This window comes from Bradyrhizobium sp. CCGE-LA001, assembly GCF_000296215.2.
Classification (GTDB): domain Bacteria; phylum Pseudomonadota; class Alphaproteobacteria; order Rhizobiales; family Xanthobacteraceae; genus Bradyrhizobium.
Genome location: NZ_CP013949.1, coordinates 6144155 through 6201825, shown reverse-complemented (window position 1 = coordinate 6201825; position 57671 = coordinate 6144155). Strand labels below are relative to the sequence as shown.

The window sequence follows — 57671 nt, the reverse complement described above, 5'->3', positions numbered from 1 at the left end:
TCGCAACGTCGCCTTTCTTCCAGCTCCAGCGAACGGTGTTTTCAGGCGCAATGATATGAGATTGAAATAAATCGAACAGCTTCTGACCGTCATATCTCGGAATATCAACGAAGCGCTGCACCAAACAGCCGAGCATCAGTGCGCGCTCGCCCGTTTCGGGGTGGACTCGCACGACTGGATGCTCCGTCTCAAAGATGGTCCTGGTAAAGACCTCGTCGAAATGCTTTTTGTCGACTGCACGTGCGCGTGCGATTCCCGCGTAATCGAAGGCGTTGCTATGGATGGCCCAGAGCTGTTCGGCAAGCCGTTGCAGCGGCGCCGGTAAATCGAGATAAGCGGCTGCGGTGCTTGACCAGATCGTATCGCCGCCGAATTGTGGGATTACAACAGCCCGCAGCACCAAGATCTTGGGATAAGCATCCAGAAACGTTCCATCGGCGTGCCATACATCGGCCCGGCCGCCACCGCGGGAAGAATCGAGCTCCAGAATCGACGTCGTTCCCCTGGTTGTAGCCAGCGTCGGGTGCGGTACAAGCTCTCCCAAGCGTGCGGCGAAGCGTTCCTGCTCGGCGTCATCGAGATGAACCTGATCACGGAAGAAGATCACCTTGTGCTCAAGCAGAAGACGATTGATTTCAGCGATCACATGGTCCGGCAAATCGCCTGAGAGTGTGATATTTCTGATTTCCGCGCCGAGGCGAGCTGCGCGTTTGACGACAGCCTTGTCCGGAATGCCATCGTTGGCCAAAGCCGCTTCGCGCATGTGGCATTCTCCCATCGTGTGGTTCTTTTCCGGATTAAACAGCATTCAGCCCAGCAGACTGCTGTGCAGCGCTGGCAACTGGTATTGTCTTTCGGAAGTCAAATTGGCTGCCAATTGATCGCGGCATATCCTGGTTTCTCGATGAGGTGTCGCCTGAATCTCGCCTGTCCTCCTCTGCAGAACTGCATTGATTGTGCATGGAAATTCTCATCACATACCCTAGAGTTAGTGCGTCGGTGAAAGGCCCGCTGATTGCAACGCGATAGCGCTCTCTCGAAGAAGGTGTGGAGCACTTGATGTGTGCTGATGCAGGCGTCGCACTGTCTTCGTGGAAAACCTCTCGCTAGCAAGCAGAGTCAGCAATCTCCGTGCCAGTTGCGCAGAGCGCCACTCAGACGGGCATCATGGGCACAAGCTTGAAGGATCGGATCCCGCTCCCGAGGCGATTACAGGATCTGCCATGGTGATCGTTTTAAGGCTTCAGTCGTGCTGTGTCCCCGATGATACTCGAGAGAGCCGGCAGGGTACATCATCCCTAAAAGGATTTGAAGAGATGTGGTCCTTCTACCTTGTTGTTTCTAAGGCGACATGCACTTGTAAGTTGTCAGGAAGCAGACAAATCCTGATGCGAGGCAATCCCTGACGAGAAGCTAGACAGATGCGCGCGAGCATCCGAATGTTGCCCACGACCCGAGCTGCCACCGCCGAATCTGCAAGGGAGTGACAATTCCTAAAGACTATAGACCAAGGCAATCCGCCATTGCATGAGGGCCAACCTAGCTATCGAATCACTACGCCACACAGACTAGGGAACGTTGACTGGTGGCATGGATGCGGTCAGGCGCGGCACGAAGCCATGTTGGTGCCGGCCGCGAGCTGCCAGCATAAGCGTAAACGCCACAAAGAAGAAATCAGCAATCCTTCCGACGCGGCGTAGCTTTCTTGGTGGAGCACCATCAAGCACGGGCTCCTCACTCCTGTCGGCGCTATTACTTCCAGGCCTGGTTCCAACCGATCACACGTTATGGTTCGTTCGGCAGCGACGTCGACTTCCTTGAGCCGGATCCCGATCGGCGCGTCAAATCGATTTCAGAACACGTGACTCCGAAGGTCAGCGATGAGCTGTTCTTCTACGTGAACGATGGCGTCCTCGTCCTGCCGCGCAGCTGGCAGCGGTTCCACAACGACAACGGCGGCTGCCTCTCATTTTTTGTAAAACCAGTGAAATGAATCGTTGTAGGAGCCCATGGACGTTAACGCTCTGTGCCTTGGCGGGCTGCTCATCTCCGGCGTCGCGACGGTCGGCTGGTGCGCAGCGAACAGCAAGTACCGCGTGGCAGTCGACGGCACTGTTAAGCCCTTATTGGTACCTGAACGTCGCTGGCGCTATTCGGCCCAAGATCTTCAGGAATTCAGGCGGGCGGCTCTGAAGTCGCAAACCAGGTTTGGAATATCCGCCCTTGAAGTCTATCGGGAGCGGGTGCTGGTCATTGACTGCGCCTTCGCTATCGCGCTCGGGGCATTCAGCTTGATCTGCTGGACCTTGGCGTCCCGAACGATCGACCTTCCGTTTATGGGCTGGCTCTCGCTGGTCTGCGGTTTCGGATCGGTCGCCTACGGCGTGTTCGATGTAGGCGAAGACGTGGTCCTCCGCATGTTGCTGACGCCCAGCCTCGAAATCTCGAAGGACAAGGTGGACCGTGCTGTCGTCTTTACGCGATTGAAGATAGCAATGATCTGTCTTTCTCTAGTCGCATTGCTAATTTGGGGGCTGCTGGGCCTAATTGATAAGTTCGCTTTGCTTGGTCGGCGAGAAGTGCAGGAATGAATCTTGCGCAGAGATCGCAGGGAGCAAGGTTCGCGCCCGGACGCAATGCTACACAGGCATCAAGGACGCGTGCGGCGTCGAAGCAACAGTCTCTCACCACGAAGCACCTTACGAAGGAGGTCACCGCGATGTGGAGAGCGAGGTACTCGGGCATATGAGATGTCGGCTCGCAATCTGTCGATCGGTTTTCAGCAGGTGTGGGGTGGCTCGCCAACGATGAGCGAGGACCTTACCAACCTCATTGGCCAATCCCCGCCTTCGTCGCCTTCATCGATAACGTCCGGGCATTCCTGACCTTCGTAGGCAGGGCGAAAATGGACGCAGAGCCCGCCGAAGCCGCCTTCGTACTCGGCGTGTTCGGAGATAATCCCGTAGTGGTCGGCGAGAACTTTGGCCACAGCGGCTACCGAGGGTTCCAGCGCATCGATCAGGGCACGCTGTGTGACGTCGTCGAGCGTGGGCGCGGCGATCGCGTCGCAAAGGTCGTTGACGTTAAGGATCTTAGTCATTGGAGGACCTCCCTTTGGTTACCCTGCGCCAATCGCGGCCGGAGGGGAAATTTCGGGAGACGAGGAGACAGCGGGCGCGCAACGGAGGGTCCGACCAAGGGACCCTTCAGGGATACGGTTGGATGCCTTGCGCGTACGCGCCTCGGCGCCAGTTTCCCCGTCCTACTGGCTGTGCATTGGGGTTAGATGCGCAACGGGAGATGGCCTTGAGACGCAATAGGATCGCACCGCGATGAGTTTGGTGATTGATCGAAGGGAGAACGATAGTCGGGCGCATGTGAGTCTCGCAAGATATTGAGGCTTGAGAGATATGGACGATAAAGTCGAAGTGCCGACCACGCTCTCCCGTTACAGAAATCTGGATAACCTAAATTTCCTGGAAGCGATTCTTCTCGATCATGCTGTTTATGCCGCACCTATTGGCAAAGGTGGAACATTCAACGATCCTTGTGAATGTTTTTACGACATTGACGCTTCCGGGGATGAAGAAAATGTTCGTTCCGCGGTTCATCAGCTCAAATCAGGGGGTGGTTTGATCAGCCAACAGCTTGTGGAAGCTATCTTCAACGTCGTCTCAGGAGATAGCGCATTAAGCTACCATGCCGCTCCGCAAAGAGCTTGCTGCCAAAAGCAAGGTAGCCAAACATGACACGAAAATTCCGTTCGCCGATCAGTTCCGAAATCTGCAATCGGTTCGTTTGGAGGTTTTGTGCCCACAGTGCGGTTGTCTTGGCGTAATCTGGTCCATCCTCCTGGGAATGGACTATCTCGAAGCCGTACCTTTCAAACCTGGCAGCCATTTCTGCCGGCGTTTCGAGAAAATGGCCGGGGAAAACGTCTTCGTAAGCTATGCGATAGGCGTCGCCGCCGATCCACGCTGATGGCTTCGCGATGCATTGGAAATAAAGTGCGCCTCCTTTGCGTAAGGAGCCGCTCACGATCTTCAGGAGTTGTGCGCGGCGGCTCGGCGTAAGATGTTCCGCCATACCCACGACCGTGACAAGGTCGAAGCGGTTGTGAAAATGAGAGAGCGTCGCGAAATCTCCATAAGCGATTTTCAACCCGTTGTGGCGTTCCGCGTATCGCTTCATGGCGGCGCTATTTGTGTTTCCTACGGAATCTGACTTAAACTGATCTCGAAAGTAGGCGACGAGTCCACCCCAGCCACAGCCAATGTCGAGATGGCGCGCACCTTCAAGTTTTCCAATTATCGGGGTCGCGAGCGTCCGTATGAATTCGAACTTGTTCTCCTGGGCTTCGTCGAGAGTTTCGTTGCCACGTTCGAACTTGCCGCACGTGTACTGCATGTGCCGATCTAGAAAGAGCTGGTACGCCGCGGCATCCAGAGAGTAATGCGGGTCTGACTCGAATCGCGAGGAGAAGTAGGGAAGGTTCGCCTTTGCGAACCTAAAAACAAGCTGGTTCAGGCGTTCGAACAGATTCTGCCTGACGTCCGACGCAAGATTAACAGCGAAAAGAACATCTGCGGCCTTATCCAAGGGACCAACGATGTCGAGCGCGCCATCGAAGTACGCCTTTGCGAGAGTGTACAAGCGCAATTGGCACATAGTGCTTTCGAAGGCATCTTTCGATGCAAACACAAATTCCGGGAGCTGGTCGTGGCGCCGGGTAGGTGCGCCAAACGTGCCGCTTTGCGTGCCAACCGTTAGTCGGGCCGCTAACCTGGCAGAGGCAAGGACAGTATCGAACGGGCGGGTGGTCTCGTCTGGAAAAGACCAAAGGCTCGACGTAGCCTCCGATTGGAGTCGCGGCGTCCAAGCTCTGCGTACCGATCGAGAATAAGCCATGAAATCCACTGTAGCTTAGACTTGGGACGGGCCGCTAGCAGGTGCAGACGAATTTGCATTCTCTGGCTTTACCGGTGTGGCCATAGGACCACGTTTTCTGCGGGCTTCGCGTTTTTCCGCCGTCCAAGTACTGACATACGGCACTGCCATGGACGCAAGCGCGAAGGCAAAGTCGACATATTCCTTTGCGTCGCCCTGTTTAATCGCACTATAGGTTTGATGGTCTACGCCCGGGGGGAGCCACTTCCAGGCAGCAATCGTTGCGATCGAAAGAGTCGTCATAAATAGCAGGCAAAGCGGTCTGCCAGGCTTGGGGATTTGGCAGCGAGTCAGCGCGAGAGTAAACACCATGATGTAGAAGGGAATAAATGGGCTCCAAGCTCCACCAGTCAGCCAAATGAGCGTTGAGCAGATTATCGAGAAGAGAACTACCGTGAAGGTCATGCTCCGTCGTGCATAAAGATCCCAGTCCCGCTGGCGTGGATCGGTGTACAAGTTCCTTTCGACGATGTTTTTCGTGAATAACGAGCTCAGCATCATCATCGCGACAAAGCTGACCATGATGACTGCCGCCATTACAATGGTAAAGGAATTCCAGAATGCAGCATATCTCGAGGCGATGAGCGCAAACCAAACTACGCTGAAGAAAAATCCACAGAACCCGGCTGATGTTTGTAGAGTGAACAAAAACGGAAATTCGTCAATGCCGATGCGCATCTCATGAAAATAGTCGCGACCAAAAATCCAGTTGGACATCTGATACCTTGTTCAATAATGGACAAAGGGACAGAGAATATAAAAAGACTATGGGGTTTGCGAGTTACATGCAATTGGGGCAAGCATTTTAACCAGCCTTGGAATCGCATCAGGTCAACGAGGCCGTGTCCGATGCGCGCGCATCTTGTGGCATACGCGACGAGATGGAAAAATGCGTTTTAGAAACACAAATGAAGCGAAGCTGCATTCAGGCGCGAAAGCGTGGCAGTAAACGGCCTTCACCGTGATGCAGCATTGACACACGGTTATTCCGCCCAGCACCTGGAAGCTGGGCATCGTTGCTTTTCAAATGGAGAGTTGCGATCCGAACTTGGCTTTTGGCCACTTCTATGTTGCTGGCCTGCTCGCCCCCACGTTGCCGAAAGTATCTTCGTCGACCGCGCGGCGGTTTAGACGCGTGATGCATCTGAACTGGAAGTGTCGCTCCCGCGGAGGTGCCGAAGGAAATCGCGGACGCGATCAAGGCCGCACCGAAGATCAAATCTGTCATTCCCATCACAAAGTCGGAGACGTTCACCCAGCAGGTCAGCAAGGCCGATGAAATCGTGTTCGACAAGGACGCGCATCTGGTCTTGGCGAATTTTTCTCATCCTTGGGTCGCGATCGTCACCAAGACTCTCAAGTTCAGGGACGCTTCAGCTTATTCCTTCATAGAGCGCGATATGAGTAAACCCGCTGCAAATAACGGAAACGTCGGCGCGGTGGGACAGAAAGGAGCGGACGATTTCGGTGAGACGAACCGAAGGGGCAACAATGGTCATCCGGGACAACCGGGAGGGCCGGGCTCCAATGGATTGTCGATCACACTCCCCACAATCTACGTGATTGCGGAGAAGCTCCTCGATGACAAAGGGAAAGGGATCCCGCCCGAATCTCGCCGTTCTTGTGCGCGGACTTGACGGAGGCGTACGCGGGCAAGGTGGCCGGGGTGATGGCGGCCATGCCGGAAATGGAAGGAGGGCGCAACTGGTCCGTTTGATTGCCACGAGACATGGTCCCGGAGGAGACGGCGGCACTGCAGGCCAAGGAGGGCGTGGCGGCAACGGCGGTGCCGGTGGCGCCGGTGCGACACTCGTATTCGTATCGCTGAAGCGGGGAGCTGATACGTTCAGCTACGCTCGCGTCAACAACCAAGGTGGCCTGGGTGGGGTCGGTGGTCGAGGTGGAGCGCCGGGTACTCCCGGAGGCGGTGGCTCCGGTGCGGGAAGGAATGGGTGTGCGGTCCCTCGGGTCCCGGCTCGCCGGGAGACTATCCCAACCCGCCGAATCTCGGTAACGGCACAAACGAACCCGATGGGGCTAAGGGCGAGATGTCTGTCATCGCCGTCAATAATCTGGATCCTTATTTCTGAGACCGATAGGACGACGCGCGCCTGCGGAGCGCGCAAAAGTTTGATGCACAGAGTCGGGCCGCCTGAGCGGCCCGACTTACTCAGGTAGGGGCGCCTATGCCGCCAGCGCTTACTCCTGCGCCCGGTGCGGCACCTGCGGCAGCGAGCCCTTGTCGGCCAGCAGCCGCTCGGCGGCTTCTGCCGCCAGCTTCTCCAGCTTGCGCTGGGCCTTGGTGCTCAACTCTGGCTCGGAAGGGTAAAACCGGCGCATGGCGCTGGTGGCGCGGAGTCGTACTCGGGCGTTGTCCATGCCCAGCCATCAGAGTCAGCGATTCTGCAACTTTGACCTGGCGTGTTCGCACATTCTGCAAAGCAAAAAGCCATTTGCCCCGTTCATGCGGTCGACGATCTGCCGAAAATCGCGTCCTTCAAAGAGATTCTCGTAGTCATCACGTAGGAGATTTCCAAGAACGTGGCGCCTCTCGAAATCCATACAGCAGAGTGTGATGTCGCCGTTAGGCAAAAGAACATTGCGAAACTGTCTTCTTTCAACACATGTGAGACCCCCGGCTATAGGCGCTCGTGATTTAGCGATCCCGCGATCGACGCTTCCAGCTCTGCTAATCAGTGATCCCAGGCGAAGCAGCGCTTCGGCGGGGAGTAGCTTGACGAGATCAGGATGGACCCCGCCGAACGTTAGGAATTGAACCGAGGGAATGTCTGCGTCTAACAGTTGACGGAACAAATTGAGATAAGGTTTTCGGACAAATCGGCTGTTCATCTGGCCGCCGCTATCAAATAGGTGGACCACAAACGCTTTGATGGGCAGCTCTTGTAAGCGTCGTAGATCACGCTCATTCATTCCTACGAGCGTCGTGTAGATCCGGATGCCATGGCCACACGCGTGGGCCTGTTCGACCATCTCGGTGCAATCCCGATTGAGCCATGGTTCAGAATAGCCGGAAAAATGAATGTCGATCGCTGTTGGTACACGCGCCAGACATCGCCTAAAGTCTTCCAGTGTAAGATACTTCACAGGAGAAACCGCTCTTTGACGCTTCGCGAACTTGTGTTGCGGACAATACGAGCACCCGACGGCACAGCCTGTCGTTGTCGTTATCTCCAAGACCCTGCCATCGGGAATGTGCGAATTTCTTGAGAATGACGTGTCTTCCATCTTCTCCGCTCTCTGGGGCGCGTACTCCCGCTTGGACGCAAAGCCTGCTTTTGATCGGTTCTGGGAGCTGCTGCATGCGCGACATAGGGAAGCAGGATTTGCGCCATCGCGATTTGCCGAGTTATTGCGCGTATCTGATACGCTGTTGGGTTCCCGACATATGCGCCTTAGCGAAGCTCATGTTACCGCGCGTCCGGCTCGAGCCCGCTGCCTGTGAGCCTACTCTTTATTCCGGACAGTCAGATAATGGCCGACGATGGTACGACCTATCTTCGCGAGCGTCGCTGCGGTGACGCATGTCTGGCCCCCCTCCACGCTGGCGGGGAAGTCAGCGGGGTCGGTTGCTCGTCACTTCCGGGTTGACGTTCGTATTCTTGCCTGCTGGCAAGGGTCAGGATCGATAGTCTTCTGACGACGCAGGTCGAAACTCGTGGCACGCACGACGACCGCGTCGATCAGTTCAGGACGGCGAATAATCGGGTGAGCGCCGATTCCAGCTTCGCTTGGCCAGCCTTGGCCGCGGCAAGACGGTCGCGGGTATCCTCTACGACGTGTTCCGGGGCGCGAGCAATGAAGTCTTGGTTACTGAGTTTCTTGGCCAACTTGTCGGCCTCCGCGCCGAGGCTGGTGATCTCCTTGGTGAGGCGGTTGCGCTCTGTGGTCAGCTCTATGAATTGGGCAACCGGCAGTGCCAGCGTCGCGCCGGCGATTACATAGGAGACTGCTCCCGGTGGCACTGCGTTGACCAACCGCACGTCGGCGACGCGCAGCAACCGGGCAATGAGCTGCGCATTGGCCGTCAGGGCCTCGCGCTGCGTCTCGGAGGCTTCGACCACCAACAGCAGCGGACGCGCGGCGGGCGGGATGTTTAGCTCCTGGCGCACCGATCGGCCTTCGGAGATGGTATCGATGATCAGTCGAATTTCAGCATCGGCGGCCGGGTCGACTAAGCTCTCCGCGAGCTGTGGCCAGGCCGCGGTCATGATGAAGCCTTGGTGGCCGCGCGGCGCACCAAGGCGGGCTGTCTCGGCCCAAAGTTCCTCAGTGAGGAATGGCATAATCGGGTGAAGGATCTTGAGGGTGACGTCCAATACCCAAGCCGTAACCGCGCGCGTTTCGTCGCGAACGGCACTATCTGCGCCGTTCAGTACTGGCTTGCTCAGCTCAATGTACCAATCGCAAAAGACATTCCAGATGAAGCGATAGAGCGCGTCGGCGGCCTCGCTGAAGTCGCACTCAACAAGCGCGCTGGCTACGATTTTCGTGGCCCGGGCGGTCTCGCCGACAATCCAGCGATTCAGCGGCATCCTTGCGAGCTCGGGCGAAAACGTCGTCTCGCGCGTGCAGCTGTTCAATTGGGCAAAGCGCGTCGCATTCCAGAGCTTGGTGCCCAGATTGCGATAGCCTTCAATGCGTTGCCGGGACAGTTTGATGTCGCGTGTAACTCCGGACATGGCCGTCAGCGTGAAGCGCAGCGCGTCGGCTCCGAACTCGTCGATCAGATCCAGGGGGTCCATGACGTTTCCCTTCGATTTCGACATCTTCGCGCCGCTTGCATCGCGCACGAGAGCGTTGATGAACACTCGCTTGAAGGGAACTTCTTCCGTAAGGTGTAGGCCCTGCATCATCATGCGGGCGACCCAAAAGGGGATGATGTCGAAACCCGTGACGAGTGTATGAGTCGGATAGAAGCGTTTGAGGTCGGGTGTCTTGTCGGGCCAGCCGAGGGTCGAGAATGGCCACAGCGCAGAAGAGAACCAGGTGTCGAGCACGTCCTCGTCCTGAACGAGCGGCTCGTCGCGGCCATAGTGCGCGCAGGCCTGAGCCTTGGCTTCCTCTTCGGTCTCCTCGACGAATATGGTGCCGTCCGGGCCGAACCAAGCCGGGATGCGATGACCCCACCAGAGCTGACGCGAGATGGTCCAAGGCTGGATGTTGCGCATCCACTCGAGGTAGGTCTTTTCCCAGTGGCGAGGGGCGAACACTGTGTCGCCCTCAACGACTGCCTCGATCGCGGGCCGCGCTAGCACCTCCGCGTTCACGAACCATTGGTCAGTCAGGAAAGGCTCGACCACAACGCCGGAGCGATCTCCGTGTGGGACCATGTGGCGAATTTTCTCGGTTCCTCGCAGCAGACCGAGGGCGTCACACGCGTCGACCACTTTCGCGCGTGCGGTAAAGCGGTCCAGTCCGCGGTAAGCCTGCGGAGCGCTTTCGTTCACGTGCGCATACTCGTCCAGGATATTGATCATCGGCAGGCCATGGCGCCTGGCCACCTGAAAATCGTCGAAGTCGTGGGCGGGCGTGATCTTCACTGCTCCGGATCCCTTCTCTGGATCTGCATGTTCGTCGGCCACGATTGGAATCTGCCTCCCGACGATCGGCAGAATGACCCCTTTACCGACGAGATGCTTGTAGCGCTCGTCATCAGGGTGAACCGCGACGGCGGCATCGCCCAGCATGGTTTCGGGACGCGTGGTAGAGACAACGATCTCGCCGGAGCCATCCGCCAGTGGATAGGCGAGATGCCAGAAATGGCCCTCGATCTCACGCTGCTCGACCTCAAGGTCGGAGATTGCGGTCTGGAACTGAGGATCCCAATTCACCAGACGTTTGTCGCGATAAATCAGGCCCTCCTTAAAAAGGGTGACGAACACCTTACGCACCGCGCACGAGGAGCCTTCGTCGAGGCTGAAGCGCTCACGGCTCCAGTCGCAGGAAGCCCCTAATCTGCGCAACTGCTCAACGATCTTGCCGCCGGACGTGGCTTTCCATTTCCAGACCTCAGCGAGGAAGTTCTCTCGGCCCATCTCGCGTCGATTGATGTTCCCCGCCAGCGCGAGCTGGCGTTCAACCACCATCTGAGTGGCGATGCCGGCGTGGTCTGTGCCCGGTAGCCAGAGTGCCGCTTTGCCACGCATGCGCTCGAAGCGGACCAACACGTCTTGTAAAGTGTTGTTCAGCGCATGGCCAACGTGCAGGGAGCCGGTAACGTTCGGTGGCGGCATGATGATCGAAAACGGCTCTGCTTCCGGGTCATTGGTAGGCGCAAAGGCACCCGAAGCTTCCCAAGCAGCGTATAGCCGTGGTTCAGCGCTCTTTGGATCGAAGACTTTGTCAAGCATGATTTTCTCCATCGTTAATGCGGATGGAGAATGCCGATCCATCCACAAAGTGAGGATCGGATGGCGCCGACGTTCAGCGGCGGATCACGTCCCCAACAGAGGACGGCTTACGATTTCGCGGTTTGGCGTGCGAATGTTCATGTTTTCCGAGTAGCGCATCTGCACCTGATACACAAGCCACATCTGCTCAGTTCGGCCTCTTCGGATTGTGAATCTTCGCGCGACTGGGCCGGTGGCGCGCAGCGAGGGCCATGATCAATGCTCCGGATGTCCCGGAATTTGTTTTGGACCTTTGGGCTCGTCCTCTTCTCGAACTTCCTCTTCGGACGAAGAGCTTGGACAATGTGAAGCTGCAAAAGGGTATAGGCCGGCAGCGACAGCCGCGATTACGCCGCCGCAAAGGGCGTACAGTTGCGCTTCACTAAAGGCCGCAAATATTGTTGGCAGGCTATAGACGATAAGACCGACCACGGCTGTAACCAACGTAGTCAGGGCCTGCACCCGACCAATGAACGCTGTTTCCACGAATGCCAGTAACGCGGCATCTGCTGCCGCGCGAGAAAGGCTCCAGAGAGTCCCTGCCAAAGCGTAAATGGCAACTGCTATCATTCTCTGATTTGTAAAGGAGAACAGCATGAGGGACAGTCCGGCTGTAACCAGCAAGGGGATAACCGCTGCCCTTAGTTTGTCGGCCAAAGACTGATGTGCTGAGACGGCGACGGCCGCGAATCCCGCTATCGCTGCGATCATCTCCAAGAGCCCAAAAAGGCTGGTGCTGCCTTCGAGTTCATGTACCACGAACCCGGGCAGCAAAAGATTCGTCGTCTGAATAATTGAGAATGCTAAGCCAACGGCGATCGTCGCCGTGAGCGCACCTGCGTCTTGACGAAGATACGTCAGCGCCCGCCAAGAGGCTCCGAAAAATCCAATCGTGTTTGCAGTCCCAGAAGGCCGCAACGCTGAAAGTCGCATAAAACTCAAGCAGGAAACAGCGACTAGCGCCAGCACCGCCAGCAACATGGCGGTTGTAGACGAGCCGAATTTGTCAATCGATAACCCCGCAAGGCCGGTTCCGGCTGAAATCCCAGTCTGCTTTGCGAGCGAAATCTGAAATGACACTCTCGCTCTGTCATTCGCGGCCACGGTCATTTGCGTTAGAGCACTGATGGCGCCCATCTGTAGTGAGAACCCGAAACCTCCGATGGCGCCCGAAGCGATCAAGATAACGGACGAAGCGATTCCGTGGGGAAGCAACTCGGGTAGGGCGAGACCCATGAATCCAATGGCACGCAGCGCCTGTCCGGCGGTTGCGATAGCTCGCTTGTCGTGCTTGTCCACGATATGGCCAGCGATGGGCGCCAGCGCGATCGTTGATCCATTGGTGAAGATGAGGACCAATCCAACAAGGCCGGTGCCACCGTAGTGGAACGCGACCCAGGCCGGAAGGACAATACCGGCTCCGACAAGTATGAAGGAGATGCACAAATAAGTTAGGAGGCCAAGTCTGGCACCCGAAGGCTTCATGAACGTTGATAGTCCATCGTTTAACGTGAGCGTGTCATCTCTCATTTCACCCCATTTGTACATAGCAGATGTAACTATGAACCCCGCGAGGCGCCGATCAGGGAGCTGCCGAGAGAGACGGGCAACCTGAGCATATCAGACGTCGGTCGTTGGGGCACTCCGGCGCTCTGCGGTGCCGGGGTTTGTTTTCCCTAGGCCTGAATAGGGCGGCGTGATGGCCGTTGCGCACCTAGCAGAATGCGATGGTGAACCACAGCCTCAGCGTCGCGACAAGCGCGATGAGTCTCGCCGCACGGGCTATGGGGCAAGTGCGATACTGCGGTCGCCAGTCTGTCGATCGAGTTCGCGTTCACGGATGAATTGCCTCGCTCGAGCCAAGTCTGATTTCGCCATGTGCGCGACGCATTCAAGGAGGGTCGGCTTCGCGGCGAAGACGCGCCGAACCTTCTCATTGTCATCCAGGTTGGGGTAGTACTTGTCAAATAGCGGTCGGAAGTTCTCGACCGTCGCTCGAATCATCTCCGGTTCCGATACGCGCCGTTGGGACACCCTCTGCGGATCCCCGTAGGCGCGGTATAAATAATACGGAGTAGAGAAGTAGGCGATTTTGTTTTCCAGTCCCTTGCTTATTCGGTGGGAAAGCAGCGAGGCGCCAAAACTCCAGTCAGTCCATTTGACGATACTGGGATTGTAGCCACCCAGTTCGATGGCGTCCTCCGTTCGATATACGATTGACGCCGGGACATGATGCTTCGCTGCCACTAGTTCCTCAGTGAGGGGATAGGCGGAGCTGGTAAACCCACCACAATCTCCAATCATGAGAGTCGCGCAATGTGCGAAGGCGAGCTTAGGGTCGGATTGCAATGCGTTGACGGCGCGATCCAGGTAAGTTCCCTTTTTCAAGGCAGCGGCGCTTTCGTTCAGGCAGTCATCCGCATCGATGAAGGTTGCATAAGCATATCTGGCCGCAAACAGACCGGAGTTGCGTGCGGCGGGCAGGCCCATATTTCGATTATGATGGATTAGACGGATGGCTTTGTTGGTTTTGAAGTCGGCGAGTATTCGCAGTGTGGTTGGATCGTTGCTGCCATCATTTACGATAATCAGTTCATGCGGTACGCAGAATGGTTGACGAAGAATGGATTCTACGCATTCGGCCAAGTAGGAGCCGGCGTTGTAGCAGGCGACGGCTATGGTAGCGCCATGCCTTGGGCAAAGCGACGCCAGTGTTGATCGTGAAGGGATGGGTGCGAGTGTGCCCATCATCATCGGTATTCCAGCTCTAATCTCGAGACGTGACGTTCGGTATCTATCTTGGGCCCCACCGATGGGCACACGCAAGCTGCTATTCCTGATAGCTGGACAACGTCGCTCGCAGCAGCTCTTTTCGTTCTTTGAATGACGTTCGCGGATGACGTGAGCGGATTTTTCGTTGGTTCAGCAGACCCTCCCTATGTCAAGTCACCTTGTAATCGTGGGCTTTGGTCCCGTTTCTGGCTACAAGTATTCGCGATGTATTCGAGCCGCCTTGCAGTCCGGGGCTATCGCCGGATATTCAGTCGTTGATCTTGAATCTCAACGTGATGCCGTCCAGCGTAGAGTGGCCAGTTTGCCGGCACAGCCGATACATACGGTGTTTGTCCCCGGCGCGGATGTGCGTGACGATCCCGAGGCGGCCTTGAGCCATGTTGCTCCCTTCCTTAAGGATCGTGCGAACGAAGGTGCCGGAACTCTGAAGGTTGTTATCGCAACAGAGCCTCAGGCCCATGAGAGCTATTTGCGCCATTGCATGTTGGCCGGATACGATACCCTAACGACCAAGCCATTGTTGGTGCCGATGCGCGATGGCGTATTCGATGGCGGCTCGATCTATCAGCGCACAAAGGATCTGCTCGCCTGTGCAAACGGCGGTAAGGGGCAGCACAGTCTGATCGTGCTGGATCGACACCACGGGATATATGAAAAACGGATTCGATCCCAGCTCGCAGTGATGATGGAAAGGTTGAACGTTCCAATCACTTCGGTCAACTTGAAGACTGCATCCGGCGTGTGGAATCTTCCGTATGAATACGCACTCAGGGAAGACCATCCGTACAAGTACGGCTATGGCATGCTGATGCATGGCTCCTACCACTATGTTGATCTGGTAACCCGCCTCTTGCAAATGAACCGCAGGATGTACGCGGACGATGAACTATGCCTACGCGTCAGTGGCTTCTCAGCGTTTCCGAGCGATCAAGCGAAACGGCTGCCTCTTGGCATATTGAATAGGCTGGACAACTGCCCGGAGCACATGGCGAGCTTTGACCCAGGCTTTCCTTATGGGGAAACCGATGTCGTCGCATCGTTTGCGCTCTGTTTTCGACGCAGCCGGGCAACCTTATGCTTGGGTACTATTGCTCTGGAACAAACGACGCCAGGGATGCGGTCATGGGGGGCGTTTCCGGAGGTGCCCTACAACGTCAACGGCCGACTGCACTGCACTGATGTTGATGTCCGTTTGGGGACCCTGTTTTCCGTCAACGGGCACGTGGTGAAAGTTCCTATCTCTTCAAGGAAAAGCCAATCAGACTTGCGCGGGAAGAACATCGGGATTGTAACGTCACGGTCGAATGCTCTCGTCACTGGAACCCAGGATTTCCTGAGCGAAGAGCGCATCACGCAACCCTATGGAAATTCGTTCTCTTACGCGGCTGAATCGGCATTGTTTCAGGATTGGATCGACGGCAAACGAACCTACAGCAATTTAGACTCGCACCTGGCGACCGCCGCCATGACTGATGCGTTGGCGCGCGTGGTCCAAAGTAATGGGGAAACGATTGAAATCGATTTTGATTTTGAGGAACCGGAGTGGCCGCCAATAACGTACATTTCCAATGCTGTAGTTTCCGAAGGCCGCGCGATGCAGTTTTCAGCGTATCGATGAGATGTCGCGTCGAAACGGTACCTAAGGCACGCAGAACGGCCATCGAATCCGAATCGAGGGCCAGCATCTGCTGGAGAACAGGGCGCACCAACGGCGGATGGCCGCTGAGGGCCGGTGCAACACTCGTGTTCGTATCTTTGAAGCAGGAATTGAGACTTTCAGTTACGCTCGCGTCAACGAGGTCGAGGTGGAGCGCCGGGTATGCCCCGAGGCGGCGGCTCCGGCGCGGGATGGAATGGGTTGTGCGGCCCCTCGGGTCCCAGCTCGCCGGGAGACTATCCCAAGCCAACGAATTTCGGTAACGGCACAAACGGACCCGAGGGGGCTAAGGGCGAGATGATGTTTGTCATCGTCGTCGGCTTGGCCGATCCAACCTTCCCTAAGAATACTCCCTATGTTTGAATTTCTGATGCTGGCAAGCTGATGGCTTTGGCCTCATCTTCTCGGCGAAAGGAGCCAACGTCTTCCGAAATGAAACTGCTGAAGTTTCTGTTGCAGGGGCCGTACAGGCAGCTATCTGAATACGACGGTCCCGAAGGGCTGCCGTATTGCGATGTGGGGCTGGATGACGCCGAGTTCCGCAACTTCGCTGGTATCTTCAGTGATAAGCTAGTCGATATCTTCTATCAGTTCGCCAAATCGAATCTGAAAAGAGGTATGCCGCTGCTCATAGCCGGTGGCTGTGGTCTAAACTGCGACTGGAATACAAAATGGCGAGACACTGGGCTCTTCATACCGCCTGTTGCGAATGACTCGGGCTCAGCCATTGGTACGGCGATTGATGCGCATTATCACTTTACGGGCAATCCAAAGATCGACGGAAACGTCTATTCCGGAACGGAGTTTTGAAGCAGCCGGCTTTATCGACCTAGCGCAGTATCATACAGTTGAAGCGAACTACGAGACGATTGCCGACATGCTTGCCCATGACCTCGTGCTTGGTTGGGTGAACGGCAGATATGAGATTGGTCCTCGCGCATTGGGCAATCGCTCCATTCTCGCTGCGCCGTTTAAGGACACTACAAGAATACGATTGAATGAGATCAAGCAGCGTGAGCAGTTTCGTCCGATCGCACCTGTTTGCCTGGAAGGGGATGCTGCAACATGGTTCGGCTGCAACTCGTCGAGCCCATATATGCTCTATACGCAAAGACGAATACGGGTGCTTTGGCCGCGGTCATCCATGTGAACGGAACCGCACGTCTTCAGACGGTTTCAGCAGCTACTAACCGGCGTCTGTATGAACTGCTTAGGGCCTTCAAGTCCCGGACAGGCTATGGTGTCCTCTGCAATACATCGCTCAATTTCAACGGGCGAGGGTTCATAAACAGGATTGACGATCTGTCGGCTTACGTTTTAGATCGGGGTTTGGATGGGTTTGTAGTTGACGGTAAGGCGTATGTCTTGAAGTCACCTCCCTATTTTCGGACCTTCAGGGCAGACACCAAAATCCCTCGAATGACGAGAAGAGTGAACCTCGCCAGTCCATGAATTCTTGACTCAACTATTATCGACGCCCGGTGGTCCTTGAAGGAACTATCTAAGACGCTTTACGGTCGCTGCTCTCGTGATCTTCCAGCAGAGGTACCTCCAGGCTGGGGATTTCAGGCATGGCCTTGCCGGCTATGGCCTGAAGGTCACCCACCATGCCGACGGTCGAGTCGATCACGGACAGGATCTGGGTTTCCCGCTTAGCCCATTGCCGGACCATGAACTTGCGCTCGCTGTCCAGGTCCTTGCGCATGTCGTTGAACTTCTCGACTACAGCCTCGACCCGCTGCCGGAATTTCGTGCCGGTCAGATAGTGGTAGACCTGCTCCATCTTGGTCTGCTGCCCCTGTTGGACAAGCCGGGAGCTGTTCACTTCAATCAGTGTGTGCCGGAGCGCCACAGCGACGGGTAGGGCGCACCGCGGATGTGCCACCCACACTCCATCAAGCAAATCAAACTGTTCGATGTGCTTGGGGAGGGCCTGGGAAATAATGAGCGCCACGTCAGCGCCGCAGCGCCGTTGGTCGTCGCGGAGCTTAGCAAGCCAACCATCGCTCCAGGCCTTGGTGCGCTTGGATTCCCAAAGAATGATGCCCGCCGGCTGACCCACGGACCCGTTGACTTGCTGGACGACATCGGCGCCCAGCTCACCCTTGCCAACCGGTTCAATGAGATCAGTGGGGAAGCGTCCCCGCAGTAGGTCCTCCAATTCAAGCTCCAGAACCTCGCCCTGGGACTGTTGCGAGCCTTGCTCGGCTTTGCGCTTCAACTCTTCAATAGTGCGGGCCATGGATTCAATGGTCTGATCCTTCTCCAGCACGCGGAGACGGGCGGCTTCGTCGGCGTCCTGCCTGGCCTTCAGGCGGATTTCTTCGACGGACGACTGAACGCGCTTTTCTACTGTGAGCTCAAGTTCCCGCTTGGCCTCATCGAGCGCTCGCTCCTTGCGCAACATCTCAGCCTGGGCTTGCTGGGCCTCGGCAAGCTTGACGTTGTTGGCTTCCAGCGTCTTACGCAACTCTTCAAGCTCGGCGCCTTTCGCCTGGACTTCGGCGGCGACGATTTCCCGCGCCTTCTTCGCCTCGGCAGCTACAATCTGACTCCGCTCGGCGGCAAGGCGCTGCTTAACCTGGTCTTCAACCTGCTCACGCGCGTTCTCAAGCTCCTCGCGCTCCTGCCGAAGAGCCTCCGCCTTCTTTGCGACTTCCGCATCCTTGCTCGCCAATTGCGCCTGGAAGTGCCGCCGGGTCTCTTCGATGAGCGGGGCGGCTAGCGACTCCGTCAGCTTGATCTCGTGATTGCAGTTGGGACAGTTGAGAGTGGGCTCCTGGGTCGCCTCCGCAGTCGCCATTGCTTTGAAGTTCATAAGCCCTCCTGACTTTGCAGCCATGCTGACCGAATCAGCAAAGAACGGCCAGCCCTAGCGCCATCTTGTTAGGCTTTAGCGTGATTTCGGCGCGTTGTTTCAGCGTCGATAGAATGGCACGAAGTTTTCCACCGAAACCGGCTCAATGGAGGTCATGAGGCGAGATCGAACCGATATTTGCGGCTACGCAAGTCGAAAGCTTCTCTGCCTCCCTCCATCACGTAGGTAATTGCTGTCCCCACCGCAGGAGTTTCAATGGCACCATCGCAATCAATCTGCACTCTAGGAGCATTGATCGTCGGGTTCGAAGAGGGCTCGGGAGATTTAAGCGCGACAATCTTGTCGGCATCTCCGTTCACGACAATGTTGGCATTGTGTGTTGTGAAAATAAGTTGTCGGTTTGACTTTGATTTGCGCAAAAGCTCAACGATTCGCATAATGACACGATTGTCGAGGTCATCCTCCGGCTGATCAATAATCAGCGTCCCCGCTGATTGCTTTAGCAATAGTTCTAACAGAGCGGATGCCTGTTGTCCGGGCGAAGCCATTTTGAACTCGATCGCCCGACCCTCGTCGATGTAAGACATGATGATCGTGTCTTTTGGGGCAGCGGAAATAATCCCGGCAACGACCGCGTCTGTAAGATTCTGATAGACCTTTTTCTGCTGACGATCTGTAAGGGCGCGAATACCTTTGAAGATTATCGATTGAAGGGTAGACAATAGCCCGTCACTTGCCTCAGGCGGCGAGCCCGCCATGATTTTAGCCTCGTAGAGTCCCAGAAACGCTTTTCTAACAGAGGCCCAGCCGGTTTCCTCGTTCTCGGTCAGAACCGCTTTGATCCAATCCTGGCACCCCTCTTCGACCTGCTGCGTGTGAGAAGCTTCGAAGAGTTTGCAGAGAGAAGTGAGGTATTCTTCCGGCATTTGATCCTTGCGGACTCTCGCTTTGAGCAAATTGCTCGATTTTCCAGCGACCTTGTCGGCGGCAGCCTTTAAAATTTTACGCCTGTCTTGAATAAGAGCGTCTAGCTTCGAAAGGGCATCTTCGTAGGCCTTCTCAGCGCCCGCTTTGCCGGTTTCGTCTGTCTTTGCTTTAGTGAGGGACGCTTCTGCCGTTTGTAGCTCACGAGTCAGGCGAGCAACTTCATCAATGAGCGTCTTGTGTTTACTCTGCTCCGCTATTGCAGTGGCGTATCGAACATCGAATGCATCGCGTTTGAGCGCAAACGCCTCACTTGCAGCCTTTTGATGATTGACGAGGGTCGTTGCTGCCTCTTTGGCCTTGGCAAGATGCTCCGCGATCGCTGTCTTCATCTCGTCGACCGCTTTCTGTAGATTTGCGGCCTCCTCGAAGTCGGCTGCGCCTTCGTAAGTCTCGATCTCGATCGCAAGGAGGGCTGCATCAAATTCCGAAATGCCGGTTATTGCTTCTTGCGCCTGCGTTGCTACTCCAGCGATAAATTCTCCCGCACGGGCATACTTCGGAGCTTCTTCAATTGTAATCAACGCCTCGGTGGATACCCCTTCCTGCTCCATGCGAGTGGACAAGGCCGACAGACGCTGCCGAATGTCCTCTACCTTGCTCTTGGCTTGTTGCGAGTCAACACGCGCCTGCCAGAGCGCCGCAAGATTGGATAGCGATGTCCTGACATCACGCTGGGCATTTTTGATAGAACGCTCAATGTTGCGTTGCTGGTCCAGTTCCTCGGCAGCGGCGATACTCGTTATTTGCTCCGAAGCAGTTTGCGGGTCATTCATCGTGCTTGAAAGGCCCTTCTGCCGAAAGGCGCGTGCGCGAAACCGCTCCCTTGCCGTGCTGGTAGTGACTTCTATCGTACCTTGAGGAGTAATTACTGAGATCGCTTCCTGATTCGATGTGGTCCGTTTCCAGGTTTCGCGAACTCCTTCACGCTCAAGTACGACCTCGACGAAACCGTCACCCGCCAGAGTTTCCTTGATGAGAGCGACTTCGCGATCATTCGCGAGGTCCGAGATTGTGTTTAGATCTTTGTCGGTCCGTCCCAGTCCAAAGCGGAGATACTCAAGAAACGCGCTTTTGCCGGAGCCTCTGCCGCCAATGAGAGCATTGAAACCATCGTTGAACATGATGGTGACGGGATTTGGTCCGGTGAGGCTGCTCTTCACGCGCAGCTCTACTAAATGCTCGGGGGAGATGCAGGGGGCTCAAATGCAATGCGGGCCTCGTCTGCCAAAAGAGCCTGACGTAGCGCCTCAATGGAATGTTCACCTAACTTTATCCAGCAGTCGTGCTTACCGAGCCTCTGCCAATCTGCGGTGCGGTTGTCCCCGGTGGCGATGATCGCTCGTCGCCTTTTGCCCCAATCGTTTATCTTGCCGCGAATTTTGTCGATTGTTGTAGTGTCGAGCCCGCTATACGGACGCTCTATGTATACGCCATCGATTGGGAGATTGGCGAAGCGTGGGTGATGTCCCGGCTCATTAAGGCTCTTATGGTCATCTTCTGTGCTGAAGTGCGGGAGCACCAAGCAACAGTCTTTCAGGTACTGTTCGTCTTGGATTGCCGCGACGAACTCGGAAACCGTCGATTTGGCAGGTTGGATGGCGCATGTCTTCGCTCCGGATTCAGGAGCCATCAAAATGTTGCCGGCTGCGGCTAAAGCGAGCTTCTGAGTATCTGCTGCAAGCGATGGATCGAAGATTGCGATGCACTGAGCATTATCAGAGCAGGTGATTTCCACCGCAGGAAACACTCTGACTTCGGATCCAAGCCGTTTGGCAGCTTCAATTACGTAGGTTGAGAGGCATATATCGTGATGATCGGAGATCGCGACCGCGCTCAGTTTTGCAGCTTCGGCTGCTGCGATGAAAGATTCGGCCCATGCGGCACGCGCCTGTTCATCGGCCTCGCTCCCGCCCGGTAGGTCTGGAGAACCGGACCAAGCTTGGTCTCTTGGTGTATGGCATTGGAAATCGCACTTGTGCCAAGTGGTGCCTGGATGCATTCCTAAAGCAAAAGTCATGTCCTCTCCCCCCAATACATACTCTTCAAGGTTGTGCAGAGAGGCAATACCCCGATTCCGTATCCTTTAGTTGCTGTTGAAAACTGTGGTGCGGGCGGCCGGACTCGAACCGGCACAGGCCTTGCGGCCCCACGGATTCTCTTACCACTTCGGCTTTCGCCGCCGCCATCCGGCGTTCGTGGTCTGGACTATCCCTTCACCCTGGCGTTTTGTCCGCTGTAGGTGCTGCCCGTCTAGCCCCCTGGCGGGGGCTTGGCTCGGGATTGCCAGTGAAGGTTTCCCCGACTTTGAGCAGTTCTGCTCCTGGAGTTTCCCCCAAAGGCACTCAATGGCTTAAGTCCACGCATTTCCGAACACTTCCTCCGATAACCGCCCAATTATGAAGCGGCAGACAGTGATCCGTTGCTCTTAGCGTCCCGGGGAACATGCCGTCGCATTGAACCAGCCGACTGGCGGCTGGGCCTACAAACGTCCGAGTTTAGCCTTCGAAACTCAGTAATGCCATTACATCCGGTGTTTCCCGCTGAGTCTGCGATCTTTCGGGCGCTCGCGCTTGAAATATGCGCTCTTACCTAAATTGCAGCAGGAATCATGCAGCGAAGCCGGCTAAGCATTCTAGTCATCTCTGATCAGCCCCAGACGAGCGCTCGTTGAGGGAGGGACCTTGCAAAAGAAAGTTTCCCGAAGCTATCCATCCGGCTGAAGCGCGACCGCGATTTGCTCGCGGCCTGCGCGGAGGAACGCCGCAGGTGAACTTCGATTGCCGCAGTCGTAGCGTGCTTGTTCTTGTGTAGCGTTACTGCGCTGAGTGGCCGGTTAGCGCGGGAAAATACCGGTCGGTTGAAGGCTAGATACATCGCAGGGCAGGTGGGGCTCAGCTAATTAACGGTCAACTGCGGGCGTGCTTATTCATCTTTGGACTGGGGCGCGAATATGCGTTGAAGCGGAGTGATCTTCCTGGGACCTTTGTGCGACGACAAATTCATTTTGCACAAACGACTCAGTAGAGTCTTGACCATCATCGACAAGCGCGTCAACGAGCGCCATTGCAATATTCTGAACAAGGGATGCTGGATGTGATTGATCAAGCGAACGGCTCGGAGTTGCCCGCCGTCTTGCGCAAATCATCAAGACGCTTTCAGTGGGTTCTTGGACTTGTCGCCATCCTCACCGCCCTGTGCGTTGGCGGAGCCTATTGCTGGCCCCATATCGACAGATTCCTGGAGGCTTCAGGGGCACCTGAAATCGCCGCGATGCCGGCGTTGTCGTCTGAAGACAAAGCGATCCTTTCGGAGATTCGCTTGGCACAGCAGGAGGCAAGCGAAGAGCTTGCGGCGCTCAACCGCAACGTCACTGCACAGCAAACCGATTTGCAGCGAATGTTGGATCAAATCGCAGTCCTGACTTCGAGAATGGAGTCGCTGCAGAGCCCAGTGACTTCTGCGTCTCCTCCTGCCGATCCTCGTCCGCCAGCAGCCCAAACCACTTCAAAGCCGATAACAAGAGCCAGTCGCCCGTCGAAACCAGAAGGGCCGGTCTCCGTCGGGGGCGCGCCGCTGGTCTCCGAGCCGGACACGGACCGCCGATAATCCGATGATGAAGCCCTCGGCCTTCCAAACATTGTCTGCCAGGAGCGAACATCACCGTGACCACGTTTAGGCGTCTAGGGCGCGTTCGGTGAGGAGAACGAGAATGCGGCTCCGCCCGTCCAGGCCGAGATCGCTTGTATGGCTTGGGCGTGCCAGGGCAGCCATCGCCCCGGCCAGGCCTGCTGCAGAGGATGTGGTGGTGGCCAGATCATAGGCGGAGAGCAAGCGAACAGCATCCACCAGTTCCGCCTCGGACACGGTGATGGGCCGAGCGCCGTGCCGCCTCAGCACCGCAATGGCAGGCGCGCTCGCTCGGCCGCAGGAAAGCATCTCGGCCGACGTGCGGAGATCACCCTCCACCTGAATCGGGCGGCCGGCCGCGAGCGCGGGCGCAACACACGCCGCGCTTTCCGGCTCGACCGAAACGAAATGTCCCGGAGGTGACAGCCAACCCGAGAGACCCTCGGCGACAGCGGCGGCGAGTCCGCCGACGCCAGCCTGTATAAAGACGTGCGTCGGACGCCCATGACGGGCGAAATCCACCTGATTTTGGATTTCCGCTGCCGCAACGCCATATCCCGCCATGACGTCGCAAACGATGGGGTCATTCGGATCGTCGGTCGTGTCGGCGACAAGAATGCTCGGGCCTTGGCAGGCCGCCGCTGCGGCCGCATCGACTGCATCGTCGTATGTGCCGAGCACCCAAACGATCTCGGCACCCTGATTCTCGATGCGGCGCGCGCGCGCGTGCGGCACGCCCTCATGCAGGAACACGCGGGCTGTCGCCCCCGCAAAGCGCGCCGCGGCAGCCACCGCGAGGCCGTGATTACCGTCACTGGCGCAGATTAGCGTCGGTTGCCCCTTGGGTCTGGTCCCGAGAAGGTCCGCCACCTGCATACCCGAGGCCCGGGCGAGCGCGCGTAATCCGGCATAGGTGCCACCAAGCGACTTGAAGCTGCCGAGCGTGCGGCGGCCTTCGTCCTTCGCGAGCACCTGCGCCACTCCGAGCCGGTTCGCCAACGCAGGAAGGTTCAGCAGTGGCGTGGGCGAGTATGCGGGATCGAGGCGGCGTAGCTCGGCTGCAATCGCATCGACAGATAAAGAAGGGGAGCTGTTCATGCCCTGATCTTGCCCGCACAATGGAGGTTTGCTGCGGCAGGCGTGCTACACAGCAATGTTTCCGCTGATTATGAACCAGCTATGCCCTAAACACCATCGTCGTGTCGTGGGAGAACGGAGACATCGGACCGCGTCAATGGTTTCATTCAGCGGCTGCGCCGTCGGCCCTGCAGGAAGGTTAGTCAGGGATGTGACGAGCGAGGTAAGCTCGTTCCTGCAACTGCATATCGCTGGCAAGCAGGCTTACGAGGCGTTCGCCCCAGATTTTCTTCACGGCATTCCCACTGTTCGAAACTTAAGAACCTAATAGCATTATCGCTGGCAGCCTCCATCTGGGCAATGATCTCCGTACGTCATGGGCAGGAAGTCCGTGCATGCCGCAGGAAATTTGTGAGCAGCACATGTCCTCGGTGAGTAAGTATCGATTCGGGATGAAACTGGAGGCCGAAAGTTGGTTGATAACGATGCGCAAGGGCCATGACCTCGCCATCTTCCGAACGCGCGGTCACCACGAGATCTGGCGAGCAAGCCTCGCCGAACTCAACGACAAGAGAATGGTAGCGGCCGACGCAAAGCGGGGACGGCAGTCCTGTGAAAAGCCCCCGCCCGTCATGTCTTATATGCGAGGCATGCCCATGCATGGGACGACCTGCGCGCACGACGCGTCCGCCGAAAACGCTCCCGATGCACTGGTGTCCGAGGCAGATGCCGAGAATTGGGACAGATCCCGTAAGCTCGCGTATGACGGCGGTGGATATTCCCGCTTCACTCGGCGTGCAGGGACCGGGAGAGATGACGATAGCTCGCGGCTTGAGCGCAACAAGATCACTGATGCTGACCACATCGTTCCGAAGGACCTCGGTTGATTCACCGAGCGTCTTGAAATACCGCGCGATGTTGAAGACGAAGGAATCGTAATTGTCGATGATCGCAATCATGTCGCACCGGATGTTTCAGCCCGGAACGCATCAAATATTCGCTCTGCCTTGGCGAGTGTCTCCTCGTATTCTGCCTCCGGGTCTGACATCGCCGTCACACCGCCACCCGCATGAAATACGGCCAAGCCGTCGTTGATCGTGACCGTGCGGATCGCGATGTTCGTGTCCATATGACCGTCAAAACCTATAAAGCCGATCGCCCCGCAATAGACCTCGCGCGCCACACGCTCGATTTCCGAGATGATTTCCATTGCGCGTACCTTCGGTGCCCCGGTAATGGAACCGCCGGGAAAGCAAGCTCGTAACAGGCTGACGGCGTCTTGGTCCGCTGCAAGTAGACCCGAAACGGTCGACACGAGGTGGTGCACTGAGGCATAAGATTCGAGTTCGCAGAGCGCTGGAACCTCCACAGAATGCGCGGTGCACACGCGGGAAAGATCGTTGCGCAAAAGATCCACGATCATGGTGTTCTCAGCGCGATCCTTTTCAGATGCAACAAGGATTTCTGCACGGCGTCGATCTTTCCCAGCGTCAGCGGAGCGGGCAATCGTGCCTTTGATGGGGCGCGTTTGGACCTGTCGCCCGTCGAGCTTCAGGAACCGCTCTGGCGAGCTCGATGCAATAGTCAACTTGCCGTAGCGCAGGAGCGCTGCAAACGGGGCGGGGTTCAATGATCGCAGGCGGCAGTAGAAGGCCAGCGGATCGAACGAGGTCGGCAGCTGCGCGCTGAAGCGTTGCGCAATATTGGCTTGGAAGACGTCCCCATCAAGGATCAAGTCGATGACGCGCTGTACTGTCGCGATGTATCCCTCTCGACTGAAGTTCGAGCGCCATCTTCCCGATATACCGGGGAAGCCGTTCCACAGGGGCGCCGGGCTGGCGAGCAATCTTGCAAACTCACCGGCGCGACGGCCCGCACGCGCGCCCCGGGATACTGGATCCTGCTCCGGCCATCCGGTAGAAACGATCCAGCATCTGCCGTCACGATGATCATGGGCGAGAATTACGTCATAGAAATGCAGGATAGATTGAGGCAGGCCCTGACCGGGAAATGCCGGCGTCGGCAATCGCTCCAACGTCCGGTTCAGATCATAGGAGAAAAAACCAGCCGCGCCGCCCTGGAAGGGCGGAAGATCATGGCGATGCTCCCCGGAATATTGCGCGAGAAGGACACGGAGCATTTCCCATGGATCGCCCTTCATCACTATTCCGTCGCAACTCGCCTGTCCATCCGCGACCATAAAGGTGCTGAACGGATCGCAAGCCAGATATGAATAGCGCCCCAGTGACCCATGCTTTGTGGCGCTGTCGAGAAACATGAGTTGGGGTCTATGCGCGAGACGGCGCATCGCCGTGACAGGATCGATCCATGGCAGCTCACGGACCTGCATTTGGCTGTCGGTCTCCGGCCCGTAGGAGTGCAGAAAGTTTTTCAACTGTTGGTCTGGCGAGAGTGTGCTTCTGAAGCACTCGTGAATGAACCGTCAGGCCAATACGCCCCGTCCGCCTGACTAGCCCGTCCCTGACGTCGAAATAACCCGCTCAACCGACACTTCATAGTCGGCCGCGATACGCAGTTCGCGGAGCGGTCGCACCCGCTTGATCGATTCCTGGTAAAGGGCATGCTCCTTGTAGGCTGTGAGATCCACCTCACTGTCGAACTCGCCATAGACGATAACGTCGACGTCGTTGCCGAGCTGGTCGGTCTTGCGGTTGCGGGCGACCTCCAGCCGCCGTGCATGCGGAATCGCCGTGAGGACCGACAAGCCGTCGATCATTTGCTCAACGTGGGCTTTGTTCTTGGCGGTGAAGAAGACGATGTGACGTATCATGGTTGGCCGTACGCTGATCGAAGTTGAACCGCCTGATTATCTTGGATTGCATCCCGCCGCAATGCCGCACGCCACATAACAACGCTCATCCCTGGCAGGGCGAGGGCAAGGCAAGGCGCTCGATCGTTTGGATGTGGCGCGCGAGGAGATTGCAGGCTTGATCGATGTTGCGCGCGCGCAGTGATTGAAGAATCAGGCGGTGATCCTGATTGGGCCGGGGCCGCCAGCCGGCGCTGCGCGCCATCGCGAACACCAGCCTAGAATTTGCGAGCTGCAAGGCGCCCAGGCTGGCCAGCAGTCGCGGCATCGCACAGGGCGCAACCAGCTCGTGGTGAAAGGCGCGGTTCGCCGTCTCAAAATCCTGGAGCGTCTCGGCATTGTCTCCTTCAATCACGGCGAGCTCGATCCGTGCCAAATGGGTCGATGTGAGCCTTAGAGCTGCATTGCGTAACGCGATCACTTCCAGCGCGGCGCGCATCTCGGCGATTTCCCTGACCGAACTAATATCGAGCGGGGCAACTCGAACGCCGCGACGAGGCGCCGCAACGACAAGATGTTGAGCCTCCAATTGCCGGAATGCTTCGCGAACCGGGACGTGACTTGAATGAAATTCTCGCGCGACATGATCCTGGCGGAGTGGGGCATCCGGCGGTAGGGCGCCGGTGATTATGCGTTGGCCGATCGACGCGGCGATGCGGCCAGCTGTCGTCAAGTTCTCGCCACCAGTCATCATAGATTATCTATCAGAAAAACGAGTGCACTCGTGCGTGCCCTCAGTTAGCATCAATCCAGAGTAATAGTCATAGATAATTTTCCAAAATATCTATGATTTCGCGAGAAAGCTTATGGCTGATGTCTTGAACGAATGCGGCGGCGGCAACAGCGCGCCAGTTCGCAGGGATTGGAAACGCGCCGATGCCGAGGCGCTTTATAGCCTGCCGTTTGACCATCTGCGAATTCGATCTTCATCGGCGATGTGCTATTGACCACAAAGAATCCGCAGCGTGACCGCGACGCGAATTTTTGAATCGGCTTGGGATCGCATCTGGACTTGCCTGAGGGCAGCAGGGAAGCGGCACATTCTCAGCAAACAATAGTAGGAAGAAAATGCAAATTTCCCTGATGAAGGGCAAAATCCACCGCGCCTCGGTGACCGAAGCCGATTTGCACTATGAAGGCTCAGTCGCGATCGATCGTGCACTACTGGACGCTGCGGGATTTTTGATCAACGAACGCGTGGAGATCTACAACGTCGAAACCGGAGCGCGCTTCGCAAGCTATGTCGTCGAGGCACCACGGGGTTCCGGAATCATAAGCTTGAACGGCGCAGAGGCGCGGCTCGCGTTGCCCGGTGACAAAATTATCATGGTTGCATATGCCTTGTTTGACGAGGTGGAAGCAAGAACGTTCAAGCCGCGCGTTGTGTTGATTGACCGAGAAAATCGCATCTTGCCGAGCTGACAGCTACCATCCTCAAGTTTCGTTCTCGTAACCGCGGGCGATTTGCTCGTTAGATTATCTGGTGCACGCAAGCATTCACGAGGGCGCGCGCCGGTCGAGCTGAGTTTCGGGTGAGCGCCCACAATGATCCCCAGTCGGTCGAAGACATAATTTGCGGCTGGCGGGCCAAGGGCGGAATGGGCCGCGTCTGGATCGTGGTTGAAAGTCTTTACAGTATGGATGGCGATTTCGCCCCTCTCAGAGACTTGGTCGTGGTCGCCGACCGCGATGATGCATTCCTCATTGTGGACGAGGCGCATGCCACAGGCGTCTACAGCGAGCAGGAGCGGGGGCTTACGGGCGCCTTATGAGGGGCGCAAGAATCTTTTGGTCGTTCATACGTGCGGCAAGGCGCTCGGTGTCGTCGGCCCGCTTGTCACTGCGCCAAATGTGCTGCGCGATTTCATGATCAATCGCTGTCGCCCTTCATCTTCGCCACCGCCCCGTCACCAGTGATGGCTCTCGCCGTGCGACAAGCAGTGCTCATCCTGCAGCAGGAGCCCGAGCGTCAGCAACGTCTGGCCCGCCTTGTCGCGTTTACGCATAGGCAGATGCGCATCCGCGACTTGCAGAATCCTTCGAGCTCACAGATCGTGCCCTATATCGTTGGCGACAATGCGCGCGCAATGCAAGTGCCTCTGCACTGCAAGCTCGCGTCTTCGACATCCGAGGAATCCGCCCGCCAACCGTGCCGGCTGGCACAGCTCGTCTTCGCATTTCACTGACCCTCAACGTCACCGAGGAGGATGTGCTTGCAATGCTGGATACGCTTATCGAGGAGGCGGCACGTCAGGCTCGATGAACCGGCAAATCAGGTTGGCTGACGGGCGTTTTTTCAAGAGTTAACCGAGCTGCTGCGGCCATCGGAGACCATTCATTCTGGTCTGGAGCGAGAGATCGGCATCGAGCTCGTCTCACGACCGTGCGATGTTCAGCCCTATCGGTTGCAAACCACAGATAACCCCTCGTGATTGCTCGAGCAAACTCACAGATCGGACGCGTGATGGCGTGAAAACCTTTGTACTGGCCTCATCGGGTGCCGAAACTCGGCAACAAGCGGCTCAATATCGGGCATGTTGGGCTCACGATCCAGGCGATAATGGACGTGAATATGAAACCCTCAGTCGAGGGCAAGACGTGCGTTCAGTGCGCGATGTGCGTACTGAGAGGACGAGGGGAGTAGCTTGATGAGTCAGCGGATTGTGGTGGCCGGTACGGACACTGGTGTCGGGAAAACGGTGTTTTCCGCGGGCCTCGCTGATCTCCTGGGCGCCAGCTATTGGAAGCCAATTCAGGCCGGCCTCGAAGGGGAGACCGATACCGAGGTGGTCGCACGACTGGGCGGTCTGTCGGCCGACCGCATCGTGCCTGAGCATTACCGCCTCACAATGCCGGCTTCGCCTCATCATTCTGCTGAACTCGACGGAGTTCGCATCGACCCGGACTCGCTGAATTTGCCGGAGGCGGCGGATCGACCGCTCGTGATTGAGGGCGCCGGCGGGCTGATGGTCCCGCTGAGGGGCGATACGCTGTACATTGATGTCTTTGAACGATGGCGCCTTCCAGTCGTTCTTTGCGCGCGTACAGCGCTTGGCACTATCAACCACTCGCTGCTGGCCATAGAGGCTCTGCGAAAGCGCGAGATCCGCATCCTTGGGATTGCCTTCATCGGTGAAAGAAATGCTGAAGCTCAGACTGCAATTCGCGAGATTGGGCGGGTACGTTGGCTGGGGCGATTGCCCTGGCTGTCTTCCCTTACGGCCGAGACGCTGCAGTCGGCGTTCAAAGTCTCATTCCGCGCCGACGACTTCCATCTGTAATGGCGAAGTCAATATCGCCGATCTGGCATCCGTTCACACAGCATGCGCTTCAACATGAGATGAGAAAGTTGGTGCGTGCTGATGGTGCATACCTCTACACCGCCGTATCGTAGATGCAATTTCCTCCTGGTGGGTCGTCACGCATGGTCATTGTCATCCCCACATTGTGCGCGCCATTCAAGATCAGGCAAGCAAGCTCCATCAAGTGGTCTTTGCCGGCCATACCCACGATCCCGCTGAGGAGGTTGCTGCACCACTCTTGAAGCTTGCACCCCCAGGACTTGACTATGTCTTCTTCCCCGAAGATGGCGCTGGGATATTGGCACAATATTGGCCAACAGCGAACCCGCATTATCGTAGTGCAGCATTCCTACCACGGCGATACGGTTGGAGCCATGTCGGTTGACGCCCGAGGCGTGTTCAATGCATCATATGGATCCCTGCTATTTGATGTCAGATCAGTCTAGTTCCCGGCAAAATATCGTGAGCAGGCGACGCTCGATGCGCTACAAACAGCTTGTCGAAACGAAAATCCGGCCGCCTTTATCGTAGAACCGCTGATTTCGGGGGCAGGGGGGGTGCTGATGTACCCAGCCTGGGTACTGAGAGTGATGAAGCGTACATGATGCAAGAGCAGGCAATTGCCTCATTCCGTGCAGATGCCGATTTCGGAACGTTCGACGCCTCGGCACGATTGCCGCACTCGATCTGATAACGAGCGAATCGGATTATCCCTCCAAGGTCGGGCCGAAGCTTCAAGCGTTCTTCAGAGAACGAGATTTGCTGCTGCGGCCGCTCGGCAATACGATTTACGTGATGCCGCCCTATTGCGTTACGGCAGTTGATCTTGATCAAGTCTACGCTGCTATCAGGGAAGCCGCCGATGTGCTAGCCTGAAGGTACGCCTACCGCACGTCGTGCCCGCAGCCCTTTGGTGCAGATTAGACAGAGCCACTGCTGTTACCACGCGCCCCCTTTAGATTTCATTGCGTTCCCGATCCGACGTAAACCGAGCGTTCCAACACTCACGATGCTTGCGCAGCGTCGCCTCAACCACAGGCGTGGCCAACCTGTCTTCTCCTGGGCGGCGCTGGCCGTCCAGCTTGTGCGTGAGGCGCTGGCCAGATGCGATGTGCCGGCTACCCGCCTAAAGCGTCATATTCATCTGGCGGAGCGTTTCCTGCGCCATTGCGCCGAAATTCACCGAACTTGCGCATTATTTGTCCTGCGCGGCCAGTTTACCGCGAGAAAGTGGTGATAGGCTGTCTTGCCGGCCGGTCACTGGACGGAACCAACATGCAGGAACTTGCAGCGCTGAGCGAAAAGGGGGGCGGCCGGTATCGCTTTTAACGACCTTGCCGCGCGTCTGGCGAATTCCGCTCTCGATCCCGCTGTTTAGTTCATGATGGTCACGGGTGTTGTACTACAACCGCTCCGCATCTCTGCACAGCATTAGAGGCGCCAAGTTCAGCTATGTAACTCATTGCCCTCTATGGCAAGTGGACCGCAGGACGTTCGTGAGCTGACGAGTCAAGGATCGCAAGTACTGAAAACTGCGATGCGTGCCATCCGGTGTGTACCGACTGCGCCACTAAGTTGATGTGCAAGATTGTTTGATGTCACCGTTGACAGTATCCCGTTGCCTTCTTTACGAAGCGTGAGACGAGGGATGCGCACCAGCCGACCGGGATCTGAGATGAGTAAATATTCGGAGCCGCCTACTGAACGCACTACGATCCCAACCTTGACGCGCTGGAAACGCGAGGGCCGGCGTGTCGTAATGACAACCGCTTACGACGCCGTCACAGCACGCATTGCCGACAGCGTCGCAGATATCATCCTAGTCGGCGACAGCGTCGGCAATGTCTGCCTCGGATTCGAAAACACGCTATCGGTCAGCGTGGCGATGATGAATCATCATCTTGAGGCGGTTGCGCGCACAAGGCCTCAAGCCTTACTCGTGGCCGATATGCCCTATCTTAGTTTTCATCTCAGCCGAGAGGAAGCGGTACGCAACGCGGGCGGTTTCCTTCAGCGTGGGGCAGATGCCGTCAAATTGGAGGGGGGAGCCAAGCGTGCGGAGATGGTGCGCGCCTTGGTCGATTGCGAGATTCCTGTCATGGGCCATCTAGGCCTCACCCCCCAAAGCGTCAATGTGATGGGAGGTTTCAAGGTCCAGGGGCGGACAGCCGACGACGCTTTGCGCCTGCTCGATGATGCCCAGCGTCTGCAGCAGGCTGGTTGCTTTGCTCTAGTCCTGGAGGGAATTCCGGCCGAGCTCGCTGCACGAGCGACAAAATTTCTGACAATTCCGACCATTGGAATCGGAGCAGGTCCTGATTGTTCAGGCCAGGTGCTCGTTCTTCACGATGTGCTGGGCTTGACTGAAGGCCGCCGCCCCAAATTCGTTCGCGCCTATGCAGATGGATTCCATCTGTTAAAGGAGGCGTTGTCTAGCTGGGCCGCGGACGTCCGCAACGGTGCCTTCCCGGCACCCGGAGAGTCGTATCGGCTTCCTGAAGGTCTAGACGATATGATCGCAAATTGGACGCCTTCCAACCCAACCTAAAGCTCAACATGCAAACAATTACTAGAGTCTGCGAGCTCCGTCAGGTTCTCGCACACAAGCGCGTCGGATTGTACCAACAATGGGCTATCTGCACGAAGGACATCTGGCGCTCGTCAAAGCAAGCGAGGCGCATTGCGATGTGACAGTCGCAAGTATATTCGTTAATCCAACCCAATTCGGACCAAGCGAGGCAATCGCCGCTTACCAGCGCGACTTATCGCGTGATGAAACACTGTGCCGCGAAGCTGGCGTTGCGATCGTCTTTGCCCCAGATGTACAAGAGCTCTATCCGGCTCATCTTGACACCTTCGTTGAGCCCGGTGAGCTTGCAAATTCGCTGTGTGGAGTTTTCAGGCCCTGGCGCTTTCGTGGTGGCGACGGTGGTCTGCAAGCCGCTCAATTTGCTGCGGCCGGACGTTCGCATTTTTTCGGGGAGAAGGACTTTCAGCAATGCGCCGTCGTGCGTCGAGCGGTAGCTGATCTCAATCTTCCGGTCGAGATTATGACCGTGATGCCAACCGTGCGGGAACCGGATGGGCTCGCGATGAGCAGTCGTAACCGGTACCTCGACGAGGAAGAACGTCTGCGCCCTTGCCATCAACCGCAGGCTGTTCGCTGCAGAGGCAGAATTTCAGGTAGGTGAGCGCAATGTTGGGGCACTCGTAGCAATCGTAAGGAGGCACTTGGATGAAATCGATCGCGTACAGTACGTCGAGCTCGTCGATGCCGACACGCGCAAGCCGGCCGCGAGCCCGTTGAGTCGTCTCGCAGCTCTTTGCGCCGCGCCTATGTGGGCGCGACCCGCCTGATCGACAACATCGTCCTGAAGCCAGAAGTTGACTTGTAGTGCGAGCATTGGATCGAGGTGAACTCGCCGGCGTGACCGACATACGCTCGTCACTTGCGCTTCTACCTTCTCACAGTTTTCGAGGCAGAACTGATGGAAGGGCACAACCAGCTGAATGGTTTCAGCTTATCACTCACATTCCAACGGAATCGTTTGAGCTCAGAGCATGACTTCCGTTCGGCTGGTCGATCGCCGGCTCGCCCATTCTGTCCTGTCATCCGATGCAAACGAGGTGCGCCTGTCAGCATTTGATTTACGCTGCTCGCTTTTCAGAAGATCAGGAGGCGCCATCGTCCCGCCAAATAGCCGTGACGTCCATGTCTCACCCGGCTCATAGCCCGCTTGACGCCAACTGCGGGCGGAAACAGGGGCGTCGCTCGCTTTGAACGAGACGGCGAAAACGCAAGGCAACGCAGCTGTAACCGCTCCAAACAGCCTGGATCTGTTGATTTGAGGCGAGAATGCCGCGCAGGATGCGGGATTTCGCAGTCGATGCGCAGTTCATCGCATGAATTGAAATCGAACTATCCTTACTATCCCCGGTGTCGGTGAGGCACAAATTTAATTTGCTGATTCCGCCAAGGGAGGATGCGTCGGAGTCGGACGCTTGCGGCGGCCGTACGTCGCGAGACTTTGCAGTCGAACCGCAGTCAGCTCTGGAAGACATGAATGAGGAATCCAGGTAACGCTAGCAGGAGGCGAGAATGCACGATCGATCCTATACTTCCCAGCGTTGCACAGTAAAGTGCTGCGCAATCTGCGGTCGGAGATTTGGGCTCGTACGGTATTATCACTGGCGAATGGCGCTATGCTCCAAGAAATGCGTGCTCCGATTCAAAGAGCGGCAGGAGGCGGACCATAACTGGCTCCATGCGATTGCGAACGGCTAAAGCCGAGATCAGGCCGATGTATTTGGTCGGCCAAGCAGGCTCCTCAGCAATCCCAACCCTCCCTCCGTTTGCCGAAGATGATGTCGAGTGGAGCAACTCGCCATAATCTTGAGACTGCAACTTTCTCGCTTCTAGACTGCGTGTCGGTTTTTGGGATCAACTGCTGATGTTTCGGCTTGTTGCTGGGCTCGATATCGAGCTCCCTGATTTGGCGGACCGTCTGGAGCGACGATATGGAGCAGTCAGTGTTGGTCAGTGGAGTTAAAGACCTGTGGACCAAAGGCAGCGCGGTTCGGGTTTAACGCCATTACAAATGAAGCCAATTGACACGCCCTGATGGCGTGAAGCTATGAGATCACTCAGAGACTGGCATCAGCTGCGTCAAACCAATAGGCGTCTCAGTACGGAGGCCGGACCGTGTGCGGAAAGTTTCCTGCAGTAGCGAACGTAGCCGCTCCAGGCGCATCTGTCTGCTCGCGTGTCTTTGACGACTTCAGCAAGTCAGTTTGACTCCTCGTTAGTATTCTTCTTCCCCATCGATCGATGTCGCAGAGCGGAGGTCGCTGGAGCAGTGACAGCGCTCAACGCTGCACGATGCGCGCGCATCAAAGTCGAACAGATCCGCACTCTGCGCCAAGCGCTCCCGTGGTGTCGGCTAGCCGTCACTTAGAGATCGAGAGCATGGCCTTCCGATCGGAACTTATCAGCCAGAAGCAACGGAGAATCAACCAGAATCCCGGAGCAGCCACCCCGATAGCCCGGGTGTTCTGCCATGGCTGCGTCGATACCTGCTACGAGAGAAAGCACGACGGTGAGCATTTTCAAAAAGTACATGGTCACTAACATTCGGCTAAGGGAGCCGATCGTTATGGTCGTCTCAAACGGTGCCTTCATCTCGGTATTTTGGATCATCACGTACTACCTGAAGGTTCTCGCGCTGAGCTGAGCTCCCACTCTAACCGCTCATGCCAAACTGCTCCCGGAAGGCCGCCCCCTCGCATTCGCAGGGTGTCGGGCTATGGCATTCTTCCTGCTGAGCAGATCGAGCATCAATGTCCACGTCCTTTCTCGTCGCATCGAGCGTAAGCAAGCAGGTCTATCAACACGACCCCTGAACCTCATCAGGAAAACCGCTTCTCATAATTGGCGAGCCAAGAGGTCACAGCCAAAAGGGCACCGAACGGAGTTGAACTAGGCAACCGATCGTGTGGCCACGTCGGCAATTTAAGACAAATGGCCGTCAGCATCACGGCAAGGCGAGAATGCCAAGCCAACGCGGCGTGAGTCGCCTGAGACGTTGCTTTATGTTGCCTCATAGTGAGCTCGCAAACACGATGCTCATGGCGATACGCCGACTGGTCGACATTCCGCATCAGCCACCCCTCTACACGCGATCCGTGATGCTCGCCAACGAATGAAGCAAGGGACGTGCCGAATCAAAGCCGCTTGGCTGAAAGCTGACAATCGGACACAGAAATCTTTAGCCGGTCAGTGCTGCGGCTGCGATCGTGCTCCTTGCTAAGCATCAATCCACTCCGCATCGCCGATCTTCAGACCTGCCGCAGTCCCAACAGGGCGGTGAAGCCCAATGTCCCATCCGATGGCTGATAGCGGAAGCGCTCCGTCAATACGGATCGCGGAAGCCTAGATAGCGGAGATATGCGCAAGACCGCCGTTATCGGTCGGCGCCGAAGACCGCGTCCCAGGAAGAGAGACATATCCGCGGAAAGGCTGTGCCCAGTAGGTATTAGGCGCGATGGTGTCATCAACGGATACACCTGCTGGGCCTTACCGCCTGCATCTCCGCTCGGGATTTGTGGCGTATAGCGCCGATCGCATGAGGCCGCTGGTGCGCATCCACATCGTCCGCGTCAATCCTTCCCGGTTTGCGGTCGGACCATTGCTGCGCCATCAGGTCAGCGGCCGCGTTGTTCGATCTAGGACGGGTGTGTTACTTGATCCACTGTTCCCGTGGTTTAGACGACACCCCGATCGGAAAACAAGCTGTCACCGCGTGGTGCGCGGCTGGCATCATTTCTGCAGTGTGTGGGAAGATGGATACAGCTGAGGTGCTATGAATATACCGGCACAGCGGATCTGTCGGCCTGCACAAGCACTGCTATCGTGTCTCAAACAGGAATACCAAAATCATGTTTAGGTTCGTCGCTTTGACGATTGCCTTGTTGGCTCAGCAGGAGGGGGGCGTGAATAGTCTAAGCGATAAGGTCGCGAACGACAAACTGCTGCTATCCGATTACAAGCGAGCGCTCATGGTCCGCGATCACTATGCCAAGTTGACTGTCAACGTCCCGGGCGAGCCGTTCTGGGTTTCGGATGGTGAAGCGTTTGTCTACCGGCGAACGAACAAAGGCAAGCACCAGTTTATCCTCGTGGATGCAGGCACTGCCAAGAGGCGGCCGGCTTTCGATCAGGCCCGCCTCGCGGTCGGGCTGAACAAGGCGGCTCACGAGGAGTATAGTTCGGACAATTTACCTTTCGATCGTTTCGAATTGGCGGATAATAGGATTACCTTCCGAGTCGAGAACACCAGCTGGAGCTGCGATCTTGTAAGCTATGCCTGTACAAGCGAGACCACCTCGCTCGATGACTTGCAAGAAAGCCCCTATGACGACACGCCACCTGCAGAGAATGATCCGCAGAAAACAAGCGGATCGCCTGATGGAAAATGGCTGGTCTATATCAGGAACTACAATATCTTCCTGCGCAGCCACGATGGTTTGCAAGAATTCCCTTTGACCTGGGACGGAACTGAACACAACTATTATGCTCTCTCGACCCTGACTTGGTCTCCAGACTCGCATTACCTGGCGGGCTACCGAATCCGTCCGGGCCACAAACGAGAGATCCATTATGTCGAATCATCGCCGACGGACCAGCTTCAACCGCGGCATTGGGCGATGGCGTATCCGAAGCCGGGTGATCCCTTGGCGCTACCCCAACCCGTGCTGTTTGACATTACCAGCAAGCGTGAGATCGCGATCGAGAATTCCTCTTTCCCTGATCCTTTTGAGCTTTCACCAATGCAGTGGTGGAAGGACAGTCGCGGCTTCACCTTCGAGTACAATCAGCGAGGCCACCAACTCTATCGCGTTGTCGAGGTGGATGCGGCCACGGGCAAAGTGCGCTCTCTGATTGATGAGGGCAGCAAGACGTTCGTTGACTACCATCGTCTAGTAGACCAGGAGCATACCGGGAAAACATTCCGTTACGACATTGAGGACGGGCAGGAGATCATTTGGGCTTCCGAGCGCGACGGATATGAGCATCTCTACCTTTTCAATGGGCGGACCGGGAAACTTAAAAATCAGATAACCAGGGGGGATTGGGTGGTCCGCGCGGTCTATCGCGTCGATCCAGTCAAGCGCCAGATCTGGTTTGGCGCGAGCGGGATGAACGTCGGGGAGGATCCATACTTCGTTCACGCCTACCGTGTCGACTTTGACGGGACGGGACTGACCGCGCTTACGCCCGAACCAGCTAATCATCACATCGAATTCTCACCCAATGGCCGCTACTTTGTCGACCGTTGGTCACGCCTTGACGTCCCGCCGCGTTTGGCGCTGCACCGGACCATTGACGATGGGGAAATATCTCAGGTCGAGAGCGCGGATATCTCTGAACTCGTGGCTGCTGGTTGGCAGCCGCCGCGCAGCTTCCATGCCAAGGGGCGGGACGGAGAGACCGATATATGGGGGGTTATTCACTTGCCGGTCAACTTTGATCAAAACAGGAGGTATCCGGTCGTCGAGCACATCTACGCCGGCCCGACCGGCTCTTTCGTTCCGAAATCCTTCTCTGCCTCGGTCGAGCCGCTCACTCAGCTAGGCTTTATTGTCGTTCAGATCGACGGTATGGGGACGAACAACCGCTCACGCGCATTTCACGACGTCGCCTGGAAGAATTTGAAGGACGCCGGCTTTCCCGACCGAATCCTGTGGCACAAGGCGGCGAGCGCGACCTATCCTTGGTATGATATCTCGAATGTCGGGATTTTCGGCGGATCTGCTGGCGGTCAGAATGCCGTGAGCGCGCTGCTCTTCCATCCCGACTTCTACAAGGTGGCGGTCGCCAACAGCGGCTGCTACGACAACCGGGTGGACAAGCTCTGGTGGAATGAACAGTGGATGGGGTGGCCGGTCGGCATTGAATATGCCCAATCCTCCGCCGTCGACAACGCCCACCGGCTGCAAGGTAAACTGATGCTCATTGTCGGCGAGATGGATCACAACGTAGATCCGTCCTCCACATTCCAGCTTGCCGATCGGCTCATCAGAGCGGAAAAGTACTTCGACATGCTTGTAGTGCCCGGCGCAGCTCACGGAACGCCCGGCAGTTATAGCGAGCTTAAGCTCCTGGAGTTTTTCGTTCGCAACATTCTCGGGCCGATACCCCCTAATTGGAATGCCACATCAACCGAGCTGCCGAAGAGCGAGTCTGCGCCATGATGAGTGGAGAGCCAACGTTGCTCAGCTTATTCTTTCAATACGTCAAGGTTTTTGCAGCGTAGTCAAAGTCAGCCATGCCGATCGATTCATCAAAGTTCTTCGACTCCATCCGTATCAAGCCTCGCGGCAAGCAGCCGGGAGCGAAGCCGCGCGAGACCGTCGCCGTTTGCGAATGGGTCGGCTGCCAGAACAAGGCCAACCATCGTGCGCCGAAGGGGCGCGAGAATTCGCGCGAGTACTGGAATTTCTGTCTGGGGCACGTCCGCGAGTACAATCATAATTACAATTTCTTCTCCGGCATGAATGCCGACGCGGTCGAGCGCTACCAGAAGGATGCGCTGACCGGCCACCGTCCGACCTGGAAGATGGGCACCTATGGCGGCAAGGAGGGCGCTGAAGCCAAGATCGATATGGCGTCAGAAGTGTTCCGCATGTCCAGCGAGATCAACGGTCGCGGCGCTAACTGGCGCCGCGGCCCCGAAGCTCAACCCAAGGCCGAGACTCGCAATGTGATGAACGCCGAGCGCAAGGCGCTCCAGATCATGGGCCTCGGACCCAACGCCGCGCTCGCCGACGTCAAGAGCAAGTACAAGGCGCTGGTGAAGCAGCACCACCCCGACGCCAATGGCGGCGACCGCTCCACCGAAGGCCGCCTGATCGAGATCATCAAGGCGTATCATTATCTGAAGACGGTGGTGCGGGAGTCGTAGGCCTCGCGCGCGCTGCGTACGTCCGAGGCACCTCGGCGCCACACCGTCGGTGTCGTCCTGGACAAGCGAAGCGCAGATCTACCGTGTTGACTGTCAAGGTGGTCGACCCGCGCTAAGTGGGCGGCACCGTGCTCGGCAGTCAAGGGGTTTCGCTCCGCCTTGCGGCAGTGGCCTGCGGCGAGCCTTGAAGGCCTGTGCTCGTTGCGGCAAGGGGCTGCCATGGTCGAAGCTCTACTGTACTGCGGCTGTAGTTGGAGCCGGCGCTATGGCGTCCCGCATTTGGGCATTTAGCCGCGCCAGCAATGCGCATCACCGCGACCATGATCACCCGGTCTGGCTTGCCCCGGGCCCGCAGCCGACCGCCGGTCCTTGATCTTTGGATCGAACCGCATCGCCGCGCTCACACACGCCGTCCGAGGCTGCCGGGAAAGTAGCTCAATCAGGCACAATATAGGCCAGCTCCTACGTCGATCAGATGGTGACTCATCCATTGAGGTTGTGAGGTCTCGATTCCGCGTCCGTTGCCGAGACAACATTAACGTTGCTTCTTCACCACACCGGATGCTCACTCTCGCGCTTAAACTGCACCGACGCCACCCTTAGACTGCCTCCGAGGCAAGCTTGACGCCTTCCAGTCTTGCGTCGCGTTCAAGCGCCCATGCATTTCCTTGCTGGCCTTGAAGTGTGGAAAACGCTTTCCGTCAACTCGCGTAAGCTTGCCCGTTCGCGGATTTTTGTTCATGCGAGCCTGCCGTTGCTTGGTAGAAAAAATTCCGAAGCCACGAAGCTCAACCCGATCTCCGCGCTCGAGCGCAGCGACGATCTCGCCAAGAATTGTACTTACAATGTTCTCGACGTCGTGCTGGTAAAGACGCGAATTTCGGCAGGCGATACGCGCTACGAGTTCAGACCTAATCATTGACAGCTAGCATCCACAGAATCCAGGAGGGATCATTTCCTCGAAAGCGCTAGCGCATGTCAAGCGGCGGCGGAGGCTGAATGATCATGACCCGCAAAACGGAAACTCGGATGACGAAGCATCAATTGGCATCACCAAGTTAGAGGGGCATTCGGATACGAAGTGCCTCCAACTACTCTGCTATAGCTGTTCTCCGTTTACCTCCTTGCAGTTGTGGTGTTGCGGCAATCCTCAAGCTTTGGATGGCAATTTCATTGATCATCGCGCAATCTCAGCAGATATTCACGGGCCACAGCTGGTGCTGTTGAGGTCCGGAAATGAGGCGGACAGTCTGTTATCTAGCCTGCCAACCAGCACGCCATGTCTGCATCGATCGACGGCGGCTGTTTCATTCTATCGATGGATCCGAAGCAATCGATAATTAGATTGGAGCGCCTGAAGGTTTCGGCGGCTGGCCCTAGATTTTCAAGCCTTCGTCATCGAAGTATCGATCGAAACGAGGTCGGCGTTGTCGCCGAAGCTGTCGCGCCTTCTCATCTAAGCGCCCGTTGTCGAACTCGATCGCCACCACCTTGGTGGACGAGGCGGTCCAGCGATGTGTTTCTCTGACATGTGCGGGTGACCACTATCCACGCGCTTTTTAGCGCGACGCGGGGGCTGACCGGGCGTCGAGCCATTCCGAGAGGTGTCGTCTCCGCCGAGCTCAATCTAATCTTCGAGCGGTCGCCCCTTGCCCACCCCTCATTCAATTCCGGATGTTGGTGATGCCAAGGATCGCGGCTGTCATTGGTTTGCAGACGGTCCTTCCGTTCCCGGTCTTGAAAGCCCGGTAAGCTTTAGCGAAATCGTCCGCTCTGGCAAAAGAGGGAGCGCGCGCCGGCGGGGGGAGCACTTGAAATATCCCGCATCTCGCGGGTCCGTTCCACGCTTGTCCACGGGCGCTCATCTTCCCGACAACAGAGAAGCTTTATCTTGACAAAGCGCGAAAATTTAGAAGGGTAATTGCCAAAGGAAATAGAGAAACCAAACGATGGACCCCCAGAAAACTATTCCTCGCATTATGAAACCCAGTGTCATTGGCGAACCGCAGCCTTTGATGCAGCTGAGTGCGCATGCCGCTGTGCCATAGCGACTTCATTGATCGCGTCCGCCAGTCCCCCTAAGAAGACTTGATACCACGTATCGTCATCAGGCAGCTCCCACTCCCGCAGAGTGGCGACGTATCGGATCAGCGCGATAAGGCCCTCGATCGTGGTTGGCATCGATTTGATAAGCACATTAGCATGCTCCGTGAGAGCCAAGTTCCGTTGGCTGCTGATTTCGTCGGCGGCACCAAATTCGGAGGCTTCCTCTAGCTTCGCCGAGACCGACGCGGCAATATCGTACTGGGCGGACAGTTCGCGATGCTTATCGATCACGACGAAGATCGGATCCCGATCGGCTGGAGCAGCCGAAGGCGTGGAAAGTTCCTGCGATGACATGCTGGCCCCGGGGGTAAATGCCAACCCGAGTTAGCATGGCAGCAACGGCGATAATCAGCGTAGAGCGACCGTCATTCGCAGTCTTTCTGCTCAATGGGGTTCCGTAGTAGGTAACACTCACGAACACAAGAAGCTCGTGCCGCCTCAGAATCGTCCGTAAAGCGGCGTACGCAACGAGGGCGATCATAGATGGGCCATAAATTCGATGAGGCATCGAATAGGCAAAAAGTGGCGCGACGGCCGCGCCGCATTGCCGCCATCGCGGAATCCCAAGCGCTCATCCACGCCGCTCGGGTCAGATTGTTTTCATACATCTCCTCGATATAGCGGACCGTGTGCCGGATTTCGAACGCCGGAGCTGCTTTTCGAGATCACCCTTCGGACCCCTAAGATGGCATCCGCTGCTGGCATTCTTCGATCCGAAGCAGTAGCGAGGGGGTCTGCGAATCCGTCGTTCATAATAGGACAGGTTGGAACAGGATGGCGAGGCGCTAGTTAGCAGCTGGGCGGCGCGCCCTCGCTGCTGAGGCTCCGCAACTGCAAGTCTGGCGAAGCGGTCTTCCTAGCCAAGCAGCAAGAAGATGGAAACTACCATACGCGCGTGAATACATCCGCTCCCTTCACTTTGCTAGGCTTACCGTTCTTATCAACGTAGAACAGTGTCCAAGACGATGCCATGTGAGAGCCCCTAATATCTCCAACCCAGCGAGTGATTGAATTGACTTGGAAAAAGTAACAACGGAGTACAAGCCGGTCGAACTAACGGATCTCGACGCAGGATACGGGATGTTCTAGCACGCGAAGCCTTGAGCATGTTTGTGAAAATCCCTTGTACAGCCCCGCCATTGACTGACCAAATAAGCAGTTCAGAACCTCGTTCATTTTTCAGTATGACGGAGCGTGAAGCTCCTGTGCCATGGCATCGGCGGAAAGCAAGAGGGATTGGACGAGCAGGAAAAATCTCAGAAGTCTTTTCATGTAGAGCTCCAGAGAGTGGTTCGTAGATCGTGTAATCTGGTGCAACTGAGCTGGCGTGTTCTGTTCTGTTCTGTTCTTATCTCGCGTTCGGCAGCGAAATCCGGCGCTTATACGCCAAGTTGCACTGGATCGGAGCGCAATCCGCACCATTACCTCGCGACTGTCCGCCGTTCGGCTATTTTGCTCTTCTTCTTAGGCCAAAATTCTGATCATGCGCCGATGCTGCCTCTTCGGATATCTAATCGACAGAGCGCGTCGTCTCGCACCTGAACGCATTCTTCGCCAAACGCAGGCCGCTGGTGCACGCACTTGAGGCTCTCCTCGGATATCGTAGCTCGAACCGGGTCAAGGATAGCGCAGCGCTTCTATCGCTCACGCGAATTTTAGAAGGCGCGGAATTGCGCAACGTTCTCCTGAATGGCATGAGCGCTTTTGCGGCGCAAGCACGCTTAGTTGCGCCAGCGGCCGTAAACGGCGCCCATTCGCCGGCAATGGCGATGTCAGCGAGGGAGGCCGATTCTTGGGCTAACGCGCATGTCAACTATTAAGGCTAGTTGTTGATCGAAGGCACGGAGGTGGCCAACTGTGGACTAGTGAACGTTAGTCCGGGCGTCAGGCGCTCAGATTAGCTGAGCCTTCGTCGCGAAGCTGACTGATCCGCCGGCTCCCTGCGCGCGGAGTCTGCTGACTAAAGCACGCTCCAGCAGGCTTTTGGAAACAGGTCATCTCCGGGGTTATATCGGCAAGAAGCATGGAAGTTGCTGAGGAAACGACAAATCCGGCTGTTGGGCAGGAGGTCCTTGAAGGCGTGTACAATGCCAGCGTTGGCGCAGGATCGTACCGATCGGACGACGTGGACGACCGCGTTGTGGGGACGGCCCTCGTCACCGCCATTCCGGTTCGATGCAATCTCCGTCATGAGTTGCGGGATGCGCTGCCCTGAACATGCACAAGAAGCTGAAGAAAATGGTCATGACCTCATCCCTTCCGATGCGAGAACGAAACTCGCCCTTGCCGCCCTGACCATCGGTGCCTTCGCGATCGGCCTAGACACTTTTGTCATCATTGGCGCACTTGGCGTGATCTCTCGTGACCTAACTATTACAACTGGCGCGGCGGGCTGGATCGTCTCGATATACGCAATCTGCTACGCCGTCTTTGCGCCGCTGAATGCCTGGATGTTCAAAGCCGTGACCCGTCGCGGTGTCCAGATCCTGTCCCTCACCATCTTCCTCGTCGGCAATCTGGTCTGTGCGATCGCGCCCGATTTCATAATCCTTGCGGCAGGTCGAGCCGTTTCCGCTTATGGCGCCGCGATGTTCACCCCGGCAGCTACCGCGCTGGCTACCGAACTCCTGCGTCCCGCGCGCAAGGGGGTGGCGTTGTCCCTCATCTTCGGTGGCATGACCGTTTCACAGGTTACCGGCGTTCCGGCCACCAGCTGGATCGCAGATGCGATAGGCTGGCGCTATGCCTTCGTCTTCGTTGCCGTCGTTGCGCTTCTCACTTTGCTGGTCTTCACCTCCATGAGGTCCGTGATACCCGCTCAGGCGCCGGAGCATGGAAAAGGTCGTACCTCGAAAGACTTCCCCAACATCATCTATGGTGTCCTTTCCGTAACACTGTTCGTGGTCGTTTCCGAATTCGTCGTCTATTCCTACATCAGCGTCTTCATCACTGGTTCACTGCTTGACGGAGTCCCGCTGCTCTCATCCGCGCTCTTTGCTTATGGTTTAGGAGCGTTGATCGGAAACGCGGCCTGCGGCGCTCTGACCGATCGCTTGGGCTCCTACAAGGTCCTCATCGGGGCAGTCACCGCACAATTAATTTTGCTGGTAGGACTAGTTGCATTCGGGCGACACGGTTTCCTCACGCTGCTCATCGCCTTTCTCTGGGGGATCGTGAGCTACATGTATCTTGTCCCCATCCAACACCGTCTCCTCGGTTTAGCCGGGGGAAGGTCGAGGCTAGTCCTGGCGATGAACAGCTCGACCATCTTTGCAGGCATCGCTATCGGCGCCTTTTTCGGCGGAATTATCGTCGAGGCCAACGGGGTTAAATCCCTTGCCGGGGCGTCCATACTGATTGGCCTTGTCGGCCTCGGACTTGCGATTGTCTTCGTGCGGGAGGCAGAACCGGCACGAAGCGGCGCGTAGGGCATAAATTGGATGCTGGAAGACAAGTGGCGGACCCGGGGCGGCGCAACAGTTTGCCGTGTGCGAACAAAGATATCGGAACGCAGGCAGCCTAAGGAGGTGCCTAACACGCCGGCGATGACATTGGCTGGGGTCGAAGAACGCCAGTCGTATCGGATCTCGTGAGGCACTCGCCGCCACCATGTTGTCGTTTGCCGAGAGTACGCATTCGAAGTCGTGAAATCCACTTCACACGGATGACGAAGAGGCCTTAAAATATCGGCCTCCTCTTGAACGTGCCGCAGAGACCTCAAGAGATCGGTCTATCGCTGCCGCGCCGACCGGTTTGCGGGTGTGCTGTGCACAGCAGTACGTTGGAACTCGTCGATCATCTCACGCAAAAGTTGATCTGAGTGGATCAAAAAACCATTCACCGCTCTGGGGCGATGAATTCAGAGTGGATCGCAGCTGCCGTGTTAACGACTGCGTCGACAGGGAGGTTTCCAAATGCGGGTTGGCAAAGAAGATAGTTAGCACCAGCCTCTTCCAGATGATGAAGAACGGTCTGCCGCACAGAAGCTTGCGTTCCTACGACGCACAGTTCACTTTCGATTGCGGCCTCGAAAGTCGGAGGAAGATTGGCGGGCAGGGATAGGTCGTTCAACTCGTATAGAAACTTAAAGCTGGTGAGCCAGCGTTCGTAAGCTGGTGCGGCGAGCGAATAGGCCTCTGCTTCAGAACGACCAATCACGATCATGCGGAGCAAAGCAATAAACCGGTCCCCACCTTCATCGGGGTGCTTGGTTTTCTCATGAGCGCGAAACACGTCGCTGACTTTGCGAACAACAGAAGACGGCCCCACGCACGCAAGGTTTGCGCCATTTGCTGCTGCCCAACTGGCGGACTCTAGCCGATTTGTAGCGACCCATGTCGGAGGGTGCGGACGCTGGTGGGGCGAAAGGGTCAGGGGAACACCGTCGAGGACAAAATGCTGCCCCCGATAGTTTAGAACTCCGCCATTCATCGCATTAACAAGGATTTGGGAAGCTTCTTCGTAACGACTTGGAGCCACATCCGCGTCCACCCCGAAATAAGTTAGTTCCATCGGGAGGGAGCCACGCCCAATACCCACTTCAAGTCTGCCATTACTCAAGTGATCCAACATGCAGATCTCCTCGAACGCACGCAGCGGGTGATAGAGGTTGAGCAGCATGACCAATTGGCCGACGCGAAGCCGCCGGGTGCGCTGTATCACGCTGGATAAAAACAGGTTGGGCGAGGGGCTTCGTCCATGGGGTGTACAGTGATGCTCCGCGAGATGATACGCATAGAATCCGAGGCGATCGTAGGTCTCGGCCAAGACCAGGCGGTCCGCATATTGGTTGGCAATACTGCGCCCATCTTCATCAAAATGATCGAAGATGCCGCAAGTCAGATTTGAACCAAGGATGTTAGTCACTAGACGACCTCCAGTGTGAGGTTGAGGACCGCTGGCTGTCGAAAGCTGAAGCGGCTTGGCGAAATGCGTTGCTTTTGATGCAGGGCTCATGCCGCCTGCAGCGATAGCTCTGCGGATCCAGAGCGTACGTCCGACAGCAGATCGAAGAGGCGGCCTGGCGAGGAGCCGGGCGGGCGCGCCAAACCTTCTTGCTCACGTGCCCGACGGTTGGATGAACATGACGGACTTAAGAGCTGTCTGCTCCCAGACGAATCTTATCGATGGCCTCAAGAAATGCGTCCATCTGGTTCCTTGTACCGATGCTAACGCGAATACAATCTTCTAGACCGTCATTCGGAAAGAAGGCGACAAGGATCCTCTGACGCTCCAAAGCGCTCTGCCACCATTTGCCGTCCTGACCCGCAGGCACACGGGCGAGGAGAAAATTCGCGTGCGAGGGTATCACAGAGAACCCGAACTCGGAGAGCGCGCCCGAGACTCGTTGCCGTTCATCCTTGATGTGGCTGAGGATCTCGTCGTAGGCGCGACGATGCGAAAGGACGCTCATGCCAACGGCGTGCCCAATCACACTCATGTTGAACATATTCTGGAAGTTACGAAGCCTCCCAATCAGCTCGGGATGTCCGAACGCGAAACCAATGCGAATGCCCGCGGTTGCATAGCTCTTGGAGAACGTACGCAGAATCAAAAGATTTGAATATCGGTTCACCAGGTGGAGCCCGTTCTCAGGCGCGAAGTCGACATACGCCTCGTCCAGCACGACCAATCGGTCATACTTCGCTACGAGGCGCTCGATCTCAGCGACTGGCACGAAGGCGCCCGTCGGATTGTTCGGATTAGCCAACAGAATGAATTTGGCATGTTTTGCAGGTCCGAAGAGAAATCTGTCGATCGGCAGGCGGTCAAGTTCGTTGCCGCGGACTTCAATAAACTGCGCCCCTTGTAACGATGCTAGCTTACGATTGAACGAGAACCCCGGCGACAACATTGCGATGCTGTCACCCGGAGTAAGAAAAGCTCTATAAACCAGGCTAAGAAGTTCAGATGATCCATTACCAGCCATGACGCGGTCGGCAGACATACCATAGGCGGCGGCCGCTGCTTCCCTCAAGGTGATATTGTCATGCTCCGGATACAGGTATTGCCGCTCTAGCGCTGTAATTGCACTTCGCATCACAATGCTTGGCAACGGAAATGGATTCTCATTCGCATTTAGCCTCATGAAACAATCAGCCGGGGCTGGCCGGCCCGCCGGCAGAGCGTCCAATTCGCGAGCGATCGGAGTAAGCGATGACAGCAGGCTCCGTATTTTTGCGTCTGTCATGATTCTCTTTCGATCTCCGGTAAAGAGTTTTGCGCGAGAGGCGCGCCAAGGGCGCCGAAAGCTGGCGGACTGGGACGTTCGAACTAAGCAGTCTTAGTGCGCTCGAGCGCATTGAGTCAGGCGCCAGCGAAGGTGAGCTGAAGTCACCTGTGCGGGTGGGCTATCTCGATGCTGTGAGCAGGACGAAACTCAACTGATCTGAACGACCAAGACGCTTTTACTGTCCGTCGTCTTGAGCTCAGAAGCTATTATCTTCCGCATCACACACCTCCGTTGTGAAAGGATCCAGAGATCCAGTTCTTCAACGAGTGACGTTCCAAGCTGGCGGAACTCTTTGATGGCGCTATCGATGTATGTCAGCCACGAACGAATGGGTCTGCAGGTCTTGTCGGGCGAAGTCTCTCGTTCAAAGACTGGGGCCATATCGATCATCCTCGCGCTGTCCAGTACAATCCTCTATCCTTCGCTCAAGCAGTTTCCGACCAATCATCCTCGTGGGGCCTAAACTCATCCGTCTCCCGGCACTCCGTCGAGAAGTGCTGAAGCTGAGCCTCTGAACCCTAAGCCGCGGCCTAGCCGGAGTTGGTGTGGTGATGCACACCGCCTCGTTGTCTTAGATCGTACAATTTGACGCCACGTACGATTCAAGCCCCTAGAGCGCCTTGCGATCAATTTACTGGGCGCCACAGCATCGAAGGCGTTGGAGTTTGTGCTGGCGAGCGCGACGCCTGCTTCAGCAGAACCAGCACCAACGTGGACCGACAGTCTACTTGCACGGGCTGGAGGTGGAATCTGTGGAGAGAGCAGGCCACACCGACCTTACGTTTGGCGCCGATGTTTAGGTCGGCAACACGCTGGCTAACGCCAAGACGGGCAATTCGGGGCCCACGTGAAGACGATGCTCTGCAACGGCTTGACGATCCCGCACTGGTAACCGTCCTCCTCCAGATGGAGGTGGTGATCAAACCGCATCGAGCGTACGGTCCTCGACCAGGCTGCTGCGACTTCCCGCATTACACGCTAAGGGCGTTCATCTCGGGGCAGAAGCGGCGGGTGACACCACCAAACCAAGCGCGCTCCGAGAGAATTCCACCTGCCGAGCCGGTCGTCGCCAGATCAGATCCGAGTGCGGCACGGGCAATTAACGATGGTATCGCGAAGGAGACGCCATCGACGTGGTCCTCTAGTGCGGGCTATTACTTCCGGACCTCGCCGTGGCGAAAACTTGTGTTGCGCCAAAGTGTCTCTTCTGGCTCGGCTCGTCCGAGGTTCTTGATTCTTACGGACGACTAACTGTTGTAGTCGACAACTCTGAACCGATTACTGCGATCTTGTGTGACACGGAAGGCCCAAAGCAGATTGGACGCGACGATGGCTTGAGTACCAAGTGGGGCTTAAAGGTAGATACTACCGTTGGTGTCCGATCCTATAGGTTCAATCTGCCTAGATTTGACTGCTTGTGCGGGCATCGAGCTCCTTCAACTTGAAATGCTGGAGTTTGCCGAACTCCGTTTTCGGCAACCCATCCGTAAAGATGATTTCGCGTGGCGCCTTAAAGCCTGCGAGCTGCGCCTTCACATAGGCGATCAGCAGGTCCGCCTCAATCCGGGCCCCGGGCTGCTTGACCACATAGGCGACGGGCACTTCGTCCCAACGAGGGTCGGGTCGGCCGATAACGGCGCACTCCGCGACATCGGGGTGCCCCGTAAGCACCCGCTCTACCTCCGCCGAATAAATGTTTTCTCCGCCGGAAATGATCATATTCTTCTTGCGATCTAGTACCCAAAAATATCCATCCGCATCGTGGCGACCGACATCGCCAGTATAATACCAGCCATTGCGCAAAACCTCGCGGGTTGCATGTTGGTTGTTCCAATATTCGCAGAAGAGATTGGGCCCGCGTACTGCAATCTCGCCTGCAGTGCCTGGCGGTAGCCTATCGCCGGCATCATTCATGATTGCCACTTCGCAGCACAGGCCCGGCAGTCCGGTCGAACCATCACGTGTGAGATCGCCGCCTAGCCGTGTATAGAGAGCAATTGGACTGGTTTCCGTCGAGCCATAAACCTGCAGCACCGTTACGCCGCGTTCGACCAATTGCTTGATAACGTGCCTTGGCACCATGGTTGAGCCGGTGGAGATGGCCTTCAGTGAGGATACGTTGACCATCGGCCACCCGGGATGACCGGCCAGAGCTTGGATCGTCGCTGGCACCAATACAGTTAGCGTGGGTTGATCGTGCTCGAACGCTGCAAGGGTCGCCTCTGGCGTAAACCGCTCGTGGAGCGTGACGGTTGCGCCGTAATGCAGCGCTGGCGTGGTCAGAATGTTGAGGCCGCCGACGTGAAATAGGGGCAACACGGACAGGATATGATCGCTCGGGCCGAGACCATGCATGTGCCGACTCATGACGCCATTCCAAAACAAGGCTTCCTGGCGCAGCACAGCGCCCTTGGGTCGTCCCGTGGTTCCCGACGTATAGACGATCAGGAGTGGACATGACAGATCGACATACGCGTTGCGGTCATCACCGCGCGCTTCCTCAAGCAGCTCACACCATTCGCTTCCGCCGACTGGGTCAAAGTCGAATCCTATAATGCTTGCCGAGGGCAACTGCTCCGCTAGCATCGGGAGGAGCCTCTCAAAGGCCGGTTCAAGCACAAGGACTTTGATACCAGCGTCGGACAGGATGAAGAGCTGCTCGGTGATCGCAAGCCGCCAATTCAACGGTACGAGAATTGCGCCGAGCCGGGCGCAGGCATACAGCAGAACGAGATAGTCAGGCCGATTGAGGCTAAGGATCGCAATGCGGTCACCTCTCTCGACGCCGAGCCGGACTTTCAAGGCTCGCGCGGCCTGTTCGATACGGCCCAACAGAGCACCATAGGTCAACGTGGTCCCTTCAAAGTGGATTGCGGCTTTGTCGGCGTCGAACGCCGCGTTGCGCTCAACCAGAGTGCTAAGATTTATCATCAGTCGCTCGCCGCTTTTGTCGTTGACATCGTCGTCGTTCCCACGTGTCATGGAAGGTCAGATCGTGGTTCGTGGAGTTCGATTGCGTGTCATCGGTTAATTGAGGAGCGGCTCTCAGGCGGTCGCGGGGCCGCTACGCCAAGACATCCCAAATCCGACTTGGACCGCCACCAGGCCGCTCCCCTTGCTCCCCGATAACGGCCGGCGGCAGATACCTGCGGCAACCCGGGGGTAACGTCTACTGGATAGGCCGCCTCGCTACGGGAATGGGACGTCCATAATCAGAATTGCTTCTCGATGTGCACGCGAATTGCGTTTGCGTCGACATCGATCCAGTTTAGCTCGCGGGCCAATTCAACCATCTTACGGTAAGCTGTTGCCCAGGAGTTATCGTCATGCGGCGTGCCTGGCAGAACGGGAATAAGATCAACAGGGACCAGTGCATTATCCCTGTCCACGATGATAATTCCTCTTAAAGCAGGCGATCCTACAGGCGCTTCAGCCTTGAATACGAGCTTAAGCTTACGGAAATCGAAGGGATCGTGAAGGTGTAGGCCACGTTTACGTGAGTATTCGATGATCATTGCGATACGTTTCGAAAGAGTAGGCCGGGCCGTCAATGTAGGTCGAGGCGATTGCTGGCACGCGCATAGGCCGATGCCGGTCTTGCCGAACGGGAGCTAATCGCGTCGGAGCGGAGGATTCTGCGTGCATCAATGCGTTCCGGGCCTAACGGCAGGCCGGTGAGATAGCAGCGCATGGGTTGCTGTCGTGACATCTGATTGTCGCATCAAACTCTCGCCGACGAGGAAAGTTGAGACGCCCACCCGTGAGAGCCGCTGCAGATCGGAATTCGCAAAGATGCCGCTTTCGGAGACGCTCAAACGGTCTGGTGGAACCAGCGGCGCCAGCGCTTCTGTGATCGCTAGGGTTGTCACAAAGGTACGCAAGTTACGGTTGTTAATGCCAATCATGGGCGAATGAAGCCTTAGCGCGCGCTCGAGCTCCTCCCGATCATGGATCTCGATTAGGACGTCCATACCATATGAGTGTGCGGCGGCTTCGATCTCGTGGGCAGCGCCGTCGTCGAGAGCCGCCATGATGATCAGGATGCAATCAGATCCATAGGCGCGCGCTTCGATTACCTGATAGGTATCGAAGATGAAGTCCTTTCGCAGTATCGGCAGACTTGTTGCAGCTCGCGCCGCCATCATAAAATCGAGATGTCCCTGAAAGGACTTCCCATCCGTTAGGACCGAGAGGCAGGCTGCTCCGCCGGCTTCATAGGCTTTCGCCAGCAAGGACGGATCGAAGTCGGCGCGAATGAGGCCTCTAGAGGGGGATGCCCTCTTTATCTCGGCAATTAGTGCGTACTCGCGCGCAACATGCTTGTTGCGGATCGCGCTGACAAATCCGCGTGGTGCCGGAGCACGCCGTGCAAGCGCCTCGACCTCTGATAGCGGAACTGCTCCCTTGGCGTAGATGATCTCCTCGCGCTTATAGGCCTCGATCCTGCTCAGAAAGTCCGACATTGGCTATCCCGTCGTCAAGCGTTTGACACTTCGATCAGACGTTTCAGTCGGGCGGCTGCGGCGCCCGTATCGAGTGATTGCTCTCCAATGGCGACGCCCTCCTTCAGGGTCTTGACGTAGCCGGCGACCACCAGCCCTGCTGCGGCGTTGAAAATCGCGATGTCCCGATACGGGCCTCGTATGCCTTCCAGCACGCGTTGTAGCGCCAATGCGCCAGCGTCGGCATCGCCGCCCTTTAGACTTTCTCCGCTACAACGAGTAAGGCCTGCTTCCTCCGGCGTCACCTCGAATGTGCGGATGCTGCCCTCGCTAAGTGCGGCGACTAGAGTAGGACCGGTAAGAGTGAGCTCGTCGAGCCCATCCAAACCATGCACGACCCAGGCCGACTCAGCGCCAAGAGTCTTCAGCACTTCCGCGAAAGGCTGCACCCACCGTCGCGAAAAAACCCCCACAAGCTGCCGCGTGATCCCTGCCGGATTGGCTAGCGGGCCCAGCATATTGAAGATCGTACGAGTCGCAAGCTCGGCCCGTGTCGAGCGGACGTGCTTCATCACGGGATGATGGATGGGCGAATACATAAATCCAATCCCAGCTTCGCGCACACAGTTGCCAACGCGATCGGGATCCAGATCAAGCTTCACGCCGAGCGACGCGAGGACGTCGGCGGAGCCTGAGCGTGATGAGGCCGCTCCGTTGCAATGTTTTGCAACTGGAACGCCGGCGCCTGCGACAATGAAAGCGGCACATGTGGACACATTCACGGTGCCAGAACCATCCCCTCCGGTTCCGACAATGTCGATTGCCTCGGCGGGCGCGCTGACCCGGAGCATCTTGCTGCGCATGGCCGAAACCGCTCCCGTGATCTCCTCGACGGTTTCGCCCCGCACCCGCAGGGCCATCAGGAGCCCGCCAAGCTGTGAAGGCGTGGCCTCGCCAGACATGATTATTTGGAATGCTGATGCTGCTTCTTCGTGGGTCAATCCGGCGCCGGTGGCGACTTTCGCAATGCTAGACTTGAGGGAGTCCATGGTGAGTGCGAGCCCAATCTTAGTTGCTGCTGGTCGCGGAAGTTGGTGGGTGATCTGGTAGTCGGGTGGACGAAGGGTGTCGTCGGCCCTTCATCTCGCGACAAAAGCCGAACCTCCCTCAGGAGCTCACGACAAATACGTCTATTCGCCGGGTTCCTGGCCGTCGCACCGCAGGGAAAGACGGTGCCTTCGGCTGCGGCCGTTTCGTTCTTGCGCGGCGTACCGCCCGCCCGTGACCCAGAGTGCCCTGCGGCTCGCGTCATAAGTTAGAAGTCGATGCACACGGGGCCTTCCTCTATGCTGCTCTTTATAGGCCCGATCGCGCTAGTACCGTCGGGGCCAAATAGATCGAGGTTGGCGCCACGATCAGCGTACAGGCTACAACCTGACGCAACGTGCGTTTCAAGCCCTGCGATGGCGTTCTAGCGGCTTATTCTGCCGGACAGTCGTTCACGGGCGCAAAGCGACAATCATCGGCCGACGCCAACCATGGACATGTAGAAGGATCACGCGAATCGACAGTCGCCAAGGCGAAGCGGCGATGTACCGGAATATCATCGTACGATGTCGATCGTTCCGATCAGCCAATTTCGAGAATGGCATCGGGACCACAATGCCTGGCCTACGTCGAGCTCAGTGAAGCGTTGAGCACCTCTAGCGCAGGTAGACCGTGTTTCAATTTGGGCGACCGGCGCGATCTTTGATTCACCGAATTACGCTTCGAATGCGACGTAGTAGGCATTGGCGCCGCGTTTGAGGTGACGCGAATAAGCTGTATCGGGCCGCGGAAGTCCACCATCGCACTCACTTATCACTCGAGCGCAGTGCAGCTCGCCTAATGACGATCCGGTCTGAAGGCAAGAGCCATCATGCGCTACGGCTGCAGGCCAACGTCAATCGGGGCAGCAAGCTCCCTGACGGGCGGGGAAGGTACTTAACTCCGCCAAAGACGTGTCCATATCGTCTCAGTGCGAGCGATTGTCAGCCCGGCTTTCTCGAGAGCACCCAAGATGTTCTCCGCAGCCACCCGCGGATCTTTGTTGAGGTCATCCGATAACGCGCGGGCGATGAGCGCAACCGCTTTGTTGCGCCGTGCGCAGTCGTAATCGGCATACTCGCCGCAAGCACTACACGCCCTCACCGGTCGGCCAGTCCAGGGATCGTGCCAGGCACTCTGGCACCATTTATTCGAGTGACATTTTGGGCACAGCATAGACGCAGATTCCTTGAGTGTTGAGCTTCGCGCGATCTCGTAGTCGGCTGCACGACTGCTTTGGGCTACGTCTGCATCAGGGTTGGGCACAAGCCAGCCTGCAGGCGCCAGAGACGAGCAACACGATCGAGGCGTGCGGCGTAGAACCCGACATATGAGAGGAAGCCGTTTCAAACTGGGCCGCGCGAAGCCGACTCAAGTCGAGGTTCGCGGCTGATGAAGTCTGGGGAGTGTTCGCTCTGTCGTCGAGCCGGGCGCAACGCCATACCTAATCCCTCAAAGTGCGCCCAGACCCAAGTCTTGCGGATTATACGCCGACGGTGTGTATGGAGCTCTCCGACGCAGGGCCTCCTTCGTGAGTGGGTGCGAGCACGGCGCTTTGGCCGCGCGTCTGGGAAATGCGAATGGTACGCCGGCTCTGGTGTAGCGGAGGAACATCGTGTCTTGCCTTCATCTGATCTCGATCCCCGGTGCCCGCCGCTACATTCTGAAGACGCCGTAATGGGGCGCCGCGATGGGTGCATTGAGCGAGGCGCTAAGAACGATAGCAAGGGCGGTCCTGGTGTCCACCGGATCAAGAATTCCGTCGTCCCATAGTTCGGATGTCGCATAGTAGGCGTTCGACCGTTCCCGATACTCTTCCACAATGGGCTGACGAATGGCTGTCAACTCCTCTTCCGAAAGTCGCCTACCCCGGCACGCCAATTGCTTCGCCTTGACATGTGTGAGCACGCCCACCGCTTGTTCGGCGCCCATTGCTGAGATCTGAGAGTTCGGCCAGGAAAACAAAAAGCGTGGGTCAAAAGCCCGTCCTGCCATAGCGTAGGTGCCGGCTCCATGGGAGCTGTTGCAAATAAGCGTGAATTTGGGCACAGACGCTCCCGCCACCGCCATGATCAACTTAGCGCCATCCTTGGTTATGCCTCGCCTTTCGTAGTCTCGACCAACCATGAAACCGGTGGTATTCTGCAGGAAGAGAAGGGGTGTTCGGTTCTTGTCGCACAACTGAATGAAATGAGCGCCTTTCAGTGCGCTTTCGCTTATGAGCACACCATTGTTTGCCAGGACACCGATTTGGTAGCCGTGGAGCTGTGCAAAGCCGCACACCAGAGTCTCGCCGTAGCAAGGCTGATATTCGTGGAAGCGACTGCCATCGACCAGACGGGCAATGACCTCTCGCATCTCAAGCTGCGCGCGTGGATCCCTTGGAAGGATACCATACAGTTCTGACACATCGTAGGCCGGCGGCTCCGGGGCGGCCCGGTTGATCAGGGTCTTCGCGGGCAGATGGAAGCGAGCGATGAGGTCACGAGCGATCGCAATCGCATGTGCCTCGGACCTGGCGAGATAGTCGCACGTCCCCGATACGCTCGTGTGCACGTGGCCGCCACCAAGCTCTTCTGCAGTAACTACCGCGCCGGTGGCAGCCTTGACAACCGGGGGGCCGCCGAGAAAAATCGCTCCCGTGCCCTCGACGATGATGTTGTAGTCACTGAGTGCCGGAACGTAGGCGCCCCCCGCGGTGCAATGACCCATTGCAATAGCGACCTGCGGCACTCCCATCTTCGAGAGTATGGACTGGTTCCGAAAGATTCGTCCGGCATGGTATTTATCCGCAAAGAACTCGGCCTGCATCGGTAGGAAACCGCCAGCGCAATCACACAAATGAATCACAGGCAGGTGATTCTCGATCGCTATGTCCAAAGCTCGCACGATCTTCTTGACTGAATGCGGATACCAGGCCCCCCCTTTCACACTGGGATCATCCGCGTGAACGATAACCTCGCGACCAGCAACGATTCCAAGGCCAACGACTTGGGCCGCACTCGGCACCTCACCGTCGTACGCCCTATTGCCAGCCAGCGTCGAGAGCTCCAGGAACGGCGTATCAGGATCGAGTAATGCCTCGATCCGATCACGAACGAACATCTTGTTCTGTTGCTGCAGCCGCTTGATTTCTCGCGCTGGCCGGTCGAAGCGGATGGCATGCTGGAGCGCCTTCAACTCAGTTGCAAGCCGCTTATTGTGAAGTTCGTTGGCGCGAAACCCTTCCGATCTCGGGTCTACCAGAGAGGCGATCCGCTGCATTCTAAATTCCTTCCTCTACAAGGCTAACAAGTACAGCGTCACGCTCGAAGCTTTCGCCTTCTTTGAAATGAATGCGGCTGACGACGCCATGCTTTGGAGCGCGTATGATGGTTTCCAACTTCATGCTCTCGATAGTCATCAAGGCTGCGCCGGCGGCCACGGGTTGTCCCGGCAAAATGTTGATGGTTAGCACCATCCCAGGAATTGGCGCACGGGCCTTCAGTTGATTTGTTTCCTGGCTCGCCGAAGCAGGGGCCTGCATGGGATCGCGATAGCGCAAGCTGCGCGCCAGGCCACGCATATGCAAATGGACAGTCTCACCATCAAAAACGAATCTAACTGGCTCGGACTCACCTGCTATAGTGAGGGTACCGCGACGCTCAGCTTGCCGGGAGAATTTCAGCGAGGCAATCACCTCATTATCCAAGCGAAGGCGATATCCGTCTTCGTAGCGTACAAGCCATAGGTGATATTCTACGCCATTGACCTCAAAGCAGTGTTTCACCTCAATTTCTCCAGCTTCCTAACACCACGTGAAGCTCGGGTACAGCATCCGCGGAGTCTCGGACCTGTCTTGTCAGCAGAGCGGCTGCTGCCAAGAAGACCGGCAGTGCGACCCCGGAGCCACTCTC

At 56.9% G+C, this 57671-nt stretch carries 41 protein-coding genes and 5 pseudogenes (2 of these 46 running past the window's edge); 19 read left to right on the top strand and 27 right to left on the bottom strand.

The genetic code is table 11. The features are described from left to right. Window positions 1-763: the 5' portion of a TauD/TfdA dioxygenase family protein gene (locus BCCGELA001_RS28875; protein ID WP_008558048.1), read on the bottom strand. It extends 167 nt beyond the left edge of the window; only the first 763 of its 930 coding nucleotides appear in the window; its start codon is at window positions 761-763; its stop codon lies off the left edge, out of view. A gap of 942 nt (window positions 764-1705) precedes the next feature. Here BCCGELA001_RS28875 and BCCGELA001_RS28870 point away from each other — a divergent pair. Together BCCGELA001_RS28870 and BCCGELA001_RS28865 are read left to right on the top strand one after the other, a co-directional pair. Continuing rightward, on the top strand, window positions 1706-1993 hold the full coding sequence (locus tag BCCGELA001_RS28870) for a hypothetical protein (RefSeq protein ID WP_060736879.1): 288 nt from the start codon (window positions 1706-1708) through the stop codon (window positions 1991-1993). 16 nt (window positions 1994-2009) lie between these two features. Further along, window positions 2010-2591, top strand: coding sequence for a hypothetical protein (locus BCCGELA001_RS28865; RefSeq protein WP_060736878.1), 582 nt, complete (start codon window positions 2010-2012; stop codon window positions 2589-2591). Window positions 2592-2779: 188 nt separating this feature from the next. On the opposite strand, the gene BCCGELA001_RS28860 is transcribed toward BCCGELA001_RS28865, so the two are convergent. Next, window positions 2780-3100: a hypothetical protein gene (locus BCCGELA001_RS28860; protein WP_060736877.1), complete on the bottom strand. Its 321-nt coding sequence runs from the start codon at window positions 3098-3100 to the stop codon at window positions 2780-2782. A 310-nt stretch (window positions 3101-3410) separates the two neighbouring features. Between BCCGELA001_RS28860 and BCCGELA001_RS37465 the strand changes: the two genes are divergently transcribed. Next, window positions 3411-3749: a hypothetical protein gene (locus BCCGELA001_RS37465; RefSeq protein ID WP_144441525.1), complete on the top strand. Its 339-nt coding sequence runs from the start codon at window positions 3411-3413 to the stop codon at window positions 3747-3749. On the opposite strand, the gene BCCGELA001_RS28855 is transcribed toward BCCGELA001_RS37465, so the two are convergent. After that, entirely contained in the window at window positions 3664-4653 is a 990-nt protein-coding gene (locus BCCGELA001_RS28855) for a class I SAM-dependent methyltransferase (protein ID WP_158511644.1), read from the bottom strand. The two genes, BCCGELA001_RS37465 and BCCGELA001_RS28855, sit on opposite strands and share 86 nt — an antisense overlap. Before the next feature lie 270 nt (window positions 4654-4923). Further along, window positions 4924-5664: a hypothetical protein gene (locus BCCGELA001_RS28850; RefSeq protein WP_008558036.1), complete on the bottom strand. Its 741-nt coding sequence runs from the start codon at window positions 5662-5664 to the stop codon at window positions 4924-4926. Window positions 5665-6119: 455 nt separating this feature from the next. Between BCCGELA001_RS28850 and BCCGELA001_RS28845 the strand changes: the two genes are divergently transcribed. Next, on the top strand, window positions 6120-6584 hold the full coding sequence (locus tag BCCGELA001_RS28845; protein WP_008558034.1) for a hypothetical protein: 465 nt from the start codon (window positions 6120-6122) through the stop codon (window positions 6582-6584). Window positions 6585-7341: 757 nt separating this feature from the next. Here the strand turns inward: BCCGELA001_RS28845 and BCCGELA001_RS28840 are convergent. The 4 genes from BCCGELA001_RS28840 to BCCGELA001_RS28825 form a co-directional block, all read right to left on the bottom strand. After that, the gene (locus BCCGELA001_RS28840) at window positions 7342-8193 is read right to left on the bottom strand and encodes a radical SAM/SPASM domain-containing protein (RefSeq protein WP_060736876.1); all 852 of its coding nucleotides are present in this window, start codon (window positions 8191-8193) and stop codon (window positions 7342-7344) included. Window positions 8194-8648: 455 nt separating this feature from the next. Continuing rightward, the gene (locus tag BCCGELA001_RS28835; RefSeq protein ID WP_060737899.1) at window positions 8649-11318 is read right to left on the bottom strand and encodes a valine--tRNA ligase; all 2670 of its coding nucleotides are present in this window, start codon (window positions 11316-11318) and stop codon (window positions 8649-8651) included. Window positions 11319-11573: 255 nt separating this feature from the next. Beyond that, window positions 11574-12887 carry an MFS transporter gene (locus BCCGELA001_RS28830; protein WP_158511643.1) on the bottom strand — a complete coding sequence of 438 codons (1314 nt, stop codon included), beginning with the start codon at window positions 12885-12887 and terminating at the stop codon, window positions 11574-11576. A gap of 252 nt (window positions 12888-13139) precedes the next feature. Next, window positions 13140-14111, bottom strand: a complete 972-nt coding sequence (locus BCCGELA001_RS28825) for a glycosyltransferase family 2 protein (RefSeq protein WP_083543418.1) — start codon at window positions 14109-14111, stop codon at window positions 13140-13142. 163 nt (window positions 14112-14274) lie between these two features. Here BCCGELA001_RS28825 and BCCGELA001_RS28815 point away from each other — a divergent pair, with 163 nt between their 5' ends. From BCCGELA001_RS28815 to BCCGELA001_RS39495, 3 genes and pseudogenes are all read left to right on the top strand, one after another. Further along, window positions 14275-15768, top strand: coding sequence for a hypothetical protein (locus BCCGELA001_RS28815; RefSeq protein ID WP_144441524.1), 1494 nt, complete (start codon window positions 14275-14277; stop codon window positions 15766-15768). Window positions 15769-16239: 471 nt separating this feature from the next. Further along, window positions 16240-16617, top strand: coding sequence for a carbamoyltransferase N-terminal domain-containing protein (locus BCCGELA001_RS38615; RefSeq protein ID WP_008558006.1), 378 nt, complete (start codon window positions 16240-16242; stop codon window positions 16615-16617). Beyond that, a pseudogene (locus tag BCCGELA001_RS39495) lies at window positions 16517-17259 on the top strand (carbamoyltransferase C-terminal domain-containing protein). The gene BCCGELA001_RS38615 and the pseudogene BCCGELA001_RS39495 overlap by 101 nt, the downstream one beginning before the upstream one ends. A gap of 49 nt (window positions 17260-17308) precedes the next feature. Here the strand turns inward: BCCGELA001_RS39495 and BCCGELA001_RS28805 are convergent. Next, on the bottom strand, window positions 17309-18625 hold the full coding sequence (locus BCCGELA001_RS28805; protein WP_060736874.1) for a DUF2130 domain-containing protein: 1317 nt from the start codon (window positions 18623-18625) through the stop codon (window positions 17309-17311). A gap of 152 nt (window positions 18626-18777) precedes the next feature. Then, window positions 18778-21629, bottom strand: a pseudogene (locus tag BCCGELA001_RS28800) (TrlF family AAA-like ATPase). Between the two features lie 1067 nt (window positions 21630-22696). On the opposite strand from BCCGELA001_RS28800, the gene BCCGELA001_RS28790 reads away from it, so the two are divergent. After that, window positions 22697-23218, top strand: a complete 522-nt coding sequence (locus tag BCCGELA001_RS28790; protein ID WP_008557993.1) for a SlyX family protein — start codon at window positions 22697-22699, stop codon at window positions 23216-23218. A gap of 66 nt (window positions 23219-23284) precedes the next feature. Here BCCGELA001_RS28790 and BCCGELA001_RS28785 read toward each other — a convergent pair whose 3' ends face one another. From BCCGELA001_RS28785 to BCCGELA001_RS28765, 5 genes are all read right to left on the bottom strand, one after another. Beyond that, complete coding sequence (locus tag BCCGELA001_RS28785) at window positions 23285-24337, bottom strand: pyridoxal-phosphate dependent enzyme (RefSeq protein ID WP_060736871.1); 1053 nt, start codon at window positions 24335-24337, stop codon at window positions 23285-23287. Window positions 24338-24690: 353 nt separating this feature from the next. Beyond that, window positions 24691-25275, bottom strand: coding sequence for an anthranilate synthase component II (locus BCCGELA001_RS28780; protein WP_060736870.1), 585 nt, complete (start codon window positions 25273-25275; stop codon window positions 24691-24693). Then, the gene (gene pabB / locus BCCGELA001_RS28775; protein WP_060736869.1) at window positions 25272-26666 is read right to left on the bottom strand and encodes an aminodeoxychorismate synthase component I; all 1395 of its coding nucleotides are present in this window, start codon (window positions 26664-26666) and stop codon (window positions 25272-25274) included. The genes BCCGELA001_RS28780 and pabB overlap by 4 nt, the downstream gene beginning before the upstream one ends. Window positions 26667-26786: 120 nt before the next feature. Continuing rightward, window positions 26787-27107, bottom strand: a complete 321-nt coding sequence (locus BCCGELA001_RS28770) for a Dabb family protein (RefSeq protein ID WP_008557978.1) — start codon at window positions 27105-27107, stop codon at window positions 26787-26789. An 85-nt stretch (window positions 27108-27192) separates the two neighbouring features. Continuing rightward, window positions 27193-27840 carry a GntR family transcriptional regulator gene (locus BCCGELA001_RS28765; RefSeq protein ID WP_060736868.1) on the bottom strand — a complete coding sequence of 216 codons (648 nt, stop codon included), beginning with the start codon at window positions 27838-27840 and terminating at the stop codon, window positions 27193-27195. A 112-nt stretch (window positions 27841-27952) separates the two neighbouring features. On the opposite strand from BCCGELA001_RS28765, the gene BCCGELA001_RS38010 reads away from it, so the two are divergent. The 8 genes and pseudogenes from BCCGELA001_RS38010 to BCCGELA001_RS28735 all read left to right on the top strand — a co-directional run bounded on the left by BCCGELA001_RS38010 (window position 27953) and on the right by BCCGELA001_RS28735 (window position 33639). Further along, on the top strand, window positions 27953-28093 hold the full coding sequence (locus BCCGELA001_RS38010) for a hypothetical protein (RefSeq protein WP_158511642.1): 141 nt from the start codon (window positions 27953-27955) through the stop codon (window positions 28091-28093). Continuing rightward, window positions 28060-28166: pseudogene (locus tag BCCGELA001_RS38960) on the top strand (biotin synthase BioB); the annotation flags it as partial. The gene BCCGELA001_RS38010 and the pseudogene BCCGELA001_RS38960, both read left to right, overlap by 34 nt. Window positions 28167-28214: 48 nt before the next feature. Continuing rightward, complete coding sequence (gene panD, locus BCCGELA001_RS28760) at window positions 28215-28568, top strand: aspartate 1-decarboxylase (protein ID WP_060736867.1); 354 nt, start codon at window positions 28215-28217, stop codon at window positions 28566-28568. A 49-nt stretch (window positions 28569-28617) separates the two neighbouring features. Beyond that, a pseudogene (locus tag BCCGELA001_RS28755) lies at window positions 28618-29409 on the top strand (aminotransferase class I/II-fold pyridoxal phosphate-dependent enzyme); the annotation flags it as partial. A gap of 385 nt (window positions 29410-29794) precedes the next feature. Further along, entirely contained in the window at window positions 29795-30427 is a 633-nt protein-coding gene (gene bioD, locus BCCGELA001_RS28750; protein WP_060736866.1) for a dethiobiotin synthase, read from the top strand. After that, window positions 30427-31324, top strand: a pseudogene (locus tag BCCGELA001_RS39490) (aminotransferase class III-fold pyridoxal phosphate-dependent enzyme). The gene bioD and the pseudogene BCCGELA001_RS39490 overlap by 1 nt, the downstream one beginning before the upstream one ends. Before the next feature lie 799 nt (window positions 31325-32123). After that, entirely contained in the window at window positions 32124-32996 is an 873-nt protein-coding gene (gene panB / locus BCCGELA001_RS28740) for a 3-methyl-2-oxobutanoate hydroxymethyltransferase (protein ID WP_060736865.1), read from the top strand. Between the two features lie 79 nt (window positions 32997-33075). Further along, complete coding sequence (locus BCCGELA001_RS28735; RefSeq protein WP_083543417.1) at window positions 33076-33639, top strand: pantoate--beta-alanine ligase; 564 nt, start codon at window positions 33076-33078, stop codon at window positions 33637-33639. Window positions 33640-35399: 1760 nt separating this feature from the next. Here BCCGELA001_RS28735 and BCCGELA001_RS28730 read toward each other — a convergent pair. Continuing rightward, complete coding sequence (locus tag BCCGELA001_RS28730; RefSeq protein WP_008557957.1) at window positions 35400-35645, bottom strand: hypothetical protein; 246 nt, start codon at window positions 35643-35645, stop codon at window positions 35400-35402. Between the two features lie 1238 nt (window positions 35646-36883). Between BCCGELA001_RS28730 and BCCGELA001_RS28725 the strand changes: the two genes are divergently transcribed. Together BCCGELA001_RS28725 and BCCGELA001_RS28720 are read left to right on the top strand one after the other, a co-directional pair. After that, window positions 36884-39199 (top strand): S9 family peptidase, encoded by a 2316-nt coding sequence (locus tag BCCGELA001_RS28725; protein ID WP_060736864.1) that lies wholly within the window; start codon window positions 36884-36886, stop codon window positions 39197-39199. 74 nt (window positions 39200-39273) lie between these two features. Next, window positions 39274-39909 carry a J domain-containing protein gene (locus BCCGELA001_RS28720; RefSeq protein ID WP_008557942.1) on the top strand — a complete coding sequence of 212 codons (636 nt, stop codon included), beginning with the start codon at window positions 39274-39276 and terminating at the stop codon, window positions 39907-39909. A 577-nt stretch (window positions 39910-40486) separates the two neighbouring features. Here BCCGELA001_RS28720 and BCCGELA001_RS28715 read toward each other — a convergent pair. Further along, window positions 40487-40828, bottom strand: coding sequence for an HU family DNA-binding protein (locus BCCGELA001_RS28715; RefSeq protein ID WP_008557940.1), 342 nt, complete (start codon window positions 40826-40828; stop codon window positions 40487-40489). 1073 nt (window positions 40829-41901) lie between these two features. Then, the gene (locus BCCGELA001_RS28710) at window positions 41902-42309 is read right to left on the bottom strand and encodes a hypothetical protein (protein ID WP_060736863.1); all 408 of its coding nucleotides are present in this window, start codon (window positions 42307-42309) and stop codon (window positions 41902-41904) included. 1907 nt (window positions 42310-44216) lie between these two features. Between BCCGELA001_RS28710 and BCCGELA001_RS28705 the strand changes: the two genes are divergently transcribed. Next, window positions 44217-45443 carry an MFS transporter gene (locus BCCGELA001_RS28705; protein ID WP_008557933.1) on the top strand — a complete coding sequence of 409 codons (1227 nt, stop codon included), beginning with the start codon at window positions 44217-44219 and terminating at the stop codon, window positions 45441-45443. Between the two features lie 409 nt (window positions 45444-45852). On the opposite strand, the gene BCCGELA001_RS36285 is transcribed toward BCCGELA001_RS28705, so the two are convergent. The 9 genes from BCCGELA001_RS36285 to BCCGELA001_RS28655 form a co-directional block, all read right to left on the bottom strand. Then, window positions 45853-46881, bottom strand: a complete 1029-nt coding sequence (locus BCCGELA001_RS36285; RefSeq protein WP_083543415.1) for an LLM class flavin-dependent oxidoreductase — start codon at window positions 46879-46881, stop codon at window positions 45853-45855. 226 nt (window positions 46882-47107) lie between these two features. Further along, window positions 47108-48205, bottom strand: a complete 1098-nt coding sequence (gene hisC / locus BCCGELA001_RS28695) for a histidinol-phosphate transaminase (protein WP_060736861.1) — start codon at window positions 48203-48205, stop codon at window positions 47108-47110. 1443 nt (window positions 48206-49648) lie between these two features. After that, complete coding sequence (locus BCCGELA001_RS28685; RefSeq protein WP_060737898.1) at window positions 49649-51175, bottom strand: class I adenylate-forming enzyme family protein; 1527 nt, start codon at window positions 51173-51175, stop codon at window positions 49649-49651. Window positions 51176-51459: 284 nt separating this feature from the next. Then, window positions 51460-51762, bottom strand: coding sequence for a hypothetical protein (locus BCCGELA001_RS28680; protein WP_008557916.1), 303 nt, complete (start codon window positions 51760-51762; stop codon window positions 51460-51462). Window positions 51763-51891: 129 nt separating this feature from the next. After that, window positions 51892-52710, bottom strand: coding sequence for an indole-3-glycerol phosphate synthase TrpC (gene trpC, locus BCCGELA001_RS28675; protein WP_008557914.1), 819 nt, complete (start codon window positions 52708-52710; stop codon window positions 51892-51894). Between the two features lie 14 nt (window positions 52711-52724). Beyond that, window positions 52725-53738 (bottom strand): anthranilate phosphoribosyltransferase, encoded by a 1014-nt coding sequence (trpD, locus tag BCCGELA001_RS28670; RefSeq protein WP_060736860.1) that lies wholly within the window; start codon window positions 53736-53738, stop codon window positions 52725-52727. 1693 nt (window positions 53739-55431) lie between these two features. Then, on the bottom strand, window positions 55432-57039 hold the full coding sequence (locus BCCGELA001_RS28665) for an acyl-CoA carboxylase subunit beta (RefSeq protein ID WP_060736859.1): 1608 nt from the start codon (window positions 57037-57039) through the stop codon (window positions 55432-55434). A 1-nt stretch (window position 57040) separates the two neighbouring features. After that, on the bottom strand, window positions 57041-57544 hold the full coding sequence (locus tag BCCGELA001_RS37445) for an acetyl-CoA carboxylase biotin carboxyl carrier protein subunit (RefSeq protein WP_144441521.1): 504 nt from the start codon (window positions 57542-57544) through the stop codon (window positions 57041-57043). A 1-nt stretch (window position 57545) separates the two neighbouring features. Next, window positions 57546-57671, bottom strand: the end of a protein-coding gene (locus BCCGELA001_RS28655; RefSeq protein WP_060736858.1) for an acetyl-CoA carboxylase biotin carboxylase subunit. It continues 1350 nt past the right edge of the window; the window shows 126 of its 1476 coding nt (coding positions 1351-1476); its start codon lies off the right edge, out of view; it ends in the stop codon at window positions 57546-57548.

Bases quoted from the DNA above. Each gene is read 5' to 3' on its own strand.
- BCCGELA001_RS28790 (WP_008557993.1), top strand. From the start codon at position 22,697: ATGCTGGATGTGATTGATCAAGCGAACGGCTCGGAGTTGCCCGCCGTC.
- BCCGELA001_RS28705 (WP_008557933.1), top strand. From the start codon at position 44,217: ATGCGCTGCCCTGAACATGCACAAGAAGCTGAAGAAAATGGTCATGAC.
- BCCGELA001_RS28765 (WP_060736868.1), bottom strand. From the start codon at position 27,840: ATGATGACTGGTGGCGAGAACTTGACGACAGCTGGCCGCATCGCCGCG.
- BCCGELA001_RS28860 (WP_060736877.1), bottom strand. From the start codon at position 3,100: ATGACTAAGATCCTTAACGTCAACGACCTTTGCGACGCGATCGCCGCG.
- trpC (WP_008557914.1), bottom strand. From the start codon at position 52,710: ATGTCGGACTTTCTGAGCAGGATCGAGGCCTATAAGCGCGAGGAGATC.
- BCCGELA001_RS28730 (WP_008557957.1), bottom strand. From the start codon at position 35,645: ATGATCCAAAATACCGAGATGAAGGCACCGTTTGAGACGACCATAACG.
- BCCGELA001_RS28840 (WP_060736876.1), bottom strand. From the start codon at position 8,193: ATGGAAGACACGTCATTCTCAAGAAATTCGCACATTCCCGATGGCAGG.
- BCCGELA001_RS28710 (WP_060736863.1), bottom strand. From the start codon at position 42,309: ATGTCATCGCAGGAACTTTCCACGCCTTCGGCTGCTCCAGCCGATCGG.
- BCCGELA001_RS28850 (WP_008558036.1), bottom strand. From the start codon at position 5,664: ATGTCCAACTGGATTTTTGGTCGCGACTATTTTCATGAGATGCGCATC.
- trpD (WP_060736860.1), bottom strand. From the start codon at position 53,738: ATGGACTCCCTCAAGTCTAGCATTGCGAAAGTCGCCACCGGCGCCGGA.
- hisC (WP_060736861.1), bottom strand. From the start codon at position 48,205: ATGACAGACGCAAAAATACGGAGCCTGCTGTCATCGCTTACTCCGATC.
- BCCGELA001_RS28865 (WP_060736878.1), top strand. From the start codon at position 2,010: ATGGACGTTAACGCTCTGTGCCTTGGCGGGCTGCTCATCTCCGGCGTC.
- panB (WP_060736865.1), top strand. From the start codon at position 32,124: ATGAGTAAATATTCGGAGCCGCCTACTGAACGCACTACGATCCCAACC.
- BCCGELA001_RS28725 (WP_060736864.1), top strand. From the start codon at position 36,884: ATGTTTAGGTTCGTCGCTTTGACGATTGCCTTGTTGGCTCAGCAGGAG.
- panD (WP_060736867.1), top strand. From the start codon at position 28,215: ATGCAAATTTCCCTGATGAAGGGCAAAATCCACCGCGCCTCGGTGACC.
- pabB (WP_060736869.1), bottom strand. From the start codon at position 26,666: ATGCAGGTCCGTGAGCTGCCATGGATCGATCCTGTCACGGCGATGCGC.
- BCCGELA001_RS38615 (WP_008558006.1), top strand. From the start codon at position 16,240: ATGAAACTGCTGAAGTTTCTGTTGCAGGGGCCGTACAGGCAGCTATCT.
- BCCGELA001_RS28835 (WP_060737899.1), bottom strand. From the start codon at position 11,318: ATGCTTGACAAAGTCTTCGATCCAAAGAGCGCTGAACCACGGCTATAC.
- BCCGELA001_RS28680 (WP_008557916.1), bottom strand. From the start codon at position 51,762: ATGATCATCGAATACTCACGTAAACGTGGCCTACACCTTCACGATCCC.
- BCCGELA001_RS37465 (WP_144441525.1), top strand. From the start codon at position 3,411: ATGGACGATAAAGTCGAAGTGCCGACCACGCTCTCCCGTTACAGAAAT.
- BCCGELA001_RS28780 (WP_060736870.1), bottom strand. From the start codon at position 25,275: ATGATTGCGATCATCGACAATTACGATTCCTTCGTCTTCAACATCGCG.
- BCCGELA001_RS28825 (WP_083543418.1), bottom strand. From the start codon at position 14,111: ATGATGATGGGCACACTCGCACCCATCCCTTCACGATCAACACTGGCG.
- bioD (WP_060736866.1), top strand. From the start codon at position 29,795: ATGAGTCAGCGGATTGTGGTGGCCGGTACGGACACTGGTGTCGGGAAA.
- BCCGELA001_RS28785 (WP_060736871.1), bottom strand. From the start codon at position 24,337: ATGAACAGCTCCCCTTCTTTATCTGTCGATGCGATTGCAGCCGAGCTA.
- BCCGELA001_RS28770 (WP_008557978.1), bottom strand. From the start codon at position 27,107: ATGATACGTCACATCGTCTTCTTCACCGCCAAGAACAAAGCCCACGTT.
- BCCGELA001_RS28720 (WP_008557942.1), top strand. From the start codon at position 39,274: ATGCCGATCGATTCATCAAAGTTCTTCGACTCCATCCGTATCAAGCCT.
- BCCGELA001_RS38010 (WP_158511642.1), top strand. From the start codon at position 27,953: ATGGCTGATGTCTTGAACGAATGCGGCGGCGGCAACAGCGCGCCAGTT.
- BCCGELA001_RS28715 (WP_008557940.1), bottom strand. From the start codon at position 40,828: ATGATTAGGTCTGAACTCGTAGCGCGTATCGCCTGCCGAAATTCGCGT.
- BCCGELA001_RS28830 (WP_158511643.1), bottom strand. From the start codon at position 12,887: ATGAGAGATGACACGCTCACGTTAAACGATGGACTATCAACGTTCATG.
- BCCGELA001_RS28735 (WP_083543417.1), top strand. From the start codon at position 33,076: ATGGGCTATCTGCACGAAGGACATCTGGCGCTCGTCAAAGCAAGCGAG.
- BCCGELA001_RS28805 (WP_060736874.1), bottom strand. From the start codon at position 18,625: ATGAACTTCAAAGCAATGGCGACTGCGGAGGCGACCCAGGAGCCCACT.
- BCCGELA001_RS28665 (WP_060736859.1), bottom strand. From the start codon at position 57,039: ATGCAGCGGATCGCCTCTCTGGTAGACCCGAGATCGGAAGGGTTTCGC.